Here is a 57,671-nt window from a genome sequence, read left to right on the forward strand (position 1 = left end):
CCGAAACGGTGTACAACGGCACCACCATCGATATTTATACTTACTCCAAAACCGGTAAGATCAAATCTGGGGACCTGCTCCAGAACATGACCGACATGCTGGGCGCGGCACACAAGTTTGTGGTCGATTTTCCAGTGGATCATTACACTTTCCTTTACCATTTCGAGGATGTGAGCTGGGGTGCCTGGGAGCACTCGTACAGCTCTGAGTACGTGATGGAGGAGCAGGACTTGACGCCGGCCTATGCCCAACAGCTGACAGACATTGCCGCGCACGAGTTCTTCCACATCATCACGCCGCTAAACATACATTCCGAAATCATCGAGCGCTTTAACTTTGTGGAGCCAACACCATCGCAGCACCTGTGGCTGTACGAGGGCACCACTGAGTGGGCCTCCGACATGATGCAGCTGCGCGGCGGCATGATGGACCTGACCGAGTACTTGGCCGACCAGAGCCAAAAGCTCAGCATGGACGACCTGATGGATAAGAACTACAGCCTCCAGAAGCTAGCGCTAACCTCTTACACACCGGAAGGCCAGAAGCAATATGGCAATATTTACATGCGTGGCGCTGTGGTGGCAACCCTGCTCGATATCCGTTTGCTGGAGCTGTCAGGGGGCAAGCGTGGCCTGCGCGAGGTGATCAATGAGCTTTCTAAAGAGTATGGCCCGAGCAAGGCCTTCCCTGAAAACGAGTTCTTCGACATTTTTGCCGCGAAGACCTACCCGGAGATCAGCGAATTTTTTAACCGCTACGTGAAAAACGCAGAGCCCCTTCCGCTGGCAGCTTACTACAATAAGCTTGGCATAAGCTACACGCCTTCCGTTGTATCTGATGAGAAGACAAAATCGCTGGGTTATACCTTTGCTGTGCCGGACGGAAAGCTGCGCATGGTAAAAGTAGATGAAGCGGCACAGAAGCTGGGCCTGCACGAAAACGATGCCCTAGTAGCCTTAAACGGTGCCGCCATTAGCCTGCAAAACGCCAACCAAGAGCTAGGCAAGCTGGTTACCCTTAACACAGGCGACGCTTATACCATAACTGTGGAGCGCGATGGCAGAAACCTTGACCTTAAACTTAAAATGCTGGAAAAGACAAAAGAGCTTAAGCACCAGTTTAAGGAGAACGAGCAGGCCACACCAGCCCAAGTGGCCCTGCGCCAGGCCTGGCTGCGCAATATCTAAATTGAGTTTGTTGTTTGTTGTACCAATATATTGGTTAGCTCCTACGCCACTGGCGCAGGGGCTTTTTTTTACCTTCGGAAACCTGCTTTTGCTGCGCATGGTTATAGGTAGTTATATGATGAAGTCAACCCTGAAACCCTTACTGATGCTCGCGCTGCTGCTTCTGAAAAGCCTTTTGGTAACAGCGCAGCCAGACATACCGCACACCCGCATTGCCTTCGGCTCATGCAACGACCAAGATGACCCGCAACCTCTCTGGGCAGACATTCTAGCGGCAAAACCCGATCTCTGGCTCTGGCTCGGCGATAATATTTATGCCGACACACATGACATGGACACCTTGGCCAGTAAGTATCATCGCCAACTGCGCCAACCGCTTTACATCCAATTGTTGCAAACCACCCCTGTTACCGGCACCTGGGACGACCACGATTTCGGCTATAACGATGCAGGCAAGGAGTTTGAGAAAAAAGCGCAAAGCCAGGCCCTGTTCCTTGATTTTATGGGCATCCCCGATACCGCAGCCGTGCGCAGACAGGCCGGTATCTACCGTAGCTATACTTTAGGAGAAGGCCCGCGAAAAGTAAAGATCATCCTGCTGGATGTGCGCTACCACCGCGATAAGCTGCTGGATGTTTTCGGGCTGTACCTGCCAAACTATGCCGGCGATGTGCTCGGCGAGGCGCAGTGGCAATGGCTGGAAAAAGAGCTGGCCAGTTCTGATGCACAGATCAACCTGATCGCTTCGGGCTTGCAGGTGCTGCCCAATGGCCATGCGTATACCAACTGGTCGGCGTTTCCGTCTGCCCGCAAGCGTCTGCTGCATTTGCTAGAAACTACGCGCCCGGCCAACCCCATCCTGCTCTCCGGCGATAGGCACGTGGGCGAACTGGCCAAAATCAACCTACAAGGGTATACACAGCCCATTTACGAGATCACCTCCAGCGGCATGACGCACTTCCGGAAGCCCAGCACAAAAGGCAACAAGTATAGAGTTGGGGAGCAGGTTGGCGCTCTTAACTTCGGCCTGCTGGATGTAACCTGGCAGGGCAGCTCCATAGAAGTAACCATGCAGATAAGAGGCGTGGGAAACGAGGCTCTTATCGAGCAACAGCTAACTTTTACCGGCAATTACACGCAGTGAGACGACGGCCATACTTCTGAGAGCACATACCATAAAAAAAAGAGGCTACCACGTGTGGCAGCCTCTTTTTCTGTGCTGAAAGTATAAACTTAGTTGCCTGCTGAGGAAGTAGCACCAGCCGGCACTTGCTGCTGCTGAGCCTTATACTTCTCCTCGAACTTCTCGTACAGGTACTTCTGCTTGTTATTCAGGTCGATGTTGCGGCCCTGGATAAAAGCGTATGTCACGTTATTTGTGCGCATATCCAGCAAGTCGCCGGATGATACCACCAGCGTGGCGTCTTTGCCAACCTCCACAGAACCTGCCTGCTTCTCGATGCCCAGGATTTTGGCAGTGTTCAGTGTTACGGCAGTCAGCGCCTGCTCTTTATCCAGGCCGTAAGCGGCAGCGGTACCGGCTATAAACGGCAGGTTACGGATGCCATGTATGGCCAAGTCATAATCCAGCGCGAACATGATACCAGCCTTGTGCAGCAAGTATGGCGTTTTGTACGGCATATCCACATCCTCCTCGGCGCGCGACGGCAGCGCGTGCACTCCTGAGTAGATAACGGAGATATTGTTTGCCTTCAGGAAATCGGCCACGGCCACGGCATCGCGGGCACCAACCACTACTACTTCCTTCACACCGTGCTTCTTCGCGAAGTTTACCCCTTCAATAATCTCCTTGCCATAATCCGCGTGGATGTACAGCTTTTGTGCACCGGTAAACAGGCCGGCCATAGAGGCCAGTTTCAGGTTCTCGCTTTCGCGCTTGCCGGCTTTATACACGGCCGCATCCCTGAAGAGCTTCTCCAGCTCCAGGATGGTTTCGTCGCGGCGGTCAGCCATGCGCTTCAGGCGCTCATCGGTGCGGCTATTACCCGTCTCGATCAGCATGTTGGGCCAGTTCAGGTGGATGCCCTCGTCGGCTTTCACCACGGCGTCTTCCCAGTTCCAGGCATCCAGCTGCACAATAGACGATGAGCCGGAGATGGTACCACCCAGCGGGGTAAGCTGCGTCATTAAAACGCCGTTGGCTCGCACCGTCGGGATGATGTCTGAATCCGTGTTATAGGCAATTACGGAGCGCACGTTCGGGTTAATATCCCCTATCTCGCGCCAGTCGATGGTGGCACGCACGCTTTCTACCTCGTTCAGGCCTAGCGCCGCGTTCGGCTGGATCAGGCCTGGGTAAATGTGTTGCCCGCTAACATCCACTACCTCGTAGCCACTCATACTTGCCCCGTTTAGCGGGCCGGCATACGTAATTTTACCTTTATCGAAGCCTACGGCGGCGTTCTCAATTACCTGCCCGTTGCCCACGTGCAGGGTTGCGCCTTTCAGTAGCACGGGCTTGCTTTGCTTGGCTGCCGGCGCCGGCACCTGCGCCATCACCGGCATGCTAAAGAGCAGCGCCACCAACGCAGAAATATATCTTTTATGGATTCTCATGAATTGAATTGTTGCATTGCTTCCCTGTTAGATTGTTGGTTCATCTTGTGTCATCAACAATCGCTTTGTGAGCAGCAATTTAGCCATTAAACAGTTTGACAATTAATAAGCGATGTAAGCTTCTTCCTCGTTGTGCTGCACATCCTCGCAGTGCACTACGTAGGCTTTTCTGCTTCTTACCGCCTGGGTTTTAGCACCGCCGCTTTTCTCGTTCAGCATCTTTTGCACCAGGCGCATGCGCTCTTTTTCCAGTTCCTCGCGCATCTGCTCGTCGCGCTCCAGGTCGTAGTAGGCAACACCATCCACAAAGGTTTTTAGCGGCTTGGCGTAGATGGATAACGGGTTGTTGTTCCAGAGCACCACGTCGGCGTCTTTTCCAGCTTTTATACTTCCCATTCTATCGTCGAGGTGCAGCAGCTTGGCCGGGTTAAGCGTGACCATTTTCAGAGCGTCTTCCTCGCTCATGCCGGTATACTTCACGCTCTTGGCAGCTTCCTGATTCAGGCGGCGCGCCATCTCCGCGTCATCTGAGTTGATGGCGGTTACCACGCCCATCTGGTTCATGATGCCGGCGTTCTGCGGGATCGCATCCTTCACCTCCATCTTGTAAGCCCACCAGTCGGCGAAGGTAGAACCGCCTACGCCGTGCTCCTTCATCTTGTCGGCTACTTTATACCCTTCCAGGATGTGCGTAAAGGTGTTCACTTTAAAGCCCATCTCATCGGCCACATTCATCAGCATGTTAATTTCTGACTGCACGTAAGAGTGGCAGGTAATAAAGCGCTTGTCGTTCAGGATTTCTACCAGGGCATCCAGCTCCAGGTCGCGGCGCGGGGCCTGTGCTTTGGCTTTTTCTCTTTTAGATAGCTTGTTATAAGATTTCCAGGCCTGCTCATACTCTTTGGCGCGGGTAAAGGCATCTACGTATACTTGCTCCACCCCCATTCTGGATTGCGGGAAACGGATGGTCTGCGTGCTACCCCAGTTTGACTGCTTCACGTTTTCGCCGAGCGCGAATTTGATGTATGGGTCAGCGCCTTTCACAAGCATTTCGTCAGCACTTTTGCCCCAGCGCAGCTTCACGATCGCCGACTGCCCGCCAATTGGGTTAGCCGAGCCGTGCAGCAGTTGCGAGGTGGTTACGCCACCAGCCAGCTGGCGGTAAATGTTAATGTCCTCTGGGTTCACCACGTCGGCCATGCGCACCTCTGCCGTAACAGACTGTGTGCCTTCGTTCACGTCGTCCAGGGCGATGTGCGAGTGCTCGTCAATGATACCCGGTGTTACGTGTTTGCCTGTTCCGTCTATCACGCGGGCTCCGGACTCGCTCAGGTTTTTACCCACTTTCGCGATCTTGCCGTTTTTCAGCAACACGTCGGTGTTCTCCAGGCGGCCTTCTTTTTCGTTTGTCCAGACGGTGGCATTTTTGATAAGTATGGTTTCCTGCTTCGGCAGCTCGGCCTGACCAAAGGCGCGAAAAGGATAGATCATACTTCCAGTGCTAACTTCTGCCTCTTTTTTGGCGCGCTCCTTTTTCTCCTGCTCCGTCATGGCCTCAGAGTATGAAGCCACCCACTTCACGGCAGTGGCGTTTGGCAGCTGGCCTTCGCCTTGCAGGTTTTTGCCGGCCACCCAGCCGCTCAAACGAATGCTCTCCTTGCTATCCTTACCCTCGGCAAAAGAGATGGTAACCAGGTCGCCTTTAAAGCTGATGCTGCCTTTTACAGTGTCTTCGGCAATTACTTTCAGTTCAGGCTTTTCTGCAGTGCCCGCAATCAAAAACTTGCGCGCTTTGTTGTTGCCCAGTTGCAACGTATACATGCCCCGGAAATCGGCTGGCACTTCGGCAATTTTATACTGCTCGCCCTGCACCCAGTTTTCCAGGATGATGTTCTCGTCTGAGAAAAGGTTATCCGTGGTAATGATAAAGTTGGCCAGCATGCCTTTATTCAGGCTACCCACTTGGTTTTCAGCTTGCAGCAATTTTGCTGGCGTGGCGGTTAATGCTTTCAGGGCTTCTTCTTCGCTCAGGCCATACTTCACGGCTTTGCGCAAGTTTGGCCAGAAGTCCTTTTTATCCTTCAAGTCGTTGGCTGTGAATGCGATGGTAACACCGGCCTTTTGCAGCAGGGCGGCGTTGGCTGGCGCCATTTCCCAGTGCTTCATATCTTCTAAAGATACACGGCGGGCATCAAACGGGTCCTCTACGTTATAGGCAATTGGGAAATCGAGCGACAGGATAAGCGGCGCATTGGTGGCTTTTACCTGCGGCAGCATCTGGTACTCATCGCCGGTGCCTTTTATGATGTACTGCTTGCCAAACTCATCTCCCACCTTATCGGCACGAATTGCATCCAGTTTATTGTCGGCTTCGAAAATCTGCGGGAAGCTGTTAGCCTGAGTAAAGGCCGTGAGTGAGATGTTCTGCTCTTTGCCCGGGTTCTGGGCGTTCCATTGCGCATCCAGGTAGGTTTGGCGCAACAGGGCCACGGCACCCATCAGTGAGTTCGGGTAATCCTGCTTCGAGCTTCCTTTGTCGAAAGAGAGGGCAGCGGCGGCTCTGTCTTTCAGGATAACCTCGTTCTCGCGCTTTGCAGCCAGTGTTACCAGCGCTGCCGTGCCGCGGGCAATGCCGTCGCGGTGTACGGCCAGTACCGTTCCGAAGCCTTGCTTTCGCATCTCCTCGGCCTGCTTGCTGCTTACCTTAAAAAGCTCTACTGCGTTCGTTTCTGGCCGGATGGCCTCGTTCCAGTTGTAGGCGCCTTCTTTCGTGGATTCCATTTGCGGGGCGGCGCGCCAGTTGCGGCGCTCAGACTTAACCTCCGGCAGGCCGTAGCTTGTGAACATATCCACCAGGCCTGGGTAAATATGCTTGCCTTTGGCATCCATCACTACGGCACCGGCAGGTATTTTCAGGCCAGCACCAACTGCCTCTACCTTCCCGTTCCGGATAAGCAGCGTGGCGTTAGGCACGGTGGTTTTATAATCGGTATGGACGGTGGCGTTGGTGAAGGCCATGAGCCCGGAGCGCTCATCGTACACTCCGTTGCGCGGAAAAGTATCCTGCGCCATTACACTGCCGGCCCCCAAAGCGAGGCAGGCTGCAATGGTAAAGATTTTTTTCATTCTGTAGATTGTAGGTAATAGATTAAAGTTTAGACAAGTTTCGGTTATCAATTTAGGCATCAACAAGATAAAAAACTATCTATAGCCGATACTATATGCAAACTTTGACTGCCGCTGCCGCTAAAAGTTTAACAAGGGTATAAGTTTTGGGCAGGTGCCGCTTTAATCTGAGCTTATGTGCTGCCAAGATGGCTTCGAGTTCTTCAATTATACACAGGAACCCCTCTTTTACGTATGTGTGCTATACCCTGTGTCTGATATGGACTGGCTTAACATGCGCAACTTGTTATGCTCGGATGAGCAAGGCTTAGTACACTTGCACTGTGCCAGAATTAGCGCGCTTCCATTTTTGTGCTCCCAAAATTCCGCTTAAATTTGGCCTTCTGCTGAAAACAGCTGCACATGCGCCTTAACTACAACCTGCCACCCGCTTTGCACCAGACGCTTTTTATACTTGCTGCCGCGCTTATAATTTTCTCTCCCTGGTTTAGCTCGCCGGAGGCCTTAGCCCTTGGCTTAGGGTTTGGCTTGATACTAGGCAACCCGCTTCAGGAGCTTTCTGAGAAAGCGGCAAAGTATGTGTTGCAGGCAGCCGTGGTTGGCCTCGGCTTTGGGATTGATTTATACCAAGTGGCCGACACAGGCTTAAGTGGCTTGCTTTACACAGCCATTTCACTGAGTGTTACCATGTTACTAGGATTTTTACTAGGCAGGTTTTTTAATATCACGCCCAAATTAACGCACCTGGTCTCAGTGGGAACCGCTATTTGCGGTGGCAGCGCTATTGCCGCAGTTTCACCCGCTATAAAAGCCAATGCACAGGATATTTCCGTTTCGCTCGGGATTGTGTTCACTTTAAATGCGCTGGCGCTCTTCGTATTTCCGGTTGTAGGTCATGCGTTCGGCTTAAACCAGCAGCAGTTTGGCACCTGGGCCGCCATTGCCATCCACGACACCAGCTCGGTAGTTGGTGCCGCCGCCAAGTATGGCGATGAAGCCCTCCAACTTGCCACGACCCTAAAGCTTACCCGTGCCCTCTGGATCGTGCCAATGGTGCTTGTATCTGGTATGGCGTTTAAGTCGGGCGAGGCCAAAGCAAAAGTGCCGGTTTTTATACTGCTGTTTATACTTGCCTCGGTGCTGGTAACTTTCGTGCCGGCTGCATTGGCCGTAGCGCCACCTATACTTTTAGCCGCCAAAAAGGGCCTGCTGCTCTCGCTGTTCCTGATTGGGGCAAACCTTAGCCGTGCTACACTGCGCAGCATCAGTGCCAAGCCTTTCTATCAGGGCCTCATACTTTGGCTGTTGGTAGCAAGTGCATCGTTAGCTGTAATTCTGATGTTTTAGCATGAGGTTTATACTTCACACTCTCCGAAAGCATCACGATTATACTTGCCCGGCAATCTTATTAGATCTTAAGAAAGATACCTGTCTAGAGGAAGCTGAATCGTAAAAAAGTCGAAGGGCTTCCGCCATCCTGCAGAAGCCCTTCGACTTTTTTATCTATACTTTATACCTTAATACGCTCTTCCGGATTTGTTCTCCACGAAGTTCATAAATGCGCGGTTTACCACGCCCGTACCGCCCGGAGTTGGGTAGTTACCCGTGAAATACCAGTCGCCTTTGTGGTTCGGGCAAGCCTGGTGCAGGTCTTCGATGGTCTGATAGATAACTTCTACTTCGGCTTTTACTTCCGGCGCTTTTACAATCTCTGCTACCTTGTCGGAGAGCTCCTTGTGCGTAAACAGGTTGTAAAGGTCCTGCACAAAATTGGTTTCCTTGAAGGCATCTGTGCCAGCGGCAGCAAGGCAGTTATTATAGGTTTCCTGCAGCTTATCCCATTGGCCGGTGTCTTTTAACAAGCCCAGCAACGCACGGAAGGCCACAAACTCTTTCATCCTGGACATATCTATGCCATAGCAGTCAGGGTAGCGGATTTGCGGGGCGCAAGAAACGATGATGATTTTTTTCGGCTCCAGTTTATCCAGCATTTTAATGATGCTCTTCTCCAGCGTTGTGCCGCGCACAATAGAGTCATCAAGCACCACCAAAGTATCCACGCCTTTCTTTACTACCTCGTAAGTCGTGTCGTACACGTGCGTTACCAGGTCGTCGCGGCTGTCGTTGTCAGTGATAAAGGTGCGCAGTTTGGCATCTTTGATTACCAGTTTCTCGGCGCGTGGCTTAAACTGCAGAATCTCGTCGAGTTGCTCCTCAGAAAGCTCCTGGTTAAGTATGGCTTTCTTGCGGTACTCGCGCAGGTGGTTCTCAATTCCCTTCATCATGCCCAACCACGAGGTTTCGGCAGTGTTCGGGATGTATGAGAAAACCGTATTTTTCAGGTCGTAATTGATCGCCTCCAGAATCTGTGGGCAAAGCAGCTTGCCCATATTCTTGCGCTCGGTATAAATCTCTGGGTCGTTGCCACGGGAGAAGTAAATGCGCTCAAAGCTGCACGAAAGTTTTTCGCGTGGCTCCACCACTTCCTTCAATTCCGGGTTGCCGGCTTTGTCTATAATCAAGGCGTGGCCAGGCGCAATCTCTTTGATCTCGCTGTATTCTATACCGAAAGCCGTTTTGATAGCAGGCTTTTCCGAGGCGATCACCACTACTTCGTCATCCGCATAATAATACGCGGGGCGGATGCCGTTCGGGTCGCGCATCACAAAGGAAGCTCCAAAACCAGTAAGGCCGGCCATGGCATAACCACCGTCGAAGTCCTTGCCAGCGCGTTTCAGCACGCGCTGCATGTCGAGGTTCTGCTCTATCAGTTGGGTGATCTCCTTGTTAGTATAATCGCCTTTCTTATAGTAATCGAACAGGCGCTGGTTCTCCTCGTCCAGGAAATGGCCGATTTTTTCCAGTACCGTAGTGGTATCAGTTTTATGCTTTGGGTGCTGACCAAGTTCCAGCAGCTTGTTAAACTGCTCATCCACGTTGGTCATATTGAAGTTACCGGCCACGGCCAAGCTGCGGCTGCGCCAGTTGTTCTCGCGTACCATCGGGTGGCAATTATCCACGCTGTTGAGGCCGTGGGTGCCGTAGCGCAGGTGGCCCAGGTATACATCTCCCAGAAAAGGCATGTTCTCCCAGATCCAGTCAACATCCTCCGCTTTCTCCGGGTATTCATCCTTCAGGTTCTTATACTCTTTGCCAATCTTCCCAAAGATGCTATCAATGGCTCGCGTCTTTACAGAGCGGAAACGGCTGATGTAGTCGATGCCGGGCAGGGCGTTTATCTTGATGCTGGCAACACCTGCTCCGTCCTGGCCCCGGTTATGCTGTTTCTGCATCAGCAGGTACAACTTGTTAACGCCATACATGGGGGTGCCATACTTCTCGGCGTAATAACTGATTGGTTTCCTGAGCCTGATCAGGGCTATACCACATTCGTGCTTAATTGCGTCGCTCATGAGTGCTTTATAGTGTCTGGGTCAGCAGTTGTTCTATCCAGTGCAGCAGCAGGTCAGGTTTAAAGAACAAAACCAGCAGCGGCAGGGCAAACAGTGCCAATAACAGTTTATTCGACGGTGAAATAACTAAATTTTCCTGAGATTGATTCCTTTTGAAGAAAAGGTAGTACGGTATCTTGATATAGTAAAAGAGCGCCACGCCCGTTAGCAGCACGCCAAGTATAAGCAGCGTGAGCAGCATGGTGTTGCCCGATAAAGTATAGGCTTCCCATACATTACTAAACACCAGTAGCTTAGCCATAAAACCAGCCAAGGGCGGCAAACCAGTCAGCGAGAGCACATTAAGTATGGCCATCACACCTAAAAAAGGCTGCATGCGGCCTATCCCTGAAAAATCCTCCAAAGACTTTACGCCAAAACGCTGTTCCGATACCTGCAGCACCAGGAAAATGCCAAAGTTCATAAACAGGAGCACCGTAAGGTAAAACAGCAGGCTGGAGGTATAACTCGTGCCCAAAGCAAGTAGCACCATCAGCAGGATACCGGCATGCGAAACGGATGAATAGGCAAGCAGCCTGCGGGGCGTTTTTTGCCACAGCGCCGTAAAGTTACCGATTACCATCGTGGCGATGGCGGCGACACCCAATAGCAGTTGCACATCGGCAAAGGCCGTAGCATCGGAGAAGTTGCCCACAAAACGCAGGATAACCAATATGCCGGCCATTTTGGGCCCTGTCGAGAAAAGGGCAACCACCGGCAGCGGCGCACCCTGGTACACATCCGGTGCCCAGAAATGAAAGGGCGCTGCCGAAATCTTAAAGAAGAAACCAGCCAGCACAAGTATGGCCGCGATAGTCACAAGCAGGCCATCGGCTTGCAAAAGGCCAAGCGCAAAAGCCTCCGTGGTATAGGCCAGCGTGCCCGAAAAGCCGTAGAAGAAGGACATGCCATACAACATTACGCCTGCCGAAAGGGCACCGTACAGAATATACTTCAGGCCGGCTTCCACGGCTCTTTTTTCTTGTTTTAGTGTTAGCGTCAGGATGTAGGAAGCGATGGAAACCGTTTCGATAGATAGGAACACCATCAGCAGGTTCACCGATTTTGCCATCAGGTTGAGGCCCAGTACAAGTAGGAGCAGCAAGGCATAAAACTCACCTTTCCCCTCTTTTAGCCTTTCCAGCTGCTCATGCTGCAAAGCCATCAAAATAGTAAAAATACCCGCTGCGCTGAATAGAATTCCACCATAGCGCGCCAAGCCATCCGATACCAACAGGTTCAGAAAGGACTCATTGGCAACAGAAGTATAACTGCCAAGCACCTGCAACGCCAGCACCGAGAACAAGCCGGTAAGGGCCAGCCAGGGCAGCAGCCTTTTTATACTTTCTGATCTGAAAAGATCGAGCGTGATGAGCAGCAGGAAAAAAATTGCCAGCAGAAACTCGGGCAGCAAGGTGTCTGCACCCGTAATAATGGCGTTGAGCTTATCTGTTAAGTATGCCGCTTGTTCGTTCACTTACCTTAGCGTTGATAAAATTAAACCAAGCTGTTCCTGCCCGCGCTGCAATACCAGTTCTGTGAAACCAGTCACTGTCAGGCCTATTTTATCGAGGAGCAGGTGCGGAAAGATGCCGAAAAGCAGCGCAAGTAGAGCCAGCGGCACCAGCATCAGGTACTCGCGGGTGGTAAGATCTGTAAGCGTGGCTTTTTCGCGCAGCTCCGGGAAGATCCAGTACTTGCCGAAGAACATGCGCTGCAGCGCCCACAGGTAATAGGCAGCAGCCAGCAACAAGCCAAACACCGCCACCACTGTTAGCCAGCGCGGCAGCAGGCCCGTGGCCTCCGGCGCTCCAAAACCACCTACCAGTACCAGCAATTCGGCAATAAACCCAGAGAAGCCCGGTAAGCCCAGCGAGGCGAAGAAAGCGATTACCACAAACACCGTGTAAACGGGCATCATGTGTGCAAGTCCTCTGAAATTCTGAATCATACGGTCATGGGCCCGGTCATAAATCACCCCCACAACCAGGAACAGCATAGCCGAGATAATCCCGTGGCTGAACATCATGTACACCGCGCCATTTACACCTTCAACGGTTAGCGAGGCCAGCCCCAGCAACACAAAACCCATATGCGAAACCGACGAGTAGGCGATCAGCTTTTTCAGGTCGCTCATGGCCAGCGCATTCAAGGCGCCGTAGATAATAGATAGCACGCCCAAACCGCCTACCAGCACGGCAAAGTATGCGCCGGCATCCGGGAAAATCGGGTACACGATCCGGATCAGGCCGTAGCCTCCCACTTTCAGGAGTATGGCCGCCAGCAACACCGAGATAGGCGTAGGCGCTTCCACGTGCGCATCGGGCAACCAGGTATGCACCGGCACCGACGGCACTTTAATGGCGAACCCGGCAAACAGCAGCAGGAACGCGATAAAACGCAAAGGCAGATCCCAGAGCACCGAGCCGGATAACACGTGCAGCAGGCTGTTCGGGATAAAGTTGGCCGGCTCCATCATGGCCGGAATGCTGAAGGTGCGCACCAGGTTATAGCTGCTGATGGCGTTGCGCTGCAACATTTGCTGCACCTGCGTAACAACCGCCTTGCCAGCCTCAGCGCCTTGCTCCGCAAAGCCCATTTGCACAGCCGTAGCCTGCGGGTCTATCACGGAAGTATACAGCCCGATCATCACTAAAAGTATAAAAAGCGAGCCTACCAGCGTGTAAATAAAAAACTTAATGGCGGCATACTCGCGCTTCGGCCCGCCCCAGATACCGATCAGGAAATACATCGGCAGGAGCATAAACTCGAAAAACAGGTAGAACAGGAAGAAATCGAGGGCTAGGAAACAGCCCATCACGCTGGTTAGCAGCAACAGGTAAAGCAGAAAGTAGCCCTTTACGTTTTTGGTGATGGTCCAGGAGGAAATTACGCCGATTACGCCCACAATGCCCGTGAGCAGCACCATGCTGATGCTGATGCCATCCACCCCCAGAAAATAATCGATCTGGAAGCGGCCCAAACTGCCGAGCGTAAACCCGATCCAGTTCAGCTTCTCTACAAACTGATAGCCCTGCTGCCCGTTGGCAAGCACCGTCCCATCAAATCCGAAGTATAAAAGTATGGCCAGCCCCATTTGTACCACAGTGCCTGCCAGCGCCACCGCTTTTATGGTATGCTGCAGGCGTACGGGCAGTAGTAGCACCAGCAGCGCTGCCAGCAAAGGTGTAAAGATGAGGCTACTAAGTATAAAATCGTTCAACGCTGTTACTTGTTAATTACTGATTGTTTTTAAAAGCCGGGATATAAAATCCATTAATCCTTTAAGCCGATAAAACCTGATCTCAAAGGTACCATCAAAACAGGATGATGTATAGCATTAGTAAAATAAATCCGAACAAAGAGTAAGCATAGTAGCTCTGCACTTTCCCGTTTTGCAGGCCCTGGCCAAGCCTCCCGGCAAGCTTCGAGAGCACGCCCACCAACCACACCAGCCCATCAACTACCCAGCGATCAAACCAAGCCATTATTTTGGCTATAATCACCAGTGCTTTGCTGCCATTGTTCAAGGCATAATCTATCACGCGCTTGTCGTTGCGGTACAGCGTTCGGGCCAGCACCAGCGCGGGCTGCACAAAGGCTTTAGCGTAAAACTCGTTCAGGTAAAAATGCCGTTGCGACAAGCGGCCCGCTGCGTGTTGTGGCCCCTCGTGCAGTAGTTGCGCCTCCGGCCTGTTTCTATACTTCAGGATTGCCCAGCTGATACCGGCCACTCCCAGCAAGGTAGAAAGTATGCCAAACACCAGGTGCAAGGTATGGTTTGCCTCGTCCTGCAGCTTTACGGCATCCAGCAGCCTGCCCGAAAGTATGGCTGTGCCACCCAGTTTTTCCAGGGCGATACCCTGCAGCAGCCAGCTGCTGCTAAAGCTAAGCGGGTTAAGCGAGAAGAAGATACCAAGCGAAAGTATAGCCAGCACCACCACCGGCCAAAGCATCACGCGCTCTACTTCCTGGCTTGCCTTCAGGCGGAGGTCCTGCACCGAGAAAGGTGCCCTAAACTCCCCGAAGAAGATAAACCACATGTGCCGCGCCATGTAAAAAGCAGTGAGAAGTACTACCGTAAACCCGATAAGCGGCACTGTAAAGTATGCCCCGCCACCCATGGTTTGCGCCCAGGCCCAGCTGCCGGAAAGTATGGCGTCTTTAGAAAGGAACCCGGAAAACAGCGGCAGACCTACAAGCGCGGCAGTGGCCACTACATACGTATAAAAAGTAAGCGGCAAAGCTTTGCGCAGGCCACCCATGTTTCGGATATCCTGGGCATTGAGGTGCAGGTGATGGTGGTGCAACCCGCGGTGCATGGCATGAATGATGATGCCTGAATTCAGGAAGAGCGCCGCTTTAAAGAACGCATGCGTTGCCAAATGGAAAAGCGCAGCATCGTGCGCGCCAGTGCCCATACCCATCACCATGTAACCCAGTTGGGAGATGGTGGAGAAGGCCAGCACGGCTTTAATATCGTTTTGCGTAAGAGCTACCAGCGCCCCAACCAGGGCTGTAAGAGCACCAACTAAAGCTATAACCACCAGCGCATCCGGCGTGAAGAAGGCATAGCAACGGGCCACCAGGTATACACCGGCCGCCACCATGGTTGCCGCATGTATGAGCGCAGAAACCGGAGTGGGGCCCTGCATGGCATCGGGTAGCCAAACCTGCAACGGAAACTGCGCCGACTTACCCACACAGCCCATAAACAGGCCAAGGCCAGCGAGCGTCAGAAACGTGGGGCCGATTTCTACGAGCCAGGGCTGCCCTTTTAAAGTATAGGTTACGATAAAGCTCCCGCTTTCCCAGGTGCCGCTACCTACCAGAGTGCGCAGTGTTTCGAGGTCGAATGTTCGGTAGTATGTATAGAACGCGAAAAGCCCGAGCAGCAGCCCGATATCGCCTACGCGGTTAAAGAGGAATGCTTTTTTGTTTGCCGCCACAGCAGCCGGCTTATGAAACCAAAACCCGATCAGCAGGTAAGATGACAAGCCCACCAGCTCCCAGAACATAAAGAGCAGTAACAGGTTATCTACTAACACAATCCCAAGCATGCTAAACGTAAACAAGCCCAGGAAGGCAAAATAGCGGCTGTAGCCTTTGTCGGCGTGCATGTAGCCCACCGAAAACAATTGCACCAACAGCGAGATGAAGGTAACGATCACCAGCATCAGCACCGTGAGGTTATCCAGCAAAATACCCAGGGTAAAGTCTGTGAGGGAGCTGCCCGGCATGCTAAACCAGGTTGTGCGGCTATGGAAGGTCGTTACGTTCCAGGTTTCCGTAAAAAGCCAGCCGGAAAGTATAAACGCCCCTGCCGTGAGCGCTATGCCCAACCAATCGCCGTGGCGCGGCAACAGACGGCCAAAAGGCAGCAGCACCAGGAAACCAAACAGCGGCAGCAGCAGCACAACCAATGCGGCAATGGTTTGGGGCGAGGCGGCCAAAGGCTGTAAGAGTTGGGTTAGCTCCAAGGTGCTTTCTGTTGAGTTAGGGTGCTTTGCTTAACAGCGGGCAAAGTTACATATATTGGCTTAAACTAATAAGTATAGTTTAGGGCAGTTTTCGGGAGGCTACTTGTTCTCTGCTGTTACGACCTCGTTCAGGTTTGCCGTTTTAAAATACTGATACACCCGAAGCACGATGGCCAGCGCCACAGCTGCCTCTGCGGCGGCTACCACAATCACGAAAAGCGAGAACAGCTGCCCCTGCAAAAGCGTTGGGTCGTATCGGCTGAAGGCTACCAGGTTCAGGTTGGCAGCGTTAAAAATCAGTTCAATGCCCATCAGCACCACCACCGCATGGCGCTTGGTGATAACGGCAAGTATACCGATGCTGAACAGCGTGGCACTCAGTAAAAGAATATGTTCTAGCGGAATAAGGTCCATACTTATGTGTTCTGTTTATCCGTGGCAATGTATGCGGCTCCCATCAGGGCCATCAGCAGCAGCAGCGAGGCCAGCTCGAAGGGCACTACCACGTCCGTCATCAGTTTAATGCCGATTAGTTGCACGGTGCTTTTCTGTTGACCCAGCACATCCAGGTTTGCAGTTTGCAGCCAGGGCAGTGTGCTTATATTAGCCTTAAGGATGGCGTAGCTCAAGCCTACAAGTATAAGTCCTGCCACTAACGTGCCCCAAATCTTGTTTACGCTCTCCGAGAGCACCGATTTATCATGCACCCGGCTGCTGAGCATAATCCCAAACAGGAGCAGCACCAGCACGCCACCCACGTACACCATCAGCTGCGTTACGGCAATAAAATCGGCAAACAGCAACACGTAAATGCCTGCCATACTTAGCAGCGTTATCAGCAGCGAAAAACCGGCATACAGCAGATTGCGTGTCAGCACCATGTAGGCACCGGAAAGTATGGCAAGTATGGCGAAGATGTAGAAAAGCATGCGTTATTTTAAATCCTGATGTAAAGGTATAAAATCTTGCAGAAACGTATCGCTCCAAGATTACCTTGCAACGGCTCCTCTCCTGCCGCCCAGTTTTATTTGCTTTGATTTACGCAGCGAAGGCCGTTCCACCCATCTGTAGAAAAAATGAGCTACAAGTATGGAAAGCAGCAACCCAATCGCTACCAGCAGCACATTCAGCGCGTCGGAATCTGTAAATTTTGCAACCAAATTGATAAACACAGCCCCGGTAATAGCATGCAGCAAGTATAAAGCGTATGAAATGCGGCCTAGAAAGCTTCCGACAGCACTTTTCGCGAACGGGAACAGCAGGATAACCAGTGCCGTCAGCAGTGCGAAAATTACATCTGGGTAACCAAGCACTATCACTCCCGAGAGGCAACATCCGCCTAAAACAAGTATAAATTCTGTTAAGCTGATATGATTTGTGAGCCTCAGTGCCACCGCTATTCCCATGTAAAACAAAGGCAGCCAATCTACCAGGTGGCCCAAACCCGAAAATAGGACGGGAAGAATAAGCCCGATGACAAGTATAGCCCACCTGCCTGCCATCTGCCCTAAAAGCATGGGGCCGACCAACGCCATAAACAGGTAAAACTGAAACTCGATGGCTAGTGTCCAGAACACGGGGTTTACCCACCTCACGCCTTCAAAGAACCCAACCAGGTAGCCCACATGCAGCAGCAGCTCATTTAAGCTGGGGCGCAAGTCTACGGGAGTGGCACCCGGCACCAGTTCCCGGGCATACATGTATACTACGGTAAGCAGCAAAGCCACCAAATACGGCGGCTCAATCCGGATAATCCTTTTTAATAAGTAGCTGCCAAAATGCTTCAGCTGATACCCAGACTTTAAAAGAGAAAGTGTGATAACTGTACCGCTGATCACAAAAAACATCGGCACGCCATACTTCCCCCAGGAGAAAAAATCGTTCACCGGTTCCTGCTCAAAAAGGGCATTAGACGAAATAAAGTGAAACAGGCAAACCATTAGTGCAGCCACACCTCTTAAAGAGTCGATAACGGAGAGGTGCTTTATTTCTGGCAACTGCATTTTATATATCTGGCGCAAGCGTCCGTTTGTCCCTTTTACATTACAGAAGCACGAAAAGACTTTTTAAACACAAAGTGGTGCTTTCAACAATACATTAATATAAACTGTCACCCCTTCTTCCTTGCGGCCAACGCCGCGGCTTTGGCGGCTGCCATTTCCTCCTGCTGTTTGGCGAAAAGCTGTTTCTTCTCTTCGGCCTGCTCCGGGCTTAGGTCGGTGAAGTGGTATACCATGTTTTTGATGTCTACTTCCGAGAAATCGTACACGGGTGTCATGGTGAGGCAGTCGGTAGGGCAAACGGTGGTGCAGAGGCCACAGTAGCAGCACTTGGCCATGTCTATGTCGAAGGTTGGCGCGTACAGGCGTTTTTTGGTGCCGTCGGAGGTCGTGCCGATGTCTTCGGTGGCTTTCACTGAGTCGATGGTGATGCAATTTACCGGGCAGATCTTGGCGCAAAGGTCGCAGACAATGCAGTCGTCTATCTCGTTGTGCAGGCGGTAACGGCCGTTATCAGGCACAGGAATAGCCTCGTACGGATACTTGAGCGTCACCAGGCCATCGTCCTGTTTAAAGTAATTCGCATCCGACACATACTCTGGCGTGCGGCGCTTGTTGGCTTTCCGGAAGTGGCTCCAAGTCAGCCGCAGCCCGCTCAGCAGCGACTTTACGACGTACCAGAAACCGGTTGTATCTTTTTTCACTTCGTTCGGGTTAGAATGTCAGAAAGTTAAAAAGTTAGAAGGTCATTTGTTCAACTTTATACCTTTCTAACCTTTTAACTTTCTAACCTGATTATATCATTAACATCCGCCAGATGCCGGCCACCAGCACCACTGCTAGGGCAACAGGCGTGAGTACTTTCCAGCACAGGTGCATGAGCTGGTCCGCGCGCAGGCGCGGATACGTCCAGCGGAGTTGCAGCTGTAGAAACAAAAGTATAAACGTTTTGCTCAGCAGCCAGAAAATCCCCCAAAGTATACCGGAGAGCTCGCCTACGGTACCGCTTGTCCAGTAGGCCAGCGCCACTGGACCTATGTTTGGCAAAGGCGTGTTCCAGCTGCCTAGGAAAAGTATGACTGCCACCAGGCACACCAGCACCATCATACTATACTCGGCCAGAAACAGCACGGCAAACCGGAAACCGGAGTACTCCACATGGAAACCCGCCACCAACTCCGACTCAGCTTCCGGTATGTCGAATGGGGCACGGTTGCTTTCGGCCAGCGAGGCGATAAAGTAAATCACAAAGCTCACCAGAAGTATAGGTGCCCGGAAAATGTTCCAGGTGGTAATGCCACCAATGGTAGTGGTGTTGATGCCAAGTTCCCGAATACCGAACAGCCAGTTCATGTCGTACTCCATCCCCGGAAACTGGTTCATCAAAGCGCCCTGCTGGTAACTTATCTCCTGAAAATCAAGCGACTGGCAAACCATGACAGCGGAAAGTATGGCCAACCCGGCCGGAATCTCATACGACACGATCTGTGCTACCGAGCGCATCGCGCCCAGCATGGCATACTTATTATTAGAGCCCCAGCCCGCCATCAGCAGCCCCACCACATCCAAAGACACCACGGCCAGCAGGTAAAACACGCCAATGCCAATGCCCGCCGGAACCAATGATGGTGCGAACGGGATAACGGCAAAGCCGGCAAACACAGCGGCAAAGATCAGGATGGGCGCCAGCTTAAACAGCTTTTTATCGGCAGCGGCAGGTATAATATCTTCCTTCTGCAGCAGCTTCAGCACGTCGGCCATGACCTGCAGCGAGCCCTGCGGCCCCGCCTCGGTAGGCCCCATGCGGTCTTGCATAAAAGCGGCTACCTTGCGCTCGGCATAAGCCAGCACAATCACTACTCCCAGCAAGGCACCTAATGTTAGCAGAAAAGCAAGCATAACGATTATTTTGTTACCCCAAAGGTAGGGCAAACTGTAGTTAATTAAGAATTCTGAATTAAGAATTATGCAGGCAGGGCTTGATGAAAACAAAATCCCGATATCTTTTTCTTATAAGATATCGGGATAAACCTATTCATGTGCTCTACAAAATCTTAAATCCCATTTTCCTTCGTCAGGATAATCGGCTCCCCGTCTGTTATAAGTATAGTGTGCTCATGCTGCGCCACATAGCCGCCTTTTTCGGCAACTAGCGTCCAGCCGTCACCTTTTTCGTGCGTATAGCTGCCTTTGGTAGAGATGAAAGTCTCTACGGCCACCACGCTGTTTTTGCGAAACCGCTGCGTATTGTCTTTGTCGTAGAAGTTCGGGATTTCAGTTGGCGCCTCATGCAGGCTTCTGCCTACTCCGTGACCCACCAGGTCTTTGATTACTTTAAAGCCGTTCTTTTTAGCTTCCTGCTCAATGGTACGACCTATTTCTGCTATTTTCTTGCCGCCCTTAACTTCTTTTAGTGCTTTGTGCAGGGCCGTTACAGAGACTTCAATTAGCTTGCTTAGCCCACGTATGTCTTCACCAAGTATAAATGAACCACCGTTATCAGCGTAAAAGCCATTTAACTCCGCAGACATATCAATATTAACTAAATCACCTTCTTTCAAGACGGTGTCTTCGGAAGGAATACCATGCGCAGCCTCGTTGTTGACGCTGATACAAGTATAACCAGGAAAATCGTACTCCGATTTAGGCGCAGATTTGGCTCCAAACTCTTCCAGTATTTTATTGCCGTACTCATCCAGCTCTTTAGTAGTGATACCTACACGAGTGTACTCTCGCATTTTTCGGAGCGTAATGGCAACGGCTTCACTTACTTTCATTATCCCTTGCAGGTCTGCTTCTGATTCTACTATCATGTTCTTTTGTTTTACACTATCTCCTCCACCAAATGCGGCACAAACTGCGACAGGTTAGTGATGATGCCTTTTTCTCTTCTGTAACCGATGGCACAGCCTTCTCCGGCCCAGAATACGCCAGCCTGGTACTGGTAACCTTTATCGTCTTCGGGCAGCTCGACCCAGCGCTGGTACACCTGCTGCTGCCCGTCATACTCGCCAGCTATTTTTGTTACCGACACGCGGTCCACTACTTCTATGCTTTGCCCCTCGCGGCCAAAGTATGGCTTGCGAATGTATTTGCCGGTGATGGGCGAAAGGTCAGTTTCTAAAAGCAAAGGATGGTACGGGTACGCTTTCCAGAGCCAGGCCAGCATTCCTTTGCTCTGAAACAACAAGGTATAAGCCGGGTTAGCAACCATTACTGTGCGGGTAGCGGCAAGTTTTGTGAGACTCTCGCAAAGCTCAGGCTCCTCCCAGGCAATTTGCTCCCAAGGCAAGAGTTTAAACAGAAACGGAAACTGCCGCCACTGCTCCTGCTCTACCTGTGCCCAAACGCCCCGCTCAGCCCCCTCCGTAGATACCACCATATCCTCTGCGGCACACAAATGCGGCTCGAAACCGGCTTCTGTAGCGGCCTGTGCCATTACAGCGCAATTCGCCTCATCTTCAGCACTGCCGCCCATATAAGTTAACAGCAGCGCGGGAGCCAGGTCGTCGTTGAGCATGCGCCAGCTACGGAGCTGCTCCACCAGGGCTTCGTACAGGCCAGAATATTGCTTTGCATCGTTTTTACCTGCCGCAGCCAGGCTTGCCCATTGCACCACGGCCGTTTCCGGTATCGAGGTGGCAGTGTCGGCGTTAAATTCCAGAAGCTTCGGCCCCTCCGGTGTCTGCACCAGGTCGAAGCGGCCATACAGGTGCCAATGCCTGTCGTCGTTCCACGACTGGCGCACCAGTTCCCAGAGGTTTTCAGGAATGCCCAGCACGTTCAGGAATTCATCCGGAAGTGTATCCGGGATGGCATTCACCATCATCTCGTAGAGCGTACCAGCAGCTTCCAGTAGGGCATCTGCCTCTTGCTCGGGCAGCAGCACCGCCTCGCCGGGCACATAATTGGCACAGCCATCTTCCACGCACCACTCCCAGCCTAGGCCACGCACAGCGGCTTCCACGTTGCCGGTATGCGGCGCTACGCGGATTGTATTTTTATTCTGCATGAAATCTTCTTGGTTTAAGCTCCTGCGCCGCCGCTGCGCCCCCTAAAGAAGCCTCGTCTGCCAGAGTTTGGCGCAGTGCGCTGTTGCCGGTAGGTTTGCACATTCTGGCGCCAGGCAGCGGTGTTGTTCATCAGGCCGGGGTTGGCATAGTAACCGGGGCGTGGCGCCATCGTACGGCCGGCCATATAACCCATTGCGCTCCACCATAACACGTTGCCCATACCAAAACCACCTTGCTGGTACGTTTGCCTGTTATCAGACAGCGCTTTCATCTGGTTGTCCAGTTCCAAGCCTTGCAGGGTGTCTACGCGCCCGTCGCTATACTTTAAAATGGCCATACTTTTGCCAGGAGCCGTAGTTTGCTCATCGGTTATCTTCCACTGGTCTGGCGCCTCTTCCGTCAATTCGGTGATAATGCCATCCGGCACAGTAGCTTCTTCCCCAGCGTTCCACTCCTCATTTTGGTTATTAGACCCGCAACCAGTGAGGCCCATGCATGCAGCAGCGGCCACAATAAACGCGTTGCGCTTCAGATCGCCTATGGTCAGGTATTTCTTTTTCATCAGGATGAATACTTAAGTATAACTTAAAGATAAGCTTTTTACGCGGAAGCCCCGAAACCGATTGGTTTTAAACTACCCAGCAAGTTTAGCTGCCACAGGTCTTTTCCAGTCAATGAAAGTATAAACTATCGCAACAGCAGCAGCCAAAATCACTTTCTAACTCTCTAACTCCCTTTACTCCCACAGCGGATAGTGTTCCAGGTGCACTTGCCGCTTAAAGAAGATGCGGGTGCTTTCCTCGAAAGAGCGTGTAAAGTCGGATACGTAGAAATGGTGGTCGCCTTTCAGAGTTTCGGCGGACAGGCTGTTTTGCTCCAGGTAATTTTTAACATGTTGGGCCACAATCTGGCTGGCGTCCAGCACATCTACCTTGCCTTCGTAGTACTGCTCTATCTGCTTTTTGATGAGCGGATAATGCGTGCAGCCAAGTATAAGCGCCTCGATGCCCTGCAGGTGCGGGTCGGAGAGATACGCGTTAATGACGCTTTCGGAAATAGTATCGTTAAAAAAGCCTTCCTCTATCATGGCGGCCAACAGCGGCGTAGCCAAAGATTTCAGGTCGATGTTCTGGTCCAGTTCGTCCACTTTTTTGCGGTACACATTGGAGTTCACGGTTTGCTTGGTCCCGATCAGCCCGATGGTTTTGTTGGGGTATGTTTTGCCAATGTACTGCACAATCGGGTCGATAACATTCAGCACCTTAGCCTTGCTGCCCACATATTCCTTCACCAGCTCATAGGCCGCCGCCGAAGCCGAGTTGCAGGCAATAAGTATAACCTTGCACTGCTGGCGTATCAGCAAATCGCAGATCTTTACGGCATAAGCCTGTATCGCCGCCGTGGATTTATCGCCGTAAGGCAAATGGGCTGTGTCGCCGAAGTAAACAATGCGCTCGTTTGGCAGCACATTCACAATAGCCTGAGCCACAGTAAGCCCGCCGATACCGCTGTCGAATATCCCGATGGGTTGGTTTATCTTATTCTGAATCATAATGCAGCGAAAATAGCTAAAAGCAAGGCAACTGATGCGTTCACCCTTGGATTTAATGCGTCCGCTAATTTTTGTAACCTTTTTGAATTAACATCTACAACAAAAAGTTACATTCATAACAGACACGATTATATAAAATGGAAACTTAAATTAATTTTTTAAAAGTATTTGTTGATTAAAAACAAATTTTTACTTTTATATACTTTCTGCTCCACAAGGCTTTACAGCTCAACCTAGCCCTAGGTTCGCCTCTTACGATGAACACTCTTGTTTCCTGGTAAGCCAATTTTTGTTTACCAAGCCAGTGTAACAAGCTGTTTCCTGCAAACATTTTTAAACCCTATCATTATGCAAACAGCTTATACTTTACCAAACGCTCCAACTATCCGGCGCTCTGCTTTATATGGCAGCCTGCCTGCACGCCTGGTTGCTTTTCTGGTGGATACAACCCTCATTATCTTCTCGTATACTTTTGTATTATACGGCATGAGTTCCTCGCCAGAGCAGCTATATACCTGGAAAAACGTATCACAGCAAAGCTTCAACCTCACAGAGATGCTTGTGGTTATCAAAATGATTTTCCTGAACCCATACCTACCTATCATCCACTGGGCATACTATACTATATTGGAGTCATCGGAGAAACAGGCTACCGTTGGCAAGTTTACATTAGGGCTTAAAGTAACCGACCTACGTGGCCGCCGCATTACGTTTCTTCAGGCCAACATGCGCTACCTCTTTAAGCTGGCCTCCGCGGCACTGCTGATGCTGGGCTTTTTCCTGATGCTAACCTCGCGCCGCAGCCAAATGCTGCACGATTACTTGGCGCGCGCACTGGTGGTTTCAGAATAGCCATTCACTCAAAAATTGCACTACTTTTTCACGTTTTCGGGCTTCAGCCGTATACACTCTCTGAAAACAAACTTGAAAGGAGGGAACTATGCGATTTATTCCAACCCGTTTCCACGGGGTTTTAGACTATGTTGTGGGGCTCATATTCATACTTGCCCCCTGGTTATTTGGCTTCTCTGACGTAGGTGCCGCCACCTGGACGATTGTAGCCGCTGGTATTATAGTTTTGGTTCAGACGGTCTTCACTGATTTTGAGGTAGGCCTCGTTCATAAGATCCCGATGCGCACGCACCTGATGCTGGATTTTGTGCTCGGCCTCATACTTGCGTTCTCACCATGGATCTTTAGTTTTGATGAAAGGGTATTTATGCCGCACTTAGTGGGTGGAGTATTCGCCATACTTGCATCCATAACCACGCACCGCGTACCCAGCCATAATTACACTCGCATCCATGCCACCCAAAGGACCAAACATTAATTAGATAACACATGGCAAAAAGGCTGACCTACTTATAGGCCAGCCTTTTTGTTTTTCGTGGCCACTTGTATTAAATTATCTTTTGTGTCGGCACATCACTAACTTTGCTACATGAATTACCTATCAGCAGAAAATATATCTAAAAGCTTTGGCGATCGCTGGCTTTTCAAGAACCTTAACTTTGGCATCAGCCAGGGCCAGCGTGTGGTATTGGTGGGCGTAAACGGCTCCGGTAAAACCACTTTGCTTAACGTGCTGGCCGGCAAGTTACCGCCAGACAGCGGCAGCGTGAGCGTGCGCAAAGAGATCAGCATTGGTTACCTGGGCCAAAACCCCGAGTTTGATGAGGAACTTACCGTGCAGCAGACCATCTTCGCCATGCAGAACGAAACCCTTGAGCTGATACAGGCTTATGAGAAAGCAATCGAGGACCCTAACACCAGCGCAGAGAAGATGCAGCACCTTATGGAACGCATGGACGAGCGCCAGGCCTGGGACTTTGAGGTAAAGGTAAAACAGATTCTCTCCAAACTGGGCATCAACAACCTTGATGTGCAGATCAAAAGCCTATCGGGTGGGCAGCGCAAGCGTGTAGCCATGGCCCGCGTGCTGATTGAGGAGCCAAGCATGCTGATTCTGGATGAGCCTACCAACCACCTCGACCTGGATACCATTGAGTGGTTGGAAGGATTTTTGGGCACCCAGAACACGACCCTGCTCATGGTTACGCACGACCGCTATTTCCTGGACAAAGTAGCCAACGAGATTGCCGAGCTCGACAACGGCGAGATTTATACCTATAAAGGCAACTACAGCTACTTCCTCGAGAAAAAGGCAGATAGAGAGCAATCGGAGGCGGCGGAAACCGAGAAAGCCCGCAACCTCATGCGCAAAGAGCTTGACTGGATACGCCGCCAGCCAAAAGCCCGAGGCACTAAAGCAAAGTATAGAGTGGATGCCTTTGAGGAATTAAAGGAGAAAGCCGCTAAGAAAACTGCTGGGCCGCAACTAGAGCTATCGGTTAAAACAACCCGCCAGGGAGGCAAAATCATCGAAGTAGACCACATCTCAAAGGCATTTGGGCCCAAAAAGATTGTGAACGACTTTAGCTATGTGTTCAAGAAAAAGGACCGCATTGGCATTGTAGGCCCGAACGGAGCCGGAAAATCCACGTTCCTTAACATGCTGACCGGCAAACTGCAGCCCGACTCCGGTATGGTTGATGCCGGCCAAACCACGGTTTTCGGCTACTATACCCAGGACGAACTGACCTTTAAGGACGACCAGCGCGTAATAGATATCGTAAAGGAGATTGCTGAGGTAGTAGAGATGGCCAACGGCGAGGTGATCACGGCAAGCCAGTTTCTGCAGCACTTCCAGTTTGCGCCGCCACAGCAGTATACCTTTGTAAGCAAGCTAAGCGGTGGAGAGAAGCGCCGCCTGCAGCTGCTGCGCGTGCTCATCAAGAACCCGAACTTCCTTATACTCGATGAGCCTACCAACGACCTGGACATCATTACTCTAAACATACTAGAGGATTTCCTGCTGAACTTTGGCGGGTGCTTACTTATTGTAAGCCACGACCGCTACTTTATGGATAGGCTGGTAGAGCACCTGTTTGTTTTTGAGGGCGACGGGCAGATCCGTAACTTCCCGGGCAACTACTCTGATTACCGTGAGTGGCAGAAGGATCAGGAGAAAATTCAGCAGGAAGAGGTGAAAGCCGCACCGGCACCCGTTGCAGAGAAAAAGCAGGAGCCACAGCCAAGCCAAAAGCGCAAGGCTACTTTTAACGAGAAGCAGGAGTATGAGCGCCTCGAAAAGGAAATAGCCCAGATGGAAAAACGCAAGTCAGAGATTGTGGAAACCATGAACAGCAACACTTTAACCGATCATGAAGAACTGACTGCCCTGGCCAGAGAACTGGAAAGTATAAACGAGCAGCTCGAGGAAAAGGAATTCCGTTGGCTGGAGCTAGCCGAACTGATGTAGCATTTGCAACTAATAAAAGTAACAAAGGCTGGCAGGTTATACCTGCCAGCCTTTGTTTTTTTAAGGCGCTAGTCTAATCCTTTAATAATCACGCTCCGCTTTTCGTTTTGCCCACCCATGCGCACTATTTTTCGTTCAAAATCTTTGGGGTCGTTGATGGTTTCGTAAAATTCGTCCAGAAATTTAAGGGTGCGCTTACGATATTTTCTATCGAGCAACTCGCACTCTAAGTACACCGCGTAAATAGCTGTTTTGCGGTTGTTAAAGTATGGCACTAACTCTTGGTAAACCGCATCAGGGAAGGTATAGCCCCTGAAGAGGCGCTGCCGTACCGAGGTAATCCCGATCTCAGGAGGCGGTTTGGCATAAGGCGGCATCACAATACCGGTATAGTCAAAATCGTAAGGTATGGGCACGGGCCTGCTTCCGGTGTGTAAGTATAAAAGCCTAATGTTGTGCCTAAAAGGCACCGACCAATCTGTATTGCCAATCATGTACTGAAACAGGGCCAACTTTGCCATGGCGCGGTCATCGGTAGCATCCATCCGGATAACCAACTCATCGGCCAAAATCACGCCTTTGCTCCGCTCCGCCAGGTCATCCTCGTCTTCGATCAGAAATGCATACATATGCTCATCGCTTTTCCTGCCTTCGCTATCCTGGTACATTACTTTGCAGAGACGCACCCTAAAACTGTAATCTGAAAGCATGTTGTATAGCTTGTACACAAGGTATTCCCGGATAACATACTTCTCGCTGTTGCAGTGCGTAACTAGCTTTACCTTGTTGGCACCTGCAAAAACGGTATGCATTACTTTGGTTTTAGGGAAATTGAGCAAGAGCGGCGGAAAATCGCACACGCTGGGGTCGCGGCGGTGCTTGCCTCTCACCCTCACTTTTAGCGCTACGGTTATTGCCTCTCCTGCGTTAGATCTGTAATGTATTGTAGCCGGATGGTAGTTACGTTCATCATCACGGTCTTTTAGAAGCGTTTTCATGTTTGCGTGCAATGTAAACTCCAGCAACTCATCCGAGCCAAATAGTTCTTTGGCTTCAGCTGGTTGGCCTATACCTGCACTTATCGGATTGCTGATTGCTTGCCTGTGCGTAGGCTGCACGGCCATACCTATACTGGCCATCCATAAGAAAGCAAATACAATAAGTGCCGATTTTATACATGTAGCCATAGCCTCTTGCCCGAGAAACTGTTCGGGCCTCTCCCCCTCTCTACTTCTTCCATTGGCTACCTGCTTACATAATTTTTAATGCACGGTAGTATTATTGACTGGGCAGCAACAAGGTATCTGCCTCGATGCGTTTTAAGGCTTTCTTAGAGAACAGGTCTAAGATGATTTGCCCTTCCGACTGCTCCATCCGAAAGCCGAGCATAGGTGCGATGGTACTGGGTATATCAACCAGAGAGTACTGGTCTGTAATTATGGCTCCTTTCTTAAAATCCGGGCCTATTGCCAGCAAACTGATGTGCCGACAGCCCTCGCAGTCATCGCCATGATCTATCCAACCGCCATCCACCGTATCGAGGTGGCGGCCATGATCGTTGGTAACCAATAACGTGGTTTTTTTACGGTAGTGCTTGTCTTTCCGCAGGAAGTCCCATAGCTGCTTTACATACCTGTCGGAGCGGGAAATGCCGCGCAGGTAATATTCCCAGTTGCCTGCATGTGCGTAGCCATCCGGCTCCATAAAGTTGATAAACACCAAATTAGGGTGGTTAGCAGACATTATTCTTTTTGCTTCCAGCAGCGTGAGCGAGTCGGCGCGGTAGCCTGTGCCCGGCCCGTTTACACCGCAATTTGTGGATGGCTGATACTTATTTTGCCATATGCTATCGGTGGTGTTCGCCAGTATGTTCAGTTTATCTTTACTGGTGATGAGCCACGCTGCCGTAGCCGGCTTGCCTGTTTTCTTGAGCCAGTATTGCAGAACGGAGGGATGCGCAGGCAATTCTGCACCATAATTGTCGATGGGTTGCCTTACACCCGTTGTTATGGCCGTATGCCCAGCGTTTGTGTACGTATAACCTTCGTTCATGAAACTGCTGAAGTATACGCCCTTGGGCCGTAGCTTGGTAGCCATGTTTGGAACAAGGCCGGGTGTATTGCCCCAGCTTTCGGAGTAGCGCGGGCCATCAATCACCACAACTACAATGTTTTGCGTGCGTAGAGGCTTAATTTTGGCACCTGTACGCGGCGTGGCGCAACCTGTAAGCATAAAGCCCACTAGCAAGCAGAACCAGGTGTAAAAGCCGGCACCTGTGCGTTTCGGGTCGGTAATTTTTAGACTGTAAATCAATTTATTATATGGCAGGTTATTTTTGTATACGAGGCACAAGGTCTTTTAGCTAAAAACAAGGCACTTAATAAACTGATCACCAACGCGCTACATAACCAAAAACCTCCAGGCGCATTGCTCCCTTGGGCAGGAATCCAAGTGTGGCTTTTCATAAAAACATGGTAAAAAGGCAAAACAATTTTTGCTTTTGTCGTATAAGTTTTCATTCTTGCAAACAGAAGATACCAAATGCATAACCCGACAGCCATAGCGACCACACTTTCCCAGCCAACTTCCCTTGGCATGGCGCTGCTGTCTTCTGCTTATTCTTATTGCCTGAGCGTGTATAGCTATTACAGCTATTATTATCGCTATTACCGCATCCGCAGCTAAGGCAATCACCAAAACCATTTTCAGTACCACGGGATAAATTCCCGCTACCGGTGAACCTGCCAAAGCAGCGGCTCAAGCCCCTGCTTTTTTCTTTTTATACCGATTTTAAAATATCAAAACATAAAGCAATGAACCTGAAACAAAACTACAGCTCATACACAGAAGAAAACCACAACGTTTGGTCTATCCTTTTCGACCGCCAGATTGAAAACCTGCCCGACAAAGCGATACCGGAGTTTCTGGATGGCCTTAAGAAAGTTGGCTTTACGCGTGAGCGCATCCCGAACTTCGATGATGTGAACAAAAAGATAAAGCCAATTACTGGCTTTGAGGTGGTGGCCGCCCCAGGAATTGTGGATGATGCCTTGTTCTTCCAGCTAATCGCCAACAAGCAATTCCCGGCCACGGTTTGGGTGCGCCGCATGGACCAGCTCGATTACCTGGAAGAGCCGGACATGTTCCATGATGTGTTTGGGCATGTGCCGCTGCTCACCATCCCGGTTTACTGCGATTTCCTGGCCAAGCTGTCGGCCATGGCTCTCGAGCACATTGATAGGCCTGATATTATTGACCGCCTAACTCGCATTTACTGGTATACAATTGAGTTTGGACTGTTTAGGAAGCCGGGCGAGAAAGCTAAGATTTACGGGGCTGGTATACTTTCATCCGTTGGCGAGAGTAAGCTGTCGGTGTCTGATGAGAGCGTAAAGTATGATTTTGACGTGCAGCACATCCTGGATACGTCTTACATCAAAGAAACCTTCCAGAGCCAGTACTTCTGCATCGAGAGCTTTGAGCAGTTGTTGCATAGCCTGCCGCAGGTGCACGACGCTATACAAAAGCTGCGCGAAGAGCCTATAGCGAGCTGCTAAGCCAATATATAAACAAATGAGATTTGTTTGAGTTGAGAAGAAAAGGCCGGAGTTAATTCCGGCCTTTTTGTTTAGTGCGTAAGCTCATGGCTCACCTGGAACCCAAGTTTTCGGGGTTTGGAAAGGTGCATGTTCTCGAGTTTCTGCTTCAGGGTGATGCGTTCTATGTCGCTCACGTCCTGGCCCATCAGGTCGTTGTTAACGGATGCAACCATGGCACTCTCCACGATGACACGCAGCACCTTGTCGTTCAGCTCGTTCTTAGCGAAATCAGTTATCTTATCGAATGGCAGGTCCAGCTGCTTTACACCCTCAATGCAAAAATGATTTTCGATGTTAATGAGCATGCGGCCCACCAGGTAACCCGGGTCATCGAGGCGGTTATACTTAATAGTATCAGCCATAAAGTTATAGGCCATGATGTGCCCGAAAAAGCGCCTCCGGAAATCCTCTTCCACATACTCGCTGCGCATTATCTCGTAATCGTCCGGGAAGGTGATAACATTGGTATGCATCACAAATACCAGCAGGTCACCGGAAAACTTAATCTGGAACTCGTGTTCGCTCACGCTGCGGTACTCCATCTCTACATCGGCATCCTGCTGCGATACGCGCTCCGTAAGCTCTACCACCAACTGCTGCGAAATCTGCTTCATCCGCTCAAAGGTTTCCTTAGTATTGCGGTAAATCACCTGTTTTGTTCTGGACTTGTGGTGCAGCCCGTTTATAATATCATCTAATCTATTTTCCATAGTTTTGTACAGTCTTGGTTTGCTTCTCAGCTTCTGTTTTTACAGCACTTTACCACACTTTGTTTAGCTCAGGCCTAATTCATGCGTGTTTTTTGTGAGCTGGCAGCGGCAGGCTTATACTTTGCGACGCCCTGATTTTTTAAAAACAAAGCATTATACCAATCATATTTTCGATGCCAAAACCTATCGCTGCTGCATACACGCTTTCACTGCTCGGGTTCCCTATTGAGCCATACTGATTATACTTTGCCCGGATAAGTTGGCGGCGGTGTTAACTTCTGCTTTTCGTGGCCCGCTAGTGCAAAAGCAATCTGGCGCAATCCTGGTTTTGCGCCCTCACGCTGCAACAGCATTTCTTGGGCCTGCGTCAAGGCAAAAACCTCCGGTATGGTATGAACAGCTCCGGCGGGTACATGCTGGGCATGCAAGCGCCTTAGTAAACCCTCTCGCTCCTCCCTGGCAATTAGGTTGGCCAACAGGCTGTTTATTTCATGGCGGTGCAGTACCCGGGCTGTATTGTTGCTAAATCTGGAATCATCAGCTAATTCTTCGACCTGAAGTATGGCGCACAGCCTCCTGAACTGCCTGTCGTCGCCGATGGCCAATACCATTTGTTTGCCGCAATGGCAGGTAAAAACAGAGCCATAAGGAACGATATTAGGATGCTCCGAGCCCATTCGCTGCGGTTCGTGGCCCGCCACAAGGTAATTGGTAGCCTGGTTTGCCAGCGCCGACACAGCAGCCTGCAACAGCGACACCTGCACTAGCTGGCCTTGGCCGGTCTGCTGCCTTTGCAGCAACGCCACCAGCAGTCCTTCCTTAAGTTGGTGTGCCGTCAGGATATCCATAAGGGCCACGGGCATTTTAACGGGTGGCCCGTTAGGTTCCCCATTCAGGTGCATAAAGCCGCTTTCTGCCTGCACCACGGCATCGTATCCTGCCCGGCTATCATCTGGCCCGTAGCCAGTAATGTGGCCATAAATCAAGGCTGGGTTTATACTTTTCAGTGTAGCGTAATCCACCTGCAGCTTTTCGGCATCACCGGGCTTATAGCTGGCAATTACCATATCGGCTTGTTTTATCAAACTGTAGAGTTCCTGTAAGTCTGCTGGCTGCGTCAGGTTTAGGGCTAGCGAGGTTTTGCCCCAATTAGCAGCGCAAAAGTACGCTGGCGTATCGGTGTCGGCAGGCTCCGTACGCAGCTTCCAGGTGCGTGTAACATCGCCATGGGTGGCGGTATTCTCTATTTTGAGCACACGGGCGCCTAACTCAGCAAAGAACTGCCCTACGCTTGGCCCCGCCAGCACACTGGCCAGCTCCAGTACCAGCATCTCCTTAAAAACCGTTTGCATCTTATACTTACTTGTAATTTATACTTAGCGCCACACTTGGCCTACTGGTTCAGTTCAGCCATTACCTCGTCGCTAAGCTCCAGGGTATGGTATACTTGCTGCACATCATCGTCATCTTCCAAGGCATCAATTAAGTGTAGGATTTTGCGCAGGGTATCGGGGTCATCCACGCGCACGGTAGTTTGAGGCAGTCGCTGCAACTCGGCACTCTCCAAATCCAGGTGAAGAGCCTCGACTTTTTTCTGCACTGTGCCAAAATCCTCCATTACGCTATAGATGGTCATATAATCCTCCTCAAACTCCACCTCTTCCGCCCCACCATCGGCTAGTTGCAACAGCAGTTCGTCTTCGTCTATCGGTTCTTCGGGGTTACGACGTACCGTAAACACCCCTTTCCGATCGAAGAGGTACTCCACGGAGCCGCTTGTGCCCAGGCTGCCGCCGCTTTTGTTAAACATGGTGCGGAGGTTTTGCACAGTGCGGTTTATGTTATCGGTGAGGCACCCTACGAAAACGGCTACACCGCTGGGGCCATATCCTTCGTAAGTTACCTGGCTGTACTCTCCGGCATCGCTGCCCTCGCCTTTGGAGATGGCTCGCTCAATATTGTCTTTGGGCATGTTGGCGGCCTTGCTCGTTTGGATGGCCAGGCGCAGGCGCGGATTTGCATCAGGGTCGGCTCCGCCTTCTTTCACGGCTACTGTTATCTCCTTAATCAGTTTGGTAAATATTTTGGATCGCTTGGCGTCGAGAGCTCCTTTCTTGCGCTTGATCTGCGACCATTTGTTATGTCCTGCCATAGATACATATGTATTTCTGGGTTGAAAAACGTTGGGCCAAAGCCTTAGAACAAATTAAAAGAAATTTAGCCAGAAGGCATAAAAAGAGCGGCTCCGCCTAAGGCGAAGCCGCTCCAACTTGCGTGTCGTATATCGGTAATGCGCTGTTATTACAGCAGCATAAAGATGGCATTGATAATGTTCAATCCTAACAGCAGAAAGAAGTTAGGAGACTCTTGTATAACTTTTTTCATGGCTATATTTATAAATTTATATATAGTTTTTATACCTATTTTAAAATGAAGTTCAAGGTTATGTACGCCATCCCTCAAACAATGTTGCAGTATTCCATTATAATACTTTCAAATATTAATAGATATTAATATTTGAATTGTTAAGATCGGATTTTAAAACAGGATTTTGCGGAGCTACAACCCCTGATATGTTTAATTTTACTAAGAAAAGCATATTACCCAACTACACTAACCATCCAAATTTTAACAAAGATAATACATAATCAAGAATAATTGAAAGATTCAATGAAAATTCATCAGAAAAAAAGCATCTTATATCCGTACTTATATTTGTAGTATCTTTACTCTGCAAAAGCGGCTGATGGATAAAAGATGGCCGCCATGTAGTAACCCAAAATTGAGAAACATTGGACTTCCATTCTTTTAACCTACACGAAGACGTACTGACTGGTATCGATTCGATGGGCTATAACAAGCCCACACCCGTGCAGGAGCAGGCAATTCCGCTGATCCTGGAGCAAAAAGACCTGATAGCCTGCGCCCAAACGGGTACGGGCAAAACCGCCGCTTACCTGCTTCCGCTTATCGACCGTATTTCTAACGGAGGATACGAGCACACCAGCACCCTGATTCTAGTACCAACCCGCGAGCTTGCCAAGCAAATTGATGAGCAGGTTGAAGGCTTCGGTTATTTTGCCTCGGTTAGTTCTATCGCTATTTATGGCGGTAACAAAGGCGATGACTGGGAACAGCAAAAGCGCGCCCTGACAACTGGTGCCGATATAATCATCGCTACGCCGGGCCGTTTGCTCTCGCACATGGCTATGGGCTACGTAAAGCTTGACCAACTGAACCACCTGGTGCTGGACGAGGCAGACAAGATGTTGGACATGGGCTTTATGGATGACCTGATCAAGATCATCAGCCAATTGCCTAAGGAGCGCCAAACTCTTCTGTTCTCGGCCACGATGCCACGCAAGATCCGGGACCTGGCACAACAGATACTTCAATCCCCGTCGGAGGTGAACCTGGCTATCTCTAAGCCGGCAGAAGGCATTGACCAGCGTTTCTACCTGACTTACGACAACCAGAAACTTCCATTGCTGGAGCATCTGCTGCGCGAACTCGATGTGCAAAGTATGATCATCTTTACATCGCGCAAGTCAAACGTGAGCCAGATCGTGCGTTCGCTCAAGAAAATGGGTTTCACGGCAGAGGGCATCTCTTCCGACATGACCCAGGACGAACGCGAGAAAGCATTACAAGGCTTCAAGAACAAGCAGTACCAGATTGTAGTAGCCACCGATATTCTCTCCAGAGGTATCGATATTGACAGCCTAAGCCACGTGGTAAACTTTGATATGCCACAGGATGCTGAGGATTATGTGCACCGTGTAGGCCGCACCGCACGCGCCGCATCTACAGGTATGGCTATTACTTTTGTGAACGAAAAGGATATGTACCGGGTGCAAAAGGTTGAGCGCCTGATTGAGCGTGAGTTGCCAAAACTGCCACTTCCAGAAGACTTTGGCCCTGGCCCGGCATATGACCCAACCCGTAGAGACGGTGGAAGCCATAGGCAACGTGGTGGCAACAAGCCTGGCAGCGGTAGCAGACCTTCCTCCGGAGACAGATCGAGAGGCCGAGGTGGGCGAAACCGCAGCAAAGGAGGCGATCCAGACCGTCCAAAAGTTGCCGCAAACCCAACGGCGCAGGCTAACCCGGTAAATGCCGAAGGACAGCCGGCCCCGCGGCCTAAGAAGCGCAACAACAGAAACAGGAACCGTAAGCGCAACGGCGATGGTGGCGGCAACCCGGCAGCCAGTGCCCCGGCCACCTCACCAGAATAAAAACAACCATGCGTGCCTTACTGCTAATCGATATTCAGAACGACTTTTTGCCCGGAGGCTCGCTGGCCGTGCCTGAGGGTGATGCCATACTTCCGGTAGTGAATGCACTGCAGGAGAAGTTTGAGTTGGTGGTAGCTACACAGGACTGGCACCCGCCCCAACACAAAAGCTTTGCCTCTAACCATACGGGCATGAATGTGTTTGAGGTAATTGACCTTAATGGCATGCCGCAAGTGCTTTGGCCTGAACACTGTGTGCAGGGCACGATGGGAGCAGCCTTTTCCGATGAGTTGAAGCAGAACCGCATCGAGGCGATATTCAGGAAAGGCACTGACCTGGAGATTGACAGCTACAGTGGCTTTTACGATAACGGCCACCTGAAAAGCACTGCCATGGCAGACTACCTGCGTGGCAAAGGGGTTACTGAAGTATACCTGTGTGGCCTTGCCGCCGATTACTGTGTTTACTTTTCTGCCAAAGATGCTTTAGACGAGGGGTTTAAAGTATACTTTATCGAGGATGCAACCCGTGCAATAGATCAGGAAAACTATAAGCAGGCCAAAACAGATCTGCTGCAACGCGGTGCCCATATCATCCACAGCCAAAGTATAACATTATAGTAATCAATTAATTACAGAAAAGACCTCTCTGTTAGCAGGGAGGCCTTTTCTATTTGTACTTATGTATTGGTGGTGCAGCAACCATCCGCATTTATACTTAAATAAGTGTTTAGCCATTAGGATGTTCTGATTCCTATAATCATACTTTGTATTAAATTATTATCTTGCTAACCTAATCGGCCGAAAGGTCTTTTAGTTTCCGGAGATCTGTTTCAGGTTGATGAATAGAGGGAAAGGGTAGTGCATGCCTGGGTAATCTGAACGTAACGCTATGGCGCTACTCGGATATTTGCGTGCTTCTTAACCTAACCTTCATACATGAAACAAACGATTCTTCTGGCCTTGTGCCTATTCGCTCATGCCCTGGCTTTTGCGCAAGCGCCTGCAACGCCTACCGGCGGCTCCTTGAAAGGCATTGTGGCAGATTCTACAAGTAACTCCCCCATTGGTTATGTAACTGTTATCGTGAGCCTACCTGACAAAGACGAGCCCCTTAAAAGTACGTTTTCGCAGGATAACGGCAGCTTTGAGATTAACGGGCTGCCGCTGGGCAAGTATAAACTCATCCTAAGCTTTGTAGGATACAAGCCTTATAAAATGGATTTGCCCGAGCTCACTGCCTCAAACGCCTCTGTAAATCTGGGTACGCTAAAACTGGCTGGCTCTTCGAAGCAACTGCAGGAAGTTGAGGTCACTACCGAGCAAATGCTGATAACCCAGGACGTGGACAAGATCGGGTACAACGTAGCCATAGACCCCGAGGCCAAAACCATGACCGCCCTGGACATGATGCGCAAAGTGCCGATGCTGAGCCTGGATACCGAAGACAATATCAAACTGAATGGCAGCAGCAGCTACAGAGTGCTGGTAAACGGCAAGAACTCTACCCTCTTCGCCCGCAGCCCTAAAGACGTGCTTCGCAGCATGCCAGCCAGCACCATTAAGCGCATCGAGGTAATCACGGACCCGCCTGCCAAGTATGATGCAGAGGGTGTTGGCGGTATTATCAACATCATCACTACTGATGCTCCGCAAAACGGCTACAATGGCAGCGTATCGGGCGGCGTTGGTAATATCGGCAATCAGTATGGCTCCGTTAACCTTACTGCCAAAACAGGCAAACTAGGCTTTTCTGGTTACCTGGGCGGCAGCCACTGGCCAAGCCCAGCCAGCAATTCCGACTACAGGCGCTCCGACCAGACAACCGGCACCCTACTGCAACTCGGCACGGAAACCAGCGAGGGCTACTACACCTACTCTTCCGGTGAGTTGAGTTACGAGATAGACACGCTAAATTTGATTGCTGTAAAGTATGATTACAACATAGGCACCAACGAGTCAAGGTTTAGGCAGCGTGTAACCGAAACAGGCTTGAATGGCAATGTACGCCGTGACTTTAACCGCAATAATAATAACGATTCGGGCTGGGGTGGCTTAGAGGCCAGCCTAGATTATCAGCATACCTTTAAGCGCAATAAAAGCCAACTATTTACTCTTTCTTATAAGATCGGGGATGGCCGGAACGATTCGGAGTCGGACATTGCGTTTGAGAATATACAGGGCTACAACGGCACGCCAGGCACGCGCACGCAAAATGCAGGAATTTCAGTAGAGCAGACTTACCAGGCCGACTATGTCCACCCGTTTAAGAAGCACTCCCTGGAGGTAGGTGCCAAAAGTATACTTCGGGATATTGAAAGCGACTATTTTTACCGCGACTATAATCCGGAAACCGAAACTTATGTAGAAGTGCCTTCACTCACAAACCGCTTCGATTACAACCAGAACATCTACGCGGCTTATACATCGGTGAGTTTGCGTTACGACAAATGGGGTGTGCGTCTGGGTACGCGCCTGGAGCAGACCTCAGTTGACGCGAATTTCCAGGATGCCGGCACTGTGGAAACTCCCGATTACTTTAACCTCATCCCGAGCGTGTCTGTTAACCGAACATTCAAAAACATGTCGAGCCTGAAAGTATCGTATACGCAGCGGATTGAGCGCCCAAGCCTATACTACCTGAACCCATACGTAGACCGAACCAACGAAAAGAGTATATCTTTTGGTAACCCGAAACTAGAAGCGGCCACCAGCCATGTTTTAAGCCTGGCCCATAGCTTCTTCAAAGGCAGCAACTCTATTAACAGCACCCTAACCCATGCCTTTACCAACAACGCCATCCAGAACTATACTTTGTTTAACCCCGCCGACTCGGTTACGAGCACCACGTATGGCAACATTGGCAAGAACGCTACCACCACGCTATCGCTGAACGGTAACGCCACTTTGTTCAAGAACCTGAGCATGAGCCTGAACGGGTCTTTGTCTTACAATCAGCTTAGCGGCAACATAGCTGGTCGCGACTTGAAAAACTCTGGCGTTAGTGGCTACATGTATAGTTACCTGAGTTATAAGTTCGAGAAAAACTGGCGCGTTAGTACAAACCTCGGATATTACGGCCCAAGAGTATTGCTACAGGGCAAATCAAACGCGCAGTTCTGGAACGGCATGTCGGTGAGCAAAAGCTTCCTGAAGGATGAGAAGGCCAGCTTCTCGCTTTCGTTGCAGAGCCCGTTTGCCCGAACCAGGAACTATGCCCGCAGCATTTCCGGCGCTAACTTCAACGAGGAATCCGATTACGTTTATGTGGCGCGCCGCATAAACATCGGCTTCAGCTACAAGTTCGGCAAACTGAAAGAAGACATCAAACGCACTAAGCGCGGCATCAAAAACGACGACCTTAAAGGCGGCGGTGATAGCAATAGCGGCGGAGGCAATGGTAATTAATAAATAGCTTTAACTCCAAAGGCCCCGGTCAGTTTATACTTGCACGGGCCTTTGAGTTTTAATTATACTTATGCCATCAGTATTAACATGTGCGCAGTGGTGTGAAATCCTGCTTAACAAGGAGATAACCCTGCAGTTCGACCTTTCGATATTTCAAGCTCTTTACAGCTTCCCTGGGCACAAAGCTCCGGCTAGCCAGATTGGGCGCATACTTGGCTATTCTGGCAAATATTCCGCGAGCCCATTAAACCTTGAGATTGGGCGATATGCTAAGCGTATAGCCAAATACTATGATGTTGATTTCAGTATACGCTCTAACAGGGAGTATAAATACTGGGACTTATTTTTTGATGGATGGAACGAAGAACCACTATTTATTTGGCAATTAAAGCCTGAACTAAAGGCTGCACTTGAGAGGACAGATCTGACAGGAGAAATATTCTACCCAGAGGAGATCCGGAAAAATTTGCAAGAAGTGCTAACCGAGGGCCTTCAAAAAACAATCGTAGTAAACTCTTATGAACGGAACCCCGAAGCACGGCGAAGGTGCATCGATTTTTGGAAGCCCGTTTGCTCGGTTTGCTCCTTTGATTTTGAGAAAACCTATGGAGACATTGGCAAAGGGTTTATACATGTTCATCATGTAACACCACTATCAGACATCAAAAAGGTTTATCAAGTAGACCCGGTTAATGATCTAAGGCCAGTTTGCCCAAATTGCCACGCCATGCTGCACAAAACAGACCCGCCATTTACAGTAGAGCAACTCAAATCCATATTAGACCTGCGGCATATCTGAAAGATAACTCTATACCACCTGCCCCAGCCCAAACAGCAGTACAAATAGCAAGGTTGTCAGGGCCATTTGCTTGAGGTATGGATCGAGTTCTCTGGAGGTTTGCTTGCGCCATACGTTTAGCGCGTTTACTAGCAGCAGCGGCAGGGCAAGTATAAACAGGAACTGCCACAGCGATTGGAAGGTGAGCAACACATAGGCAAAGGCACTGGCTACGCCGCCAAGCAGCAAAAGTATGTGGTAAACACGCGCGCGTTTCGGGCCCAGCCGAACGGGTATGGAGCGCTTGCCCGCCAGCGTATCGGAGTTGATATCGCGAATGTTGTTTACGTTGAGCACGGCCGTCGAGAAAAAGCCGCAAACCAGCGCAGGAAGTATAACCACGGGTTGCAGCGCCTGCGCCTGCAGGAAATAGGTGCCCAGTACACCAACCAAGCCAAAGAACACGAACACGAAAATATCGCCTAGCCCGGCATAGCCATACGGTTTATCGCCGGCAGTATAGCTGATAGCCGCCCAGATAGAAGCCAAGCCAAGGCCCAGGAACACCAGCGAAAGCAGCATGCCATTGGTGCCAAAGGCAACCCAGAGCAATAGCAGCCCGGATACCAGCGAGAGCAGGCTAAATACCAGCATCCCCTTCTTCATGTGCTCTGCCTGTATGTGCCCGGCCTGCACGGCACGCATTGGCCCTTCGCGGTGCACGCTGTCTGCGCCGTGCTTGGAGTCGCCGTAGTCGTTGGCCAGGTTCGAGAGGATCTGCAGAAAGAGTGTGGTAAGCACGCAAAGGCCAACCACCGTGGCATCGAACACGCCGTTCGCGGCAGCCATAAAGCCGCCCATGCCAATGCAGGAGAGCGCCAGTGGTAAAGTGCGTGGCCTAAAAGCCGAAATCCAGGCTTGAACCAAGCCTGGATTCTGAGTTGATGTGTGTTCTGAAGTTGTCAAATTTAACGCAAATACAATGTTCTAGTAAAAGCTAACTTTTGGCGCAAATCTGTGCTTATACCCTTGTGAGCTTAGAACTAGCTAAATACTATTTATTAATTGCGGCCAACACTTCCTCGTCCATCGGTTTAACCTTAGACGGGAAGAAGGCAACCACCTGCCCCTGTTCGTTTACAAGGTATTTACAGAAGTTCCAGTTTGGGGCCTCGTGGTTCGGCGCATTTTTCTCCAGCCATACATACAGTGGATGTGTATCGTCGCCGGACACAGATATCTTCTCGAAAATCGGGAAACTCACGCCATAGTTTTTCTGGCAGAAAGAAGCAATGTCTTCGTTGGAACCCGGCTCTTGCCCGCCAAAGTTATTGGCCGGGAAGCCCAGCACAAGTACATCGTTTCCGTGGGCTTCACGCAGTTTCTGCAAGTCTTCGTACTGGTAAGTATAGCCGCACTCCGAGGCTGTGTTCACCAGCAGTACTTTTTTGCCTTTGTACTCCGAGAAGTCTACGTCCTTTCCATCTAGGGATTTCATTCGGAAGCCGTAAAAGTCGCTGGTTAATGCGTTCGGGTTTGAGGTTGTTTCTGTTGCCATAGTTTCTGTTTTAAGGTTAGCGCCTGTACCCTGCTGGCAAGCCACAGCCATACTTAGCAGGCTCAGCAGAAAGGTTGCTTGCAGTATGTTTCTAAACGTTTTAAGCATGTATACCATAAAATTGCCGACGGGTTGGCATAATGAAAGTACAACCGCTGGCGCTAAACTTTGTTATGCGGGCATCAGGATTTATACTTTAAAACCTGATGCCCGCTTTATACTTACATTCTCTCCGGAACGGCAATGCCCAGCAGGTTCATACTTTCGCGCACGAAACGCGCCACCATCGCTGATAAAGCAATGCGGAAGCTGCGCGCCTGCTCATCGGTTTCGTTAAAGATGGAGATCTCCTGGTAGAAACGGTTGTATGATTTTGCCAGCTCGTATGCGTAGTTGGCTATTACCGATGGGGCATACAGGTTGCCAGCCTCCTTAACTACCGCCGGGAAGTTTACCAGTTGCGTGATCACGTCCTGCTCCACTTCGTGCAGGTTCTCAAAGTTTTCGAAAGAGGCGGTATCCACACTGATGCCCATTTCGCCGGCTTTGCGAAGTATGGCCGAGATACGGGCGTGGGTGTACTGCACAAACGGACCTGTGTTTCCACGGAAATCAATAGACTCCTGCGGGTTAAACAGCATGCGCTTACGCGGGTCTACTTTCAGGAGGAAGTATTTAAGGGCGCCTAGAGCCAAAGTATGGTATAGCTCGTTTGCCTGCTCTGGTGTAAAGCCTTCTATCTTGCCCAGTTCCTCGGTCTGCTGGCGCGCCGTGTCAATCATTTCCTGCACCAGTTCATCGGCATCCACCACCGTTCCCTCACGCGACTTCATCTTGCCCGATGGCAGGTCTACCATGCCGTAAGATAGGTGGTAAATACCTTCTGCGTATGGTTTGCCCAGCTTTTTGAGCGCAGCCTTCAGCACCTGGAAGTGATAGTTCTGCTCATCGGCCACTACGTAAACCGACTGGTCGTACGGGAAGTCGTCATACTTTAGCTGTGCCGTGCCGAGGTCCTGGGTAATGTATACCGAGGTTCCGTCTGCGCGAAGAAGCAGCTTCTCATCCAGGCCATCGCCGGTCAGGTCTACCCATACCGAGCCGTTCTCTTTTTTAAAGAACACTTCTTTATGAAGGCCTTCCTCTACCAGCTCCTTGCCTAAAGTATAGGTTTCGGACTCGTAGTAATATTTATCGAAATCCACCCCGATGTTGCGGTAGGTTTCGTCGAAGCCGTCGTATACCCAGCCGTTCATCATTTTCCAGAGGTTCACGACCTGCTCGTCGCCTTGCTCCCATTTCAGCAGCATGTCCTGAGCCTCAAGCATCCAAGGGGCTTTTTTCTTGGCCTCCTCTTTGTCCATGCCCTGCGCCACCAGCTCGTCGATCTGCTCTTTGTACTGCTTATCGAACAGCACATAGTACTTGCCGGCTAGGTGGTCGCCTTTCATGCCGCTGCTTTCCGGCGTCTCGCCGTTGCCCAGCTTCTCATAAGCCAGCATCGACTTGCAGATATGTATGCCGCGGTCGTTTACCAGGTTCACCTTCATTACCTCGTGGCCATTCGCTTTCAGGATCTCGGACACAGAGTAGCCCAGGAAGTTATTGCGCAGGTGGCCCAGGTGCAGCGGCTTGTTGGTGTTTGGCGAGGAGTACTCTACCATTACATTGCGGCCGCTTGGCTCGCCATAGCCATACTTCGGGTTAGCCATAATGCCACGGAACAAGCGGAGCCACTCCTGCTCAGGCACTTCCAGGTTCAGGAAGCCTTTCACCACGTTAAAGTCTTTTACCTCGGCGGCAGTTTCTTTCAGGTACTCTCCCAGGGCCTGCCCTATCTGCTCGGGGCCTTTGCCCACCTGCTTGGTGTACGGGAAGGTTACAAAGGTAAAGGAGCCGGCAAATTCCTTGCGGGTAGGCTGCAAAGCAATCTGGGTGGCGTCAACGGTTATTCCGAAAACAGCATGCAGGGCTTGGCTGATGCTCTGGCTAATGGCGTTTTGAAGTTGCATTACTTATTTGGCTGTACTTTTAGATTCTCGGTGTAAAATTGCGTCGGTGGCGGCCTCTAATATATCAAAGGCGTTCTCGGCCATCGTATTCTCGGTATCAAGGGTCGGGTTGATCTCCGTCATCTCGTAGCACACCACGCGCGGGTCCTGCAGCAGCAGGTAGTTAAGCTCTTTAGCCTGCGTTACGGTAAGCCCAGTGGCAACCGGTGTGCCCGTTCCTTTGGAGAACTTCGAGTCCAGGCTGTCCACATCGAACGATACGTAGATAATATCGCAGTCCTTGAGGCGGTCTATGGCTTCCTCGGCCACGCGCGGAATGCCTTTGCTGTTTACCTCATTGTAAGTAAAGTTCTTGATGCCATACTTGCTGATAAAGTAATCTTCGGGCTCCTCGGTGTCGCGTACTACAATGTATACCAGGTGCTCCGGCTTTAGTTTAGGGCCGTCGAAACCCAGTTTTTTAAGGGCATTCCAGAAGAACACGGTTTCCGGTTCCGGGTCGTTTATCTGGCGGTCCAGGTTATCCACGTTCAGGGCCATGGCCAGTGGCATGCCGTGCACGTTACCCGACGGAGATGTATACGGCGAGTGGATGTCGGCGTGCGCGTCAATCCAGATCACGCCTAATGTTTTATCAGGGTGAGCGGCTTTTATACCAGCGATAGTACCGTGTGCGTTAGAATGATCTCCGGCCAGCACCAGCGGAAACATGCCCATCTTAATGGTCTGCTCCACGGTATTGGCAATGTTTTTCTGCACAGCCAGGATACTGTCTATGCGGTGAGCGTTCGGAAATACATCCTTGTCAAATAAAGTATAGTTTAAATCTGGTACACTAACAGAGTTAAAGCGCTTGAAGTAATCTGACCCTTTGTCCCAGCAAGCAACGCGCAGTGCCTCAATACCCATGCTGGCTCCACGTGTTCCGGCCCCCAGCTCAGACCTGACTTCAATCAGTTTTACTTTTTTCATACTTTTTAAACAAACTTTTTGCAAAGATGGTAAAATACAATCAATATTGCATGTTTTCTTAATTTCCCCTAACCAACAGAATGGATAAATATACCGACCTCATTCATCAAACTTTTGACTTCCCCACCACAGAATTTCAAGTAGAGAATAATGAGTTAATGTTCAATGGCATCCCCTTGATGGACATCATTAAACAATACGGCACTCCGCTGAAACTGACTTACTTGCCGAAGATAAGTTCGCAGATCCAGAAAGCGAAACGCTTGTTTAAGGAAGGTATGGAAAAGCTTGATTACAAGGGCACTTATACCTACTGCTATTGCACCAAGGCCTCGCACTTTTCTTTTGTGCTGGAAGAAGCCTTGAAAAACGACATCCACATCGAAACGTCGTCGGGCTACGATATGCAGATTGTGCGGTCGTTGTATAACAAAGGCAAGATCAATAAGAATACCTACATCGTTTGCAACGGCTTTAAGCGCGAGCGGTACCGCCACTGGATTTCTGAGCTGATAAATGAGGGCTTCGTAAATTGCATGCCAATCCTGGACCACTTGGGGGAAATAGACTATTATAAAGAGCACGTTAAAGAGAAAACGAAGGTAGGTATACGCCTTGCCTCTGACGAGGAGCCAAAGTTTGAGTTTTATACTTCGCGCCTGGGCGTGCGCTATAACGATGTAATAGACCTATATGAGCAGCAGATTAAGCCAGACCCTAAGTTTGAGCTAAAGATGTTGCATTATTTCATCAACACGGGCATTAAGGACACATCGTATTACTGGTCTGAGCTAAGCCGCTTTGTGCACAAGTATGCCGAGGTGAAGAAAGTATGCCCAGAGCTTGACACTATTGATATTGGCGGTGGCTTTCCGATTAAAACCTCCATCCAATCGGAGTACGATTACCAGTACATGACCGAGGAGATCCTGCGCACCATTAAGCGCATCTGCACCGAGGAAGGCGTGCCGGAGCCAAACATCTTTACCGAGTTCGGGATATTTACCGTGGGCGAAAGTGCGGCAAACATCTACTCTATCCTGGATGAGAAGCTGCAGAACGATAAGGAACTATGGTACATGATTGATGGTTCGTTTATTACAAATCTGCCGGATGCCTGGGCCCTGAACCAACGCTGGCCTTTGCTGGCCGTGAATCATTGGGACAAGGAATACCGTAAGATACAAATAGGCGGAATGACCTGCGATAGCCAGGATTATTACAACTCTGAGATGCACTCGTTCCAGGTGTTTTTACCGAAGTCCCCAAAGAAAGAGCCGCTTTATATTGGCTTCTTCCACACAGGGGCTTACCAGGAGCAGTTGAGCGGTTACGGTGGCATTAAGCATTGCCTCATCCCATCGCCACAACATATTCTGGTAGATCGCGACGAAAACGGAGAACTTAAAACCTGGCAGTTCGCGCCAGAGCAATCCAGCGAATCAATGATGCGTATACTCGGCTACGAAGTATAGTATAATATAGTGAAATCGAAGTTTTTACCTGGGTTGTTTTGCTTTTAAAGTATTTAGACTATTTTTGATGCAGAATCTTCCAAAACATTACAACAACATGAAGAAAGTAATTTTAATGGGTACCCTATGCCTGGCGCTTGGCATGGCCTCTTGCAAAACCTACTGCCCTGCGTACAGCTACGCCAAGGATAAGAACCCAGTAAAAGAAACCACTGCGGTGGCCTCCTCATCGGAGCAGGCTACTGACAAAGTGAACAGCTAAGCTACACGGAAGAACTAGACCATATGCAAAAAACCGGCTCTACGCCGGTTTTTTTGTGCTTTTTAGTATAACCTGACTTGCTTCCCATAGGTCCTGCACCTGCCAATTATGCGCTCCCGGCTCATACTTATCACCGACAAGTATAGCCTTTACGCCTACCTTCTCCGCTGCCTCCAGATCGCGCAAAGAGTCGCCTACCATCCACGATTCCTCCGAATCTATATTATACTTTGCAATGGCTTTTTCCAGCATCAAACTATCCGGTTTGCGCGCCAGGGAAGCCGAATAATTAGGGTGGTTTGGTGCAAAATAAATTGCATCGATTTGTGCCCTGCATGTCTCCTGCAGTTTCTGGTGGCATGCTAAAACATGCGCTTTTCGGTACAATCCTTTGGCAATGCCAGCCTGGTTGGTAATAACTATCAGCAGGTAGCCATGCTGCTTTAGCTGGGCCAGCGCCTCCGGTACCCCGGATATCACCTCAAAATCCTCAGGCAGGTAAGTATACTCGCCGCGCTCACGGTTCAGTACACCGTCACGGTCCAGGAAAACGCATTTTTGCTTTTGCATCCAATTTTTATTATCGATATAACGAACGCTAATTTACTATTTTTTACGTTTTGCCTGAAACTAGCCTGTTTGCACCTTACTTTGCAGCGCCGGGCCCGTAAACTACAATAGATCCACAGTACAATTTGACCAAAGCAGCAGAAACATGAGAGTAGCCATAGTAGGGGCCGGGATATCGGGGTTAGCGCTGGCGTATTATCTCCAGAAGCGTGGCATCCCCTACGATTTGTTTGAGGCTGGCTCACAGGCGGGCGGTAACATGCGCTCTGTTAAAGTTGGCGATTGCCTGCTGGAGCTTGGGCCAAACTCCCTGCAAGCCTGCGACGAGCTCGATGAGTTGATCCGGGAGTTGAAGTTGGAGCAGGAGGTATTGCCAGCTGCCCTACCAAGTAACCAACGGTACGTGCTCCGCGATGGACACTATCATCAATTGCCTTCTACCCCCTTCTCGCTGCTTTCTAACAACTTCTTTTGCTGGCATACAAAGTACCGCATCCTGCAGGAGCGGCACATCCCGCCTGCAGATTATGACTATGAAACGATCTCTCAGTTTTTTGAGCGCCGCTTTGGGGCCGGAGTGGTTGACTATGCAGTAAACCCGTTTATAACAGGCATGTATGCCGGAGACTCTTCTAAACTACTGCTCCGAAAGGCTTTTCCGCAGCTGAAGCAGATGGAGAAGACTCACGGCTCTGTGCTCAAAGGTTTAGCAGAAGCAAGCAAGAATGATCATAACCGTGATGTATTCTCCTTTAAGAACGGAATGCATACCTTGCCTGAGGCCATCGCGCAAAAGCTTATCTCGCTGCACACAGAACACCGGGTAGACATGATTACCCGCAGCCAGGGCAAATACGTTATTAGCTGCTCCTCCCCCTCCGACACAGACACCGAAGAGTATAACCTGCTGGTGCTGGCGCTGCCTGCGTACAAAGCCGCCGACTTGCTGCATTACACCTTCCCGGGTATGGCAGCCGCTATGCAAAATATACATTACCCGCCGCTTGCCGTGGTACACACAGCCTATAACCGCCGCGATGTCTATAATAAAATGGATGGTTTTGGTGTGTTGCACCCCAAGGCAGAAGATGCTTTTAGCGCAGGCTCGCTTTGGAGCAGCTCTGCTTTTAGCGGGCGCTGCAGGCCGCATGAGGTACTTTTTACCACGTTTGTTGGCGGGGCACAGTCAGAGCATCACGCCCGCACAGAGCGCACCATACTTATGCGACAGGTGCATCAGGAGCTAAAAGAGCTGCACGGAATTGGCGCTGACAAGCCAAATTTCCAGCATGCGCACCTTTGGGAGCATTCTATTCCGCAGTACGACATGCACATAGAGGATGCCCATACTATGGCTGAGGGTTTAGAGGCTGAAGGCATGTTCATCGCAGCCAACTGGTACTGTGGCGTATCGGTGCCGAGCTGTATAAGGGCGGCAAAGGAACTGGCCCATAAAATTAATTTGAAATTGCCCCATGCCCTCAATAGCTGATTAGCTATATTTGAACCATGAAAGATTCGTTGGTGATTATCCCAACATATAACGAGCGGGAGAACATTGAGGCTATGGTCCGTAAGGTGATGTCTTTGGCACACCCCTTCGACCTGTTGATTGTAGATGATAGCTCCCCTGACGGCACCCCGGACATAGTGTTGCAGCTGCAGCAAGAATTTCCGGGGCGCTTGCACCTGGAAATCCGCAAGGGCAAGCTTGGCCTGGGCACTGCCTATATCCACGGGTTTAACTATGCCCTGCGCCACGGCTATGAGTTCATCTTTGAGATGGATGCCGATTTCTCGCACAACCCCGAAGACTTGGTTCGCCTCTATCACGCCTGCGCCACCGAAGGCTACGATGTAGCCATTGGCAGCCGCTATGTGCAGGGAGTGAACGTAGTGAACTGGCCCATGAGCCGCGTGCTCATGTCATACTTTGCCAGCTCCTATGTGCGCGTTATCACAGGCATGCCTATCCACGACACGACTGCCGGCTTTAAGTGCTACCGCCGCAAGGTGCTGGAAACCATTCAGTTGAACAAAATTCGTTTTGTGGGGTATGCCTTCCAAATCGAGATGAAGTTCCTGGCTTACAAATATGGTTTTAAGATAAAAGAGGTTCCGATCATTTTTACGGACCGCACCAAGGGTATCTCTAAAATGTCGTCGGGAATTTTCAAGGAAGCTGTTATGGGCGTCCTTAAGATGAAGGTAAACAGCTACTTCCGCCATTTCGATCGTTATTAGTGTATACTTGCTGCACTGTTTTTCAGTACGCATACTCCGGTAATATAGGGTTGAACCTTGCCTCTCCCTCAGAAAAAAATAATTTAGGAAAACAGCTACTAACGCATCAAATTCAAACTAAATTTACAGGTTCTGGTATAGTATATTTCATCAGCTTTTTGAAAAAAACGCGCCACCCTTACCTGTATGGATCAACTGGTTTTCTGGATTGTTTTTAATGCGTTTGTCCTGCTGCTGCTTGCGCTCGATTTGTTTGTGTTCCACCGTAAAGAGCATGAGGTAAAAATCAAGGAGGCCTTGCTATGGAGTTTGTTCTGGGTTCTTCTCTCCCTCGGCTTTAACGCATTAATTTATTACTGGGAAGGCCCGGCTGCTGCCCTGGAGTTCCTGACGGGCTACCTGATCGAAAAATCGCTGAGCGTAGATAACCTGTTCGTTTTCATCCTGATTTTCAATTTCTTTAAAGTTCCGCTAAAATATCAGCATAAGATTCTATTCTGGGGAATAATCGGGGCATTGGTACTGCGCGGCATGTTTATACTTGTAGGCGTGACCCTGATCGCTAAATTTCATTTCATCATTTACATACTTGGCGCCTTCTTGGTGTTTACGGGCATTAAGATGGCTTTCTCGCATGGCGATGAAGAAATTCATCCCGAGCAAAACCCGTTGGTTAGCTGGGTAAGCAAGCATATCCGCATTACGAAATCGCCGGTTGGCGGCAAGTTTTTTACTAAGATTGATAACAAGTGGTTTGCCACGCCGCTCTTCCTGGTGCTGGTGATGGTCGAGAGCACCGATGTGGTTTTTGCCGCTGACTCTATCCCGGCCATACTTGCCATCTCCAAAGACCCGTTCATTGTGTACACTTCTAACGTGTTTGCCTTGCTTGGCCTGCGGGCTTTATACTTTGCGCTTGCCGGCATTATGCAGCTCTTCCACTACCTGCACTATGGCCTCTCGGTTATACTTGTGTTCATCGGCGCCAAACTCCTGCTCAGCGACCTGGTAGAGATTGACATGCGTTACGCGCTGTTGGTAGTTGGCGCTATTCTGGTCATTTCCGTTATCGCCTCGCTGCTTTTCCCAAAGAATAAAGAAGAACTTCCAAAGCCACCTGTAAAGCAATAAAACACTGGTTATCAGGCACGGAACCATGTTGGTATGCATCCATCCTGAAAAAATATTTTTTGCGATAAATTTGCATTTATACCTACTTTTAGTTTTACTTGCTGAAAATTAGAACAAAGACATGCTTCAACTACTGGCCTGCATTTATAATACTAACTCCTTTAAGGTGCCTCATCCGGGGCTTCCGAAGTAGTATATTTGTGCAGCATTATTAGTTGTAACCAATACGCCACCAAGGGAGCCCCGCCACAAGCGGGGCTCTTTTGTTTTAAACCTATTTTTAACCAAAATCTACAAGAAACACCAAAAGAAGATTTTTTAACATGCAAAACCATGAAAGCAAGTAGAACACCCATCAATGTAGCACAGAAAAGCAGTTTCCGACACGCAGACGGAAAGCTGGTGCTGATTGCTGGACCATGCAGTGCCGAAAGCGAAGAACAGATGTTAACCACAGCCCAGCAGCTAAAGGCCATTAATGGCATTACGGTGTTCAGGGCGGGTATCTGGAAATCGCGCACACGCCCCAACTCGTTTAAGGGCGTCGGTACGGTGGGGCTACAGTGGCTTGACATGGTGAAAAAAGAAACCGGCCTGCGCACCTCCTGCGAGGTAGCCAATGCACAGCATGCCGAAGAAGCCATGAAGTATGGCGCAGACATCCTGAGCATAAGCGGGCGCGCTACGGTTAACCCTTTCGCCATGGAGGAGATTGCCGCTGCCCTTAAAGGCACCGATATGCCTGTGCTGGTAAACAACCCCGTTTACCCAGACCTGCGCCTGTGGCTGGGTGCCCTGGAGCGCCTTAACCATGCCGACATAACCGACCTTGGCGTGATAAACCGTGGCTTTACTGCAGACGAGCAGTACCCGTACCGCAGCCACCCGCGCTGGGACCACATGCTGCAGTTGCAGGAAATGCACCCGGAGCTGCCTATCCTCTGCGACCCTAGCCACATTGCCGGCCGCCGCAGCCTGTTGTACCCGGTAAGCCAGAAAGCCGTGGATCTGGGCGCAGACGGGCTGTTGTTTGAGTCGCACATGAACCCTGCCGCAGCCCTTAGCAGCCCACAGCAGCAGCTGATGCCACAGGAACTGGATTTGCTGATCAACGCCATCCAAACAAAGGTGAAACTGGACGGCACTAACAAACTGGTAGAGCAGCTCGACGACCTGAGCCAGCAAATGGACAGCGTGGACAAGGCTTTGGTAGACCTGTTGCTACGCCGCCGCGAGGTTTCCCAGAAAATAAGCCTCCACCAGATGGGCGATGTGCAGGAAAGCCTGCAAGGAAACCGCTGGCAGCAGGAACTGGATACCTGGTTGCAGCGCGAGGACTATACCGACATGGACAGCAGCTTTGTAAAAACCCTGATGGAGGCGCTGCAGCAACACCGCCAAAGCGCGCAAGGCATTATAGGTTCTTCGGCTGTGGCTTAAAAATGATCTTTTTATTTGATTGATAAATTAAAAGCCCTAGTTTTAGAAACTCAATAAGTATAAACACATGTCGCACAGCACATTTTATTTTAGCTATTACTTTTTTGGTTCTCCGCCGGGGCTCCACAGGTAAAGCTATTGTGTTTGCAACATAACAAAGTATAAACCAGAGAAGCCCCGCCAACAGCGGGGCTTTTTCTTTTTAAGATCATTTAGAAAAATGAAGACACCAACTAAAATAGCCATACAGGGTGGCCCGGCCTCCTTCCACGACGCAGCCGCACGTTTACTCAGCTCGAAGGAAAGCGCCATCGAGATCCTGCCTTGCACCACTTTCCGAAGTCTGTGCCAAATGCTTTGCGCTGGTGAGTCTGCCCTAGCTGTAATGGCCATAGAGAACACACTGGCCGGAAGCCTGCTGCCAAACTATACGTTGCTGCAGGAGCACAACCTACACATAAGCGCAGAAGTATGGTTACCGATTGATCAATGCCTGATGGCACTACCGGGCCAGGATGTAGCAGAAATTCATACGGTTGTATCGCATCCGGTGGCGCTGATGCAATGCAGCAGTTTCTTTAATCAGCATCCGCACCTTACACCCCGGGAAGCCCATGACACCGCTGACAGCGCGAAAGCCATTCGGGAGCAGCAACTAAGTGGCACGGCAGCCATTGCCGGTAAAGCCGCCGCCGAACTGTATGGCCTGGCGCTGCTGGCCGAAAACATCGCCGACACATCGCAGAACTTTACACGTTTTTTACTGCTGCACCGGGAACAGCCAGAGCAGACACTAACGGCAAACAAAGCCATACTTTGCTTCCAAAAGCCACTGCACACCGCCACGCTTACCCTGGTGCTTAGCCTGCTCCAGAAACATGAGGTGGAAGTGAGCTTGCTCCAAACCTTACCCGCTGCAGACTCAGGGAACAGCCTAGTAGCCGAACTGGAAGCCGCAACCAAAGAGCAACTGCAGGAAGCCATCGCGCAAATCAGGCCATTGGTGGAGGGCCTGCAGGTGTTAGGCATACTTCAGAAAGCTGAGCTACCAGAACAAAAACAAACAGCAGCTATACTTTAAAAGCGATGATCATTCCGAAAGCAAACAGGCTGCAACAGGTGCAGGAGTACTACTTCTCGCGCAAACTGGCTGAGGTGCGCGCCTTGCAGGTCGAAGGCAGCGCTATAATAAACCTGGGCATCGGGAGTCCCGATATGGCGCCATCCGCTGAAACCATTGACGCGCTTGAGCAGTCTGCCCGGCAGCCGCAAAACCATGGCTATCAGCCGTACAATGGCACGGCCAGGCTTAGGCAAGCCATGCAGCAGTGGTACGCGCAAGTATACCAGGTAACGCTGACACCCGACGAAGTGCTGCCGCTGGCCGGATCCAAAGAGGGTATTTTCCATACTTCCATGGCTTTCCTGAATCCCGGCGATAAAGTGCTGGTGCCTAACCCCGGTTACCCGGCCTACGCCACAGCCGCCCGCCTGGCCGGTGCCGAAGCCGTGACTTATACCTTGGAGGAAGCAACAGGCTGGCTCCCGCAACGGGATGAGTTGGAAAAACTAGTAGCGCAAGGCGGCTACAAGCTACTCTGGATAAACTATCCGCACATGCCCACAGGCAGGGCCGCCACCCGCGATACCTTGGCGTGGTTGGTAGAGTTTAGCCAGAAGCACAACTTGCTGCTCATCAATGATAACCCATACAGCCTGGTTTTGCACAAGCAAGAGCCACTGAGCCTGCTAAGTATACCTAGCGCCAAAGAAAATTGCCTGGAGCTAAACTCACTCAGTAAATCGCATAATATGGCTGGCTGGCGAGTGGGCATGGTGCTGGGCCACCCGGCTTACCTGCAAGCCATACTTGCCGTGAAAAGCAACCTGGATTCTGGCCAGCTTTTGCCTGTGCAGGAAGCCGCTATAGCCGCCCTACAGAACAGCCATGCCTGGCATGCGGCGCGCAATACCGTGTATGCCGAACGGCAGCAACTGGCCCATCAACTTGTAAGCGAACTGGGTTGCAGCTTCAGCCCGGGGCAGATTGGCATGTTTGTTTGGGCACGCGTGCCGGATGCGGTGGCAGATGTGGAACAGTTCCTTGACCAGATACTGTACGAGCAAGGCATCTTCCTGACACCCGGAAAGATCTTCGGAAGCCAGGGAGAACGCTACCTGCGGGTATCGCTTTGCGCACCTGCCGCACAGTTAAAAGAAGCTATCAAAAGATTAAAATCAACTAAAGAAACCATAACACAAGTATAACCATGAGCGCATCTAACAACACACTAAACATAGTTGCCAAAACGAAGATCTTAAACGGCGGGCCGCTGCCAACCGTAATTGCCGGGCCATGCAGTGCCGAGTCTGAGGAGCAAATGCTGCAAACGGCCCATGAACTGAAGAAAGACCACCGCGTTTCCATATTCAGAGCCGGGATCTGGAAGCCCCGCACCCGCCCGGGCATGTTTGAGGGGGTTGGCACCGTAGGCCTGGAGTGGCTTAAAACCGTGAAGCAGGAAACCGGGTTGCTTACCGCCGTAGAAGTTGCCAACACGCAGCACGTAGAAGAGGCCCTGAAACATGGCGTGGACATACTTTGGGTGGGAGCCCGCACTACAGTAAACCCGTTCTCGGTGCAGGAGGTGGCCGACGCGCTGCAAGGCGTGGATGTGCCGGTGCTGGTAAAGAACCCTGTAAATCCCGACATTCAGCTTTGGCTGGGTGCCTTGGAGCGCCTTAACCGTGCCGGCATTACAGATCTGGGCTTGATACACCGCGGATTTTCCACGCCTAACAACAAGCCTTACCGCAACCACCCCAAGTGGCAAACCATACAAGAGATCCGAAACCTTGCTCCGGGCATTCCGCTACTCTGCGACCCTAGCCATATTGCCGGCCGCCGCGATCTGCTGGAAACCGTGAGTCAGCAGGCACTGCACCTGGGTGTTGATGGCCTGATGATCGAAACGCACACTAACCCCGACGTGGCCCTTAGCGATGCCTCGCAGCAGGTAACGCCTGCCGGCCTCGACAAGCTGCTGACCGCTCTGGACCTGGAATCGGAGCGGGTGGCGCAGCCGGAGCAACTGCAGGATTTACGTAGCCTCATCGACAAACTGGACAACGAACTGCTCAACGTGCTTTTCCTGCGCAGCGATGTTTCCAAGCGCATTGGCGAGTACAAGCGCGCCAACAACCTGGATATTTACCAGGCAAGCCGCTGGCAACAGATTTTGGAGAACCGCCAGAAAATAGCCGCCGATACCGGCCTGGACAGCGATTTCGTGAAAGCCATTTTCGATACGATTCACAGCTTCTCGCTTGGCATCCAGAACGAGGTGTTTGCCACGCAGCCAGCACCTCAGCAGGATACTGTTGCCTCATCAAAATCATAAAAGCTTATTTGTAAGGCACGTTTTGTACCTTTGGGCTGTTGCAAGGCAGCAACATTTACCAAGAATTCAAGTTCCGATGAAAACTCCGATCTCGCGCCTGCGCACAGTGGGCATTTATGAAGGCATCTCATACCTGCTGCTGCTTGGTATAGCCATGCCGCTAAAGTATGTGTTTGACATGCCGCTTTTAGTGAAGTATGTAGGCTGGGCGCACGGTGTGCTGTTTGTGCTATACATGGTGGCGCTGCTGCAGGTGGTGCTCGTGCATCGCTGGTCGTTGTGGAAAGCCGCTGCGGGTGTTATTGCCTCGCTCCTACCCTTCGGCCCGTTTATACTTGATAAAAAACTGCTCGATAAAGAAGAAGCCGCTGCCCAGGCTAGCCGGCAAAAGCAGATGGCTTAAGTATAAGATCCATCAAAACCAGAAAGAGCCCACCCGCAGATCGTTGCAGGTGGGCTCTTCTGGTTAAGTATAGAAAGTTAGCTTGCGGATTGATTTCTGAACTCAGGGCGCAAGTATAAATTGATGTTGGCTACTGGGTTGCAGAGCGGTTTTTACGTGCCTCGGATTGCGCAATAATGCTGGCGGCAAGCAACTGCAGGGCGTGGTACATCATGATCGGGAGCAGGATGATGCCCGCCATGGTAGCCCCCGGAAAAAGCACCTTCGACATAACCGTGCCGTGCACCAGCGATTTCTTGGAGCCGCAGAAGATAGCCGTGATCTGGTTCTCGCGGTTAAAGCCTAGCAATTTGGTAATGCCAAAAATCAGGCTGTACACCAAAAAGAACAAGCCTACCATAGCGCCGCCAAGTATAAGTATATCCGTCAGGGCAAAGCCACTGAACATTTTGCGCGCAAACGACTCGCAGAACGAAGTATAAACGATCAGCAAAATAATAACCTGGTCAAACACGCGGAGCCGGCCTTTGTTGCGCTCCGCAAAACCTCCCCAGAACCGGTGCAGCATAATACCCAGCACCACAGGCAGTAACACCTGAAGTATAAGTTTGCCCATCACGGTCCAGATATCAAACCCTTCGGTGCTGCTTGTCAGGAACAGGCCCATCCAGAGCGGTGTGATAAAAATACCCATCAGGCTGGAGATGCTGGCGTTAAAAATGGCCCCCGGAATGTTGCCCCCGGCAATCGAAACCATTACCACCGAAGAAGAAACCGTAGAGGGCAGCGCCGCCAAATAAAACACGCCCAGCCACAACAGCTCCTGCGGCGTGTCCTTAAAGAAAGTATGCAGCGGCAAAACCAGCAGCGGGAAAAGTATGAACGTGCTTAGCTGCACCACCACATGCAGGCGCCAGTTACTCAGGCCGGAGCCTAACTTCTCGGGGCTGAGCCGCAAGCCGTAAAAGAAAAAGATCACCGATACGCCATAGCTGGCAATATCGCCCAGCGAAATGGGCTCGCGGTCTACGCCAAGCTGCGGCCACAGGTAGGCCAGAAATATCATACTGATCAGGGCCAGCAGAAACCAGTCCAGACCAAGGCGGGCAGCCAGGGCTGCTGCACGGGGCAAAAGCCCCACAGGTTGTGCCATATTATACTTTATTACAAGGGCAAGTATACACAATCTTGCTGTTTTAACGCTAAAAAGCCCGCTGTAAGCTTTACTTACAGCGGGCTTCTTTATACGTGTACTGTCTTAGAAATCCAGCAGGTCTATGGTTTCCAGTTCAAACTGCGTGGTATCTTCTTCAACCACCGAACTATCACGGGCCGTTACGATCAGGTCGCGGGCACGTCCGTAGAGGCGCACGTTCGGCGAAAGGGCTTCATACTCTTCCTGGCTGATCTTGCCACGGCGGCGCATAATGCCACCAATCAGACGGTAATACCCGGATTTGTAACTGCGCAGGTTTCCGTAACTGTCAAAGGACGAGCGGTAGCGTTTTGGGCTTGGGATAATACTGGTGAGGAAGATAGCCTCAGCCAGGTTAAGTTCCGAAGGCTGCTTTCCGAAGTAAAAGCGCGAGGCATCTTTGGCTCCATACACGTTTGGCCCCCACTCTATAATGTTGAGGTATACTTCGAACATGCGGTTTTTCGATACCAGGTCAAGGTTCTCAATCAGCCATACTATAATGGCTTCCTCTACTTTTCGAGCCACGGTTTTCTTACGGGTCAGGAACACGTTTTTAACCAACTGCATCGAGATGGTACTGCCGCCACGGGCGAACTCACCCTCTTTCAGGTTCTTGATGATAGCCTGCCTGAAAGCCTCCTCATGGAAACCATTGTGGCTGTAAAAACCAGCATCCTCGGCAGTAAGTATGGCATTGCGCAAGTATGGCGAAATCTCATGAATCGGGCTGTAGAACGCGTTGGATGGGCCTACCGTAAAAGTACGCACGGGCTTGCCATACTCATACACCGTGTGCGAGAACGACCCATTTATCTTCTGCAGGTTGGTGTTGCCCCACTTCACGATCTTGAAATCATCGGAGGCATCCAGGTCAGAGTTAAACACCACCTGCTCCAGGCTATCCATATCCACATGGAAGTTTAGGTTGTACTTTAGCCAACCCTGAGCCTGTATGCCTTCCAGGTTCTCGAACAAGCCAGCGGGCAAGGAGTTAAAGAAATCGTTGGCAGGCACCTCCTCAGTTTTAACCTTCAGGTCTATAATCTTCGAGGTTTTGTTTTGATAGGAGGCATATACATTGGCACGAGCGCTATTTACGCGCACTTCCGTCAGGCTATCAACTACGTAAAGGTTTGGACCCAGCGTGAGGACATAATCCACGGCGCTTTCATCTACATGTATGTCTTCATCAGCCAGTTTAGGATGGTTAAGCACCAGGTTATCTACCATGGCCCGGCCACTGATTGTCAGGTTCTCCTTACGGAAACGCTTACTATCTAAACTCAGGTGCAGGGTATCGAAAGCTACTTGCGCATCTAGTTTCTGCTGCACGTACGGCAAACGGATGCCATTGGTATCGGCAGCGTAGAAGCTTGTGGAGATGCGATAATCGCCGGGGTCTATGGTGCCGCGCATGCGCAGGTTGTTCACTAAAGAATCGGTGCGTATGTATACGTCAGACTCCACATGGCCATCATCAATCACCAGGAACGGCATTTTCACATCAATAGTGCGGCTCGTGGAAGCATAGGACGCGTTCAGGTTTTTGAAGTCCACCTGGTCGGGC

Annotated in this window: 49 protein-coding genes (2 of these 49 running past the window's edge); 22 read left to right on the plus strand and 27 right to left on the minus strand. The window is 50.6% G+C overall.

Annotation, left to right across the window (positions count from 1 at the left end):
* Positions 1 to 1,187: the 3' portion of a M61 family metallopeptidase gene (locus D1627_RS17095; protein ID WP_119433492.1), read on the plus strand. It extends 613 nt beyond the left edge of the window; only the last 1,187 of its 1,800 coding nucleotides appear in the window; the start codon falls outside the window, past its left edge; the stop codon is at positions 1,185 to 1,187.
* Positions 1,188 to 1,302: 115 nt separating this feature from the next.
* Entirely contained in the window at positions 1,303 to 2,331 is a 1,029-nt protein-coding gene (locus D1627_RS17100) for an alkaline phosphatase D family protein (protein WP_158607212.1), read from the plus strand.
* Between the two features lie 89 nt (positions 2,332 to 2,420).
* Here D1627_RS17100 and D1627_RS17105 read toward each other — a convergent pair whose 3' ends face one another.
* Together D1627_RS17105 and D1627_RS17110 are read right to left on the minus strand one after the other, a co-directional pair.
* Entirely contained in the window at positions 2,421 to 3,764 is a 1,344-nt protein-coding gene (locus D1627_RS17105) for an amidohydrolase family protein (RefSeq protein ID WP_119433494.1), read from the minus strand.
* 102 nt (positions 3,765 to 3,866) lie between these two features.
* Positions 3,867 to 6,890 (minus strand): amidohydrolase family protein, encoded by a 3,024-nt coding sequence (locus D1627_RS17110; protein WP_119433495.1) that lies wholly within the window; start codon positions 6,888 to 6,890, stop codon positions 3,867 to 3,869.
* A gap of 402 nt (positions 6,891 to 7,292) precedes the next feature.
* Between D1627_RS17110 and D1627_RS17115 the strand changes: the two genes are divergently transcribed.
* A complete protein-coding gene (locus tag D1627_RS17115) occupies positions 7,293 to 8,237 on the plus strand; it encodes a YeiH family protein (protein WP_119433496.1) in 945 nt (314 codons plus the stop codon).
* A gap of 170 nt (positions 8,238 to 8,407) precedes the next feature.
* Here the strand turns inward: D1627_RS17115 and D1627_RS17120 are convergent, their stop codons facing one another.
* The 13 genes from D1627_RS17120 to murI form a co-directional block, all read right to left on the minus strand.
* Positions 8,408 to 10,303 carry an amidophosphoribosyltransferase gene (locus D1627_RS17120; RefSeq protein WP_119433497.1) on the minus strand — a complete coding sequence of 632 codons (1,896 nt, stop codon included), beginning with the start codon at positions 10,301 to 10,303 and terminating at the stop codon, positions 8,408 to 8,410.
* 7 nt (positions 10,304 to 10,310) lie between these two features.
* The gene (locus D1627_RS17125) at positions 10,311 to 11,819 is read right to left on the minus strand and encodes an NADH-quinone oxidoreductase subunit N (protein ID WP_119433498.1); all 1,509 of its coding nucleotides are present in this window, start codon (positions 11,817 to 11,819) and stop codon (positions 10,311 to 10,313) included.
* Entirely contained in the window at positions 11,820 to 13,565 is a 1,746-nt protein-coding gene (locus tag D1627_RS17130; protein ID WP_119433499.1) for a complex I subunit 4 family protein, read from the minus strand.
* A 94-nt stretch (positions 13,566 to 13,659) separates the two neighbouring features.
* Positions 13,660 to 15,822, minus strand: coding sequence for an NADH-quinone oxidoreductase subunit L (nuoL, locus tag D1627_RS17135; RefSeq protein WP_233555683.1), 2,163 nt, complete (start codon positions 15,820 to 15,822; stop codon positions 13,660 to 13,662).
* A 99-nt stretch (positions 15,823 to 15,921) separates the two neighbouring features.
* The gene (gene nuoK / locus D1627_RS17140; protein ID WP_119433500.1) at positions 15,922 to 16,236 is read right to left on the minus strand and encodes an NADH-quinone oxidoreductase subunit NuoK; all 315 of its coding nucleotides are present in this window, start codon (positions 16,234 to 16,236) and stop codon (positions 15,922 to 15,924) included.
* Positions 16,237 to 16,238: 2 nt separating this feature from the next.
* Positions 16,239 to 16,751, minus strand: coding sequence for an NADH-quinone oxidoreductase subunit J family protein (locus D1627_RS17145; RefSeq protein ID WP_119433501.1), 513 nt, complete (start codon positions 16,749 to 16,751; stop codon positions 16,239 to 16,241).
* A gap of 60 nt (positions 16,752 to 16,811) precedes the next feature.
* A complete protein-coding gene (locus D1627_RS17150; protein WP_119433502.1) occupies positions 16,812 to 17,825 on the minus strand; it encodes an acyltransferase family protein in 1,014 nt (337 codons plus the stop codon).
* Positions 17,826 to 17,932: 107 nt separating this feature from the next.
* A complete protein-coding gene (locus tag D1627_RS17155) occupies positions 17,933 to 18,526 on the minus strand; it encodes a 4Fe-4S binding protein (protein ID WP_233555684.1) in 594 nt (197 codons plus the stop codon).
* A gap of 91 nt (positions 18,527 to 18,617) precedes the next feature.
* Positions 18,618 to 19,721, minus strand: a complete 1,104-nt coding sequence (locus tag D1627_RS17160; protein ID WP_119433503.1) for a complex I subunit 1/NuoH family protein — start codon at positions 19,719 to 19,721, stop codon at positions 18,618 to 18,620.
* A gap of 155 nt (positions 19,722 to 19,876) precedes the next feature.
* Entirely contained in the window at positions 19,877 to 20,635 is a 759-nt protein-coding gene (map, locus tag D1627_RS17165) for a type I methionyl aminopeptidase (RefSeq protein ID WP_119433504.1), read from the minus strand.
* An 11-nt stretch (positions 20,636 to 20,646) separates the two neighbouring features.
* Positions 20,647 to 21,834 carry a glutathionylspermidine synthase family protein gene (locus tag D1627_RS17170; RefSeq protein ID WP_119433505.1) on the minus strand — a complete coding sequence of 396 codons (1,188 nt, stop codon included), beginning with the start codon at positions 21,832 to 21,834 and terminating at the stop codon, positions 20,647 to 20,649.
* A 14-nt stretch (positions 21,835 to 21,848) separates the two neighbouring features.
* Positions 21,849 to 22,397 (minus strand): hypothetical protein, encoded by a 549-nt coding sequence (locus D1627_RS17175; protein WP_119433506.1) that lies wholly within the window; start codon positions 22,395 to 22,397, stop codon positions 21,849 to 21,851.
* A gap of 174 nt (positions 22,398 to 22,571) precedes the next feature.
* Positions 22,572 to 23,387: a glutamate racemase gene (gene murI, locus D1627_RS17180; protein ID WP_119433507.1), complete on the minus strand. Its 816-nt coding sequence runs from the start codon at positions 23,385 to 23,387 to the stop codon at positions 22,572 to 22,574.
* A 348-nt stretch (positions 23,388 to 23,735) separates the two neighbouring features.
* Between murI and D1627_RS17185 the strand changes: the two genes are divergently transcribed.
* From D1627_RS17185 to D1627_RS17195, 3 genes are all read left to right on the plus strand, one after another.
* A complete protein-coding gene (locus D1627_RS17185; protein ID WP_119433559.1) occupies positions 23,736 to 24,239 on the plus strand; it encodes an RDD family protein in 504 nt (167 codons plus the stop codon).
* An 88-nt stretch (positions 24,240 to 24,327) separates the two neighbouring features.
* Complete coding sequence (locus D1627_RS17190) at positions 24,328 to 24,717, plus strand: SPW repeat protein (protein ID WP_119433508.1); 390 nt, start codon at positions 24,328 to 24,330, stop codon at positions 24,715 to 24,717.
* Positions 24,718 to 24,828: 111 nt separating this feature from the next.
* The gene (locus tag D1627_RS17195) at positions 24,829 to 26,709 is read left to right on the plus strand and encodes an ABC-F family ATP-binding cassette domain-containing protein (RefSeq protein WP_119433509.1); all 1,881 of its coding nucleotides are present in this window, start codon (positions 24,829 to 24,831) and stop codon (positions 26,707 to 26,709) included.
* 68 nt (positions 26,710 to 26,777) lie between these two features.
* Here D1627_RS17195 and D1627_RS17200 read toward each other — a convergent pair whose 3' ends face one another.
* Both D1627_RS17200 and D1627_RS17205 read right to left on the minus strand, forming a co-directional pair.
* Positions 26,778 to 27,896: a hypothetical protein gene (locus D1627_RS17200; protein WP_233555685.1), complete on the minus strand. Its 1,119-nt coding sequence runs from the start codon at positions 27,894 to 27,896 to the stop codon at positions 26,778 to 26,780.
* 91 nt (positions 27,897 to 27,987) lie between these two features.
* On the minus strand, positions 27,988 to 29,022 hold the full coding sequence (locus D1627_RS17205; protein ID WP_233555686.1) for a sulfatase-like hydrolase/transferase: 1,035 nt from the start codon (positions 29,020 to 29,022) through the stop codon (positions 27,988 to 27,990).
* Between the two features lie 228 nt (positions 29,023 to 29,250).
* Here D1627_RS17205 and D1627_RS18385 point away from each other — a divergent pair, with 228 nt between their 5' ends.
* Positions 29,251 to 29,394 (plus strand): hypothetical protein, encoded by a 144-nt coding sequence (locus D1627_RS18385; protein WP_158607213.1) that lies wholly within the window; start codon positions 29,251 to 29,253, stop codon positions 29,392 to 29,394.
* 128 nt (positions 29,395 to 29,522) lie between these two features.
* Positions 29,523 to 30,266, plus strand: coding sequence for a phenylalanine 4-monooxygenase (locus D1627_RS17210; protein WP_119433562.1), 744 nt, complete (start codon positions 29,523 to 29,525; stop codon positions 30,264 to 30,266).
* 71 nt (positions 30,267 to 30,337) lie between these two features.
* Here the strand turns inward: D1627_RS17210 and D1627_RS17215 are convergent, their stop codons facing one another.
* The 3 genes from D1627_RS17215 to D1627_RS17225 form a co-directional block, all read right to left on the minus strand.
* Positions 30,338 to 31,018, minus strand: a complete 681-nt coding sequence (locus D1627_RS17215; RefSeq protein ID WP_119433510.1) for a hypothetical protein — start codon at positions 31,016 to 31,018, stop codon at positions 30,338 to 30,340.
* Between the two features lie 239 nt (positions 31,019 to 31,257).
* On the minus strand, positions 31,258 to 32,370 hold the full coding sequence (locus tag D1627_RS17220) for a CaiB/BaiF CoA transferase family protein (RefSeq protein WP_233555687.1): 1,113 nt from the start codon (positions 32,368 to 32,370) through the stop codon (positions 31,258 to 31,260).
* A gap of 41 nt (positions 32,371 to 32,411) precedes the next feature.
* The gene (locus D1627_RS17225) at positions 32,412 to 33,170 is read right to left on the minus strand and encodes a YebC/PmpR family DNA-binding transcriptional regulator (protein ID WP_119433511.1); all 759 of its coding nucleotides are present in this window, start codon (positions 33,168 to 33,170) and stop codon (positions 32,412 to 32,414) included.
* A 640-nt stretch (positions 33,171 to 33,810) separates the two neighbouring features.
* On the opposite strand from D1627_RS17225, the gene D1627_RS17230 reads away from it, so the two are divergent.
* From D1627_RS17230 to D1627_RS17245, 4 genes are all read left to right on the plus strand, one after another.
* Positions 33,811 to 35,253 (plus strand): DEAD/DEAH box helicase, encoded by a 1,443-nt coding sequence (locus tag D1627_RS17230; protein ID WP_394342586.1) that lies wholly within the window; start codon positions 33,811 to 33,813, stop codon positions 35,251 to 35,253.
* An 8-nt stretch (positions 35,254 to 35,261) separates the two neighbouring features.
* Positions 35,262 to 35,873, plus strand: a complete 612-nt coding sequence (gene pncA / locus D1627_RS17235) for a bifunctional nicotinamidase/pyrazinamidase (RefSeq protein WP_119433513.1) — start codon at positions 35,262 to 35,264, stop codon at positions 35,871 to 35,873.
* 318 nt (positions 35,874 to 36,191) lie between these two features.
* On the plus strand, positions 36,192 to 38,660 hold the full coding sequence (locus tag D1627_RS17240) for an outer membrane beta-barrel family protein (protein WP_119433514.1): 2,469 nt from the start codon (positions 36,192 to 36,194) through the stop codon (positions 38,658 to 38,660).
* Positions 38,661 to 38,730: 70 nt separating this feature from the next.
* Positions 38,731 to 39,459, plus strand: coding sequence for an HNH endonuclease (locus D1627_RS17245; RefSeq protein ID WP_119433515.1), 729 nt, complete (start codon positions 38,731 to 38,733; stop codon positions 39,457 to 39,459).
* Positions 39,460 to 39,468: 9 nt separating this feature from the next.
* On the opposite strand, the gene D1627_RS17250 is transcribed toward D1627_RS17245, so the two are convergent.
* The 4 genes from D1627_RS17250 to rocF all read right to left on the minus strand — a co-directional run bounded on the left by D1627_RS17250 (position 39,469) and on the right by rocF (position 43,980).
* Complete coding sequence (locus tag D1627_RS17250) at positions 39,469 to 40,404, minus strand: 1,4-dihydroxy-2-naphthoate polyprenyltransferase (protein ID WP_119433516.1); 936 nt, start codon at positions 40,402 to 40,404, stop codon at positions 39,469 to 39,471.
* Between the two features lie 88 nt (positions 40,405 to 40,492).
* On the minus strand, positions 40,493 to 41,104 hold the full coding sequence (locus tag D1627_RS17255; protein ID WP_317125222.1) for a glutathione peroxidase: 612 nt from the start codon (positions 41,102 to 41,104) through the stop codon (positions 40,493 to 40,495).
* Positions 41,105 to 41,217: 113 nt separating this feature from the next.
* Complete coding sequence (gene argS / locus D1627_RS17260) at positions 41,218 to 43,008, minus strand: arginine--tRNA ligase (RefSeq protein WP_119433517.1); 1,791 nt, start codon at positions 43,006 to 43,008, stop codon at positions 41,218 to 41,220.
* Between the two features lie 3 nt (positions 43,009 to 43,011).
* The gene (gene rocF / locus D1627_RS17265) at positions 43,012 to 43,980 is read right to left on the minus strand and encodes an arginase (protein ID WP_119433518.1); all 969 of its coding nucleotides are present in this window, start codon (positions 43,978 to 43,980) and stop codon (positions 43,012 to 43,014) included.
* Between the two features lie 80 nt (positions 43,981 to 44,060).
* Between rocF and D1627_RS17270 the strand changes: the two genes are divergently transcribed.
* Together D1627_RS17270 and D1627_RS18390 are read left to right on the plus strand one after the other, a co-directional pair.
* Positions 44,061 to 45,455 (plus strand): type III PLP-dependent enzyme domain-containing protein, encoded by a 1,395-nt coding sequence (locus D1627_RS17270; protein WP_119433519.1) that lies wholly within the window; start codon positions 44,061 to 44,063, stop codon positions 45,453 to 45,455.
* 97 nt (positions 45,456 to 45,552) lie between these two features.
* The gene (locus tag D1627_RS18390; protein ID WP_158607214.1) at positions 45,553 to 45,717 is read left to right on the plus strand and encodes a hypothetical protein; all 165 of its coding nucleotides are present in this window, start codon (positions 45,553 to 45,555) and stop codon (positions 45,715 to 45,717) included.
* Positions 45,718 to 45,756: 39 nt separating this feature from the next.
* On the opposite strand, the gene D1627_RS17280 is transcribed toward D1627_RS18390, so the two are convergent.
* The gene (locus D1627_RS17280; protein ID WP_394342587.1) at positions 45,757 to 46,305 is read right to left on the minus strand and encodes a D-glycero-alpha-D-manno-heptose-1,7-bisphosphate 7-phosphatase; all 549 of its coding nucleotides are present in this window, start codon (positions 46,303 to 46,305) and stop codon (positions 45,757 to 45,759) included.
* Between the two features lie 127 nt (positions 46,306 to 46,432).
* Here D1627_RS17280 and hemG point away from each other — a divergent pair, with 127 nt between their 5' ends.
* From hemG to D1627_RS17320, 8 genes are all read left to right on the plus strand, one after another.
* Positions 46,433 to 47,779 (plus strand): protoporphyrinogen oxidase, encoded by a 1,347-nt coding sequence (hemG, locus tag D1627_RS17285; RefSeq protein WP_119433522.1) that lies wholly within the window; start codon positions 46,433 to 46,435, stop codon positions 47,777 to 47,779.
* 17 nt (positions 47,780 to 47,796) lie between these two features.
* Positions 47,797 to 48,531 (plus strand): polyprenol monophosphomannose synthase, encoded by a 735-nt coding sequence (locus D1627_RS17290; RefSeq protein ID WP_119433523.1) that lies wholly within the window; start codon positions 47,797 to 47,799, stop codon positions 48,529 to 48,531.
* 186 nt (positions 48,532 to 48,717) lie between these two features.
* On the plus strand, positions 48,718 to 49,662 hold the full coding sequence (locus D1627_RS17295; protein WP_119433524.1) for a TerC family protein: 945 nt from the start codon (positions 48,718 to 48,720) through the stop codon (positions 49,660 to 49,662).
* A gap of 333 nt (positions 49,663 to 49,995) precedes the next feature.
* Complete coding sequence (locus D1627_RS17300; protein WP_119433525.1) at positions 49,996 to 51,102, plus strand: chorismate mutase; 1,107 nt, start codon at positions 49,996 to 49,998, stop codon at positions 51,100 to 51,102.
* A 220-nt stretch (positions 51,103 to 51,322) separates the two neighbouring features.
* Positions 51,323 to 52,183 (plus strand): prephenate dehydratase, encoded by an 861-nt coding sequence (locus D1627_RS17305; RefSeq protein WP_119433526.1) that lies wholly within the window; start codon positions 51,323 to 51,325, stop codon positions 52,181 to 52,183.
* Between the two features lie 5 nt (positions 52,184 to 52,188).
* On the plus strand, positions 52,189 to 53,370 hold the full coding sequence (locus D1627_RS17310; RefSeq protein WP_119433527.1) for a pyridoxal phosphate-dependent aminotransferase: 1,182 nt from the start codon (positions 52,189 to 52,191) through the stop codon (positions 53,368 to 53,370).
* Between the two features lie 2 nt (positions 53,371 to 53,372).
* Positions 53,373 to 54,503 carry a chorismate mutase gene (locus tag D1627_RS17315; protein ID WP_119433528.1) on the plus strand — a complete coding sequence of 377 codons (1,131 nt, stop codon included), beginning with the start codon at positions 53,373 to 53,375 and terminating at the stop codon, positions 54,501 to 54,503.
* Between the two features lie 76 nt (positions 54,504 to 54,579).
* Positions 54,580 to 54,906 carry a DUF3817 domain-containing protein gene (locus tag D1627_RS17320; protein WP_119433529.1) on the plus strand — a complete coding sequence of 109 codons (327 nt, stop codon included), beginning with the start codon at positions 54,580 to 54,582 and terminating at the stop codon, positions 54,904 to 54,906.
* Positions 54,907 to 55,036: 130 nt separating this feature from the next.
* Here the strand turns inward: D1627_RS17320 and D1627_RS17325 are convergent, their stop codons facing one another.
* Positions 55,037 to 56,059, minus strand: coding sequence for a bile acid:sodium symporter family protein (locus tag D1627_RS17325; RefSeq protein ID WP_199688464.1), 1,023 nt, complete (start codon positions 56,057 to 56,059; stop codon positions 55,037 to 55,039).
* Positions 56,060 to 56,164: 105 nt separating this feature from the next.
* Positions 56,165 to 57,671 carry the 3' portion of a biosynthetic peptidoglycan transglycosylase gene (locus tag D1627_RS17330; protein WP_233555688.1) on the minus strand. 473 nt of this gene lie beyond the right edge of the window, so only the last 1,507 of its 1,980 coding nucleotides appear in the window; the start codon falls outside the window, past its right edge — the gene reads right to left on this strand; its stop codon occupies positions 56,165 to 56,167.

Origin of the sequence: Pontibacter oryzae, assembly GCF_003576375.1 — a bacterium.
Lineage (GTDB): Bacteria > Bacteroidota > Bacteroidia > Cytophagales > Hymenobacteraceae > Pontibacter > Pontibacter oryzae.

What these genes read in the sequence shown, in the direction of transcription:
- map (WP_119433504.1), bottom strand. Translation starts at nt 20,635, where the DNA reads ATGATAGTAGAATCAGAAGCAGACCTGCAAGGGATAATGAAAGTAAGT.
- D1627_RS17225 (WP_119433511.1), bottom strand. Translation starts at nt 33,170, where the DNA reads ATGGCAGGACATAACAAATGGTCGCAGATCAAGCGCAAGAAAGGAGCT.
- rocF (WP_119433518.1), bottom strand. Translation starts at nt 43,980, where the DNA reads ATGAAAAAAGTAAAACTGATTGAAGTCAGGTCTGAGCTGGGGGCCGGA.
- nuoK (WP_119433500.1), bottom strand. Translation starts at nt 16,236, where the DNA reads ATGGACCTTATTCCGCTAGAACATATTCTTTTACTGAGTGCCACGCTG.
- D1627_RS17100 (WP_158607212.1), top strand. Translation starts at nt 1,303, where the DNA reads ATGATGAAGTCAACCCTGAAACCCTTACTGATGCTCGCGCTGCTGCTT.
- D1627_RS17150 (WP_119433502.1), bottom strand. Translation starts at nt 17,825, where the DNA reads ATGCAGTTGCCAGAAATAAAGCACCTCTCCGTTATCGACTCTTTAAGA.
- D1627_RS18385 (WP_158607213.1), top strand. Translation starts at nt 29,251, where the DNA reads ATGCATAACCCGACAGCCATAGCGACCACACTTTCCCAGCCAACTTCC.
- D1627_RS17185 (WP_119433559.1), top strand. Translation starts at nt 23,736, where the DNA reads ATGCAAACAGCTTATACTTTACCAAACGCTCCAACTATCCGGCGCTCT.
- D1627_RS17255 (WP_317125222.1), bottom strand. Translation starts at nt 41,104, where the DNA reads ATGCTTAAAACGTTTAGAAACATACTGCAAGCAACCTTTCTGCTGAGC.
- D1627_RS17115 (WP_119433496.1), top strand. Translation starts at nt 7,293, where the DNA reads ATGCGCCTTAACTACAACCTGCCACCCGCTTTGCACCAGACGCTTTTT.
- murI (WP_119433507.1), bottom strand. Translation starts at nt 23,387, where the DNA reads ATGATTCAGAATAAGATAAACCAACCCATCGGGATATTCGACAGCGGT.
- D1627_RS17170 (WP_119433505.1), bottom strand. Translation starts at nt 21,834, where the DNA reads ATGCAGAATAAAAATACAATCCGCGTAGCGCCGCATACCGGCAACGTG.
- D1627_RS17240 (WP_119433514.1), top strand. Translation starts at nt 36,192, where the DNA reads ATGAAACAAACGATTCTTCTGGCCTTGTGCCTATTCGCTCATGCCCTG.
- D1627_RS17160 (WP_119433503.1), bottom strand. Translation starts at nt 19,721, where the DNA reads ATGCTTGCTTTTCTGCTAACATTAGGTGCCTTGCTGGGAGTAGTGATT.
- D1627_RS17120 (WP_119433497.1), bottom strand. Translation starts at nt 10,303, where the DNA reads ATGAGCGACGCAATTAAGCACGAATGTGGTATAGCCCTGATCAGGCTC.
- D1627_RS17215 (WP_119433510.1), bottom strand. Translation starts at nt 31,018, where the DNA reads ATGGAAAATAGATTAGATGATATTATAAACGGGCTGCACCACAAGTCC.
- D1627_RS17145 (WP_119433501.1), bottom strand. Translation starts at nt 16,751, where the DNA reads ATGCTTTTCTACATCTTCGCCATACTTGCCATACTTTCCGGTGCCTAC.
- D1627_RS17320 (WP_119433529.1), top strand. Translation starts at nt 54,580, where the DNA reads ATGAAAACTCCGATCTCGCGCCTGCGCACAGTGGGCATTTATGAAGGC.
- D1627_RS17305 (WP_119433526.1), top strand. Translation starts at nt 51,323, where the DNA reads ATGAAGACACCAACTAAAATAGCCATACAGGGTGGCCCGGCCTCCTTC.
- pncA (WP_119433513.1), top strand. Translation starts at nt 35,262, where the DNA reads ATGCGTGCCTTACTGCTAATCGATATTCAGAACGACTTTTTGCCCGGA.
- D1627_RS17310 (WP_119433527.1), top strand. Translation starts at nt 52,189, where the DNA reads ATGATCATTCCGAAAGCAAACAGGCTGCAACAGGTGCAGGAGTACTAC.
- D1627_RS17110 (WP_119433495.1), bottom strand. Translation starts at nt 6,890, where the DNA reads ATGAAAAAAATCTTTACCATTGCAGCCTGCCTCGCTTTGGGGGCCGGC.
- hemG (WP_119433522.1), top strand. Translation starts at nt 46,433, where the DNA reads ATGAGAGTAGCCATAGTAGGGGCCGGGATATCGGGGTTAGCGCTGGCG.
- D1627_RS17105 (WP_119433494.1), bottom strand. Translation starts at nt 3,764, where the DNA reads ATGAGAATCCATAAAAGATATATTTCTGCGTTGGTGGCGCTGCTCTTT.
- D1627_RS17290 (WP_119433523.1), top strand. Translation starts at nt 47,797, where the DNA reads ATGAAAGATTCGTTGGTGATTATCCCAACATATAACGAGCGGGAGAAC.
- D1627_RS17190 (WP_119433508.1), top strand. Translation starts at nt 24,328, where the DNA reads ATGCGATTTATTCCAACCCGTTTCCACGGGGTTTTAGACTATGTTGTG.
- D1627_RS17175 (WP_119433506.1), bottom strand. Translation starts at nt 22,397, where the DNA reads ATGAAAAAGAAATACCTGACCATAGGCGATCTGAAGCGCAACGCGTTT.
- D1627_RS17195 (WP_119433509.1), top strand. Translation starts at nt 24,829, where the DNA reads ATGAATTACCTATCAGCAGAAAATATATCTAAAAGCTTTGGCGATCGC.
- D1627_RS17200 (WP_233555685.1), bottom strand. Translation starts at nt 27,896, where the DNA reads ATGGCTACATGTATAAAATCGGCACTTATTGTATTTGCTTTCTTATGG.
- D1627_RS17325 (WP_199688464.1), bottom strand. Translation starts at nt 56,059, where the DNA reads ATGGCACAACCTGTGGGGCTTTTGCCCCGTGCAGCAGCCCTGGCTGCC.
- argS (WP_119433517.1), bottom strand. Translation starts at nt 43,008, where the DNA reads ATGCAACTTCAAAACGCCATTAGCCAGAGCATCAGCCAAGCCCTGCAT.
- D1627_RS17315 (WP_119433528.1), top strand. Translation starts at nt 53,373, where the DNA reads ATGAGCGCATCTAACAACACACTAAACATAGTTGCCAAAACGAAGATC.
- D1627_RS17245 (WP_119433515.1), top strand. Translation starts at nt 38,731, where the DNA reads ATGCCATCAGTATTAACATGTGCGCAGTGGTGTGAAATCCTGCTTAAC.
- D1627_RS18390 (WP_158607214.1), top strand. Translation starts at nt 45,553, where the DNA reads ATGAAGAAAGTAATTTTAATGGGTACCCTATGCCTGGCGCTTGGCATG.
- D1627_RS17210 (WP_119433562.1), top strand. Translation starts at nt 29,523, where the DNA reads ATGAACCTGAAACAAAACTACAGCTCATACACAGAAGAAAACCACAAC.
- D1627_RS17295 (WP_119433524.1), top strand. Translation starts at nt 48,718, where the DNA reads ATGGATCAACTGGTTTTCTGGATTGTTTTTAATGCGTTTGTCCTGCTG.
- D1627_RS17300 (WP_119433525.1), top strand. Translation starts at nt 49,996, where the DNA reads ATGAAAGCAAGTAGAACACCCATCAATGTAGCACAGAAAAGCAGTTTC.
- D1627_RS17220 (WP_233555687.1), bottom strand. Translation starts at nt 32,370, where the DNA reads ATGCAAACGGTTTTTAAGGAGATGCTGGTACTGGAGCTGGCCAGTGTG.
- D1627_RS17270 (WP_119433519.1), top strand. Translation starts at nt 44,061, where the DNA reads ATGGATAAATATACCGACCTCATTCATCAAACTTTTGACTTCCCCACC.